We start from the raw sequence: 56251 nt of genomic DNA on the forward strand, positions 1-56251 counted from the left end.
CCTGGGTGCCAACGATCTGTGAGGTCGGCGTGACCAGCGGCGGGAAGCCCAGGTCTTCACGCACGCGCGGGATCTCGGCCAGCACTTCGCTCATACGGTTGAGGGCGCCCTGCTCTTTCAACTGGTTGGCCAGGTTGGAAATCATCCCGCCCGGTACCTGGTTGACTTGTACGCGGGTGTCGACGGCGGTGAATTCGCTTTCGAACTGGTGGTACTTCTTGCGCACGGCATAGAAGTACAGGCCGATCTCTTGCAGCAGTTCCAGGCTCAGGCCGGTGTCGAACTCGCTGCCTTTAAGCGCGGCGACCATCGACTCGGTGCCCGGATGGCTGGTGCCCCAGGCAAAGCTGGAGATCGCGGTGTCGATGTGGTCGGCACCGTTTTCGATGGCCTTGAGTTGGCACATCGCGGCCAGGCCGGCGGTGTCGTGGGAGTGGATAAAGATCGGCAGGGTCTGCTCGGCTTTCAGCGCCTTGACCAGTTCGCCGGTGGCGTACGGGGTCAGCAGGCCGGCCATGTCCTTGATCGCGATGGAGTCGCAGCCCATGGATTCCAGCTGCCTGGCCTGGGCCACGAACGCTTCGACGGTGTGCACCGGGCTGGTGGTGTAGGCGATGGTGCCCTGGGCATGTTTGCCGGCAGCTTTTACCGACTCGATGGCGACGCGCAGGTTACGTACGTCGTTCATGGCATCGAAGATGCGGAACACGTCGATGCCATTCACGGCCGCCTTGGCGACGAAGGCTTTGACCACGTCGTCGCTGTAGTGGCGATAGCCCAGCAGGTTTTGGCCACGCAGCAGCATTTGCAGGCGGGTGTTAGGCAACGCGGCGCGCAGTTTGCGCAGGCGCTCCCATGGGTCTTCTTTCAGAAAGCGTACGCAGGCGTCGAAGGTCGCGCCGCCCCAGACTTCCAGGGACCAGTAGCCGACTTTGTCAAGCTTGTCGCAGATCGGCAGCATGTCGTCGGTGCGCATGCGGGTCGCCAGCAACGATTGGTGGGCGTCGCGCAGGATGGTGTCGGTGACAAAGATTTTCTTGGACATTGTTGTATTCCTCACAGGCCTGCGTGGGCGGCGATGGCGGCGGCGATGGCCAGGGCCAGCTCTTCGGGTTTGCGCTTGATCGAGTAGTTGGTCAGCTCAGGGTGGCTTTCAACGAAACTGGTGTTGAACTGGCCGCTGCGGAATTCCGGGTTGCGCAGGATTTCCTGGTAGTAGGCGGCGGTGGTCTTCACGCCTTGCAAGCGCATGTCGTCCAGGGCGCGCAGGCCGCGGTCCATGGCTTCTTCCCAGGTGAGCGCCCACACCACCAATTTGAGGCACATGGAGTCGTAGAACGGCGGGATGGTGTAGCCGGTGTAAATCGCCGTATCGGTGCGTACGCCGGGGCCGCCGGGCGCGTAGTAACGGGTGATCTTGCCGAAGCTGGGCAGGAAGTTGTTCTTCGGGTCTTCGGCGTTGATACGAAACTGCAATGCGAAGCCACGGTGCTGGATGTCTTCCTGCTTCACCGACAGCGCCAGGCCGGAGGCGATGCGGATTTGCTCGCGCACGATGTCGATGCCGGTGATTTCTTCGGTGATGGTGTGTTCCACCTGCACCCGGGTGTTCATCTCCATGAAATACACTTCGCCTTCGGCGAGCAAAAATTCCACGGTGCCGGCGTTCTCGTAGCCTACGGCCTTGGCGGCGCGCACCGACAGGTCGCCGATGTAGGCGCGCTGTTCAGGGGTCAGCTGTGGGCTGGGCGCGATTTCGATCAGCTTCTGGTTGCGGCGCTGGATCGAGCAATCGCGCTCGAACAGGTGCACCACGTTGCCAAAGCTGTCACCGAGGATCTGCGCCTCAATGTGCTTGGGATTGACGATGCATTTTTCCAGGAACACTTCCGCCGATCCGAAAGCCTTGGTGGCCTCGGAGATCACGCGAGGGAAGGCTTGCTCTAGTTCTTCACGGCTGTTGCAACGACGAATACCGCGACCGCCACCACCGGAAGTGGCCTTGAGCATCACCGGGTAACCAATGCGGTCGCCTTCGGTGAGGGCCTCGGCGATGTCAGCGACATTGCCTTCTGTGCCGGGGGTCACCGGCACGCCGGCCTTGATCATGCTGCGGCGCGCTTCGGTCTTGTCGCCCATGCGGCGGATGACTTCAGCCGAAGGGCCAATGAACTTGATGCCACGTTCGGCGCAGATGTCCGCCAGCTCGGCGTTTTCCGACAGGAAACCGTAGCCGGGGTGCAGCGCGTCGCAACCGGTCTCCACGGCCAGGTTCACCAGCTTGCGCGGGTTGAGGTAACCGGCCAGCGGCTCGGCACCAATGCTGTGGGCTTCGTCGGCACGTTTAACGTGCAGCGCATGGCGGTCGGCATCGGAAAACACCGCGACCGAGCGAATGCCCATCTCGGCACAGGCACGTACGATACGGACGGCAATTTCCCCACGGTTGGCGATCAGGATCTTTTTTATCACTTGGAAATTCCCTTGAGCCGATTGCTGCGTCTTCGACCCGATTAGGCGGGGTCGGCGCGTGACCAAATGTTTCATGACAGTCGCGAGACGCACACTAAGCGGCTGGAGGAATTAACAAAAATCAATAATTATTGGGTTGTGTATAAGTAAAGACTTATAGTCGATGCCTGTGGGCTGGCCAGGGTTATTTGATAATGCGTAAGTCATTGATGCGGCTGACATTGCGTCAGCTGCAAATCTTCCACGAGGTGTGTGATCTAAGGTCCTACAGCCGGGCGGCCGAGGAAATGTCCCTCACGCAACCGGCCGTCAGCCTGCAAATTCGCCAGCTTGAAGAGCTGATTGGTCAGCCGCTGTTCGAGTATGTCGGCAAAAAGCTTTACATGACCGAGGCCGCCGAAGCCCTACAACGGGCCAGCCGCGATATTTTCGGGCGCCTGGAAAACCTCGATATGCAGCTGTCGGACATGCAGGGGTCGCTGCAGGGCCAGTTGAAACTGGCGGTGGAGTCCAGCGCCAAGTACTTCGTGCCGCACTTGTTCGCCGCTTTCAAACGCCAGCATCCGGACGTGCAACTGCACCTCACGGTGGTGAACCGCGCGCAGGTGATTCGCAGGCTCTCGGATAACCGTGACGACCTGGTGATCATGTCCATGGTGCCCCAGGACATGGGCCTGGAGTTTTTGCCCTTCCTCAACAATCCGATTGTGGCGGTGGCGCCACCGGATCATCCGTTAAGCCTCAAAGGCCGGCTGCGCCTGCAGGACCTGGAGCCTTACACGCTGCTGCTGCGCGAGCCTGGCTCAGGCACGCGGATGGCGTGTGAAGAGTATTTCAAGGAAAAACGCGTGCACTTCACCCAGACGGTGGAAGTGGCTTCGGCCGAGGCGCAACGCGAATGTGTGTGCGCCGGGCTCGGCGTGGCGCTGCTGACGCGCCATGCAGTCAACATGGAACTGGCCACCGGCGGGCTCAGGGAGCTGCCGGTGGAGGAACTGCCGCTGTACCGCAGTTGGTGCCTGGTGCAGGCCAAGGCCAAGCGCCTGTCACCGGTGGCCCATGCCTTCCTGGGCTTTATCCGCAGCGAGCGGTTGCAGATCAGCGCGCTGGCTGAACGTTTCGCTGGGCGGCCACGGGTGCCTGCCAATGCAGTTCCGGGTAGTCACTGAGGCTCTGCAGCAGTTGACGCTGATCGCAACGGTCTTCGATCGCGCGACGGAACGCCATGCGGCGCTGGTCTTCCTGCTGACGACGGGTTTTGACGGAGCTGCTGCTTTCTTCGTAGTGCCGGGCCATTTCGAGTCTCCCAATGCGAGTACGGGGAGTACAGGATGGGCGCAGGGGATGACGGTTTGGCGGCGCGGGGATGACAGGAAGATGAATCTTCCAGCCTCGATGCAAATCAACTGTGGGAGCTGGCTTGCCTGCGATGCAGACAACTCGGTCTACCCGTCAAACCGAGGTGATGCTATCGCAGGCAAGCCAGCTCCCACATGTTGACCCAGTATGGCCTTGGGATCAGTCGTCCAGGGCTTTGACCGACTTGGGCGACAACCGCAGGCTGCGCAAGCTGCGCTTCACGCTCTTGAGGTGGTTGACCAGGCTCGGTCCACGCGCCATGGCTACGCCCATGGCGAGCACGTCGATCACCACCAAGTGGGCGATGCGCGAGGTCAGCGGCGTGTAGATTTCGGTGTCTTCGTGCACATCGATCGCCAGGTTGACCGTGGACAGTTCTGCCAATGGTGTCTGGCTCGGGCACAGGGTGATCAGCGAGGCGCCGCTTTCGCGCACCAGGTTGGCGGTGATCAGCAGGTCTTTGGAGCGGCCGGACTGGGAAATGCAGATGGCCACGTCGGTAGGCTTCAAGGTCACCGCCGACATGGCCTGCATGTGCGGGTCGCTGTAGGCCGCTGCGGTGAGCAGCAAGCGGAAGAACTTGTGCTGGGCGTCGGCCGCCACCGCACCCGAGGCGCCAAAGCCGTAAAACTCCACGCGCTGGGCCTGGGACATTGCGGTCACGGCTTTTTGCAGCTCCACCGGATCGAGCTTCTCGCGCACTTCCATCAGGGTGTGCAGGGTGGTGTCAAAAATTTTCAGGCTGTAGTCGGCGACCGAATCGTCTTCGTGGATCGCGAACTGGCCAAAACTCGCGCCGGCGGCCAGGCTCTGGGCCAATTTGAGTTTCAGGTCCTGGAACCCCGAGCAACCGATGGCGCGGCAGAAGCGCACGATGGTCGGCTCGCTGATGCCGACGCTGTGGGCCAGGTCGGCCATGGAACTGTGCATTACAGCCGCAGGGTCAAGCAGCACGTGATCGGCAACCTTGAGTTCCGATTTGCGTAACAGGTGGCGCGACTGGGCGATATGTTGCAACAGGTTCACAGGGCAGGACTCTTGTTATTGGCAGATGCCAGGGATGTAGCAAGCTTGTAGTTATACTACAAGAATTGCCGTTTTGCCCGCGTGATCCTTCACTAAATCGCCTTCTTCCCCCTTGAATTCAAGGCCACACACCATGTAGCAACAGCGCCGGCCCCGGCGTCGTTAAGAAAAATCCGCATTCTTGCGCAACAATTGCGCCAGCTGTTCGGCCGGGATCGGCCGGCTGATCAAGTAGCCCTGTACCTCGTCGCACTGTTGCGCGCGCAGGAAATCCAACTGCTGCTGATCTTCCACGCCCTCGGCCACCACCTTGAGCGCCAGGCCATGGGCCATGGCGATGACTGCGCGGGTGATGGCCGCGTCTTCGCGCCCCTGCCCCAGCCCACGGATGAAGGTCTGGTCGATCTTCACGTAGTCCACGGGGATGCGCTTGAGGTAGCTCAGGGACGAATAGCCGGTGCCAAAGTCGTCTATCGCCAGCTTTACCCCCAGATCGCGCAGTTGCTGGAAGGTGGCGATGATGTGCTCGACGCTGTCGAGCAACTGGCTTTCCGTCAGCTCCAGCTCCAGATATTGCGGGTCCAGGCCGGTTTCTTCGAGCACCTGACGCACCAGGCTGACCAGCTTGCCCTGGCGCAACTGATGCACCGACAAGTTCACCGACACCCGGATGGGCGCCAGCCCCTGGCGCTGCCACTCACAGGCCTGCCAGCAGGCCTGGCGCAACACGAATTCGCCCAGCGGAACGATCAGCCCGGCCTCTTCGGCCAGGCCGATAAAATCTCCCGGCGGCACCATGCCCCATTGCGGATGTTCCCAGCGCACCAGCGCTTCGGCCGCATTGAGGGTGCCGCTGGCCAGGCACAGCTTGGGCTGATAGAACACCGTGAGCTGGCGCTCCTCGATGGCCTTGCGCAGGTGGTTTTCCAGCTGCAGACGCTCCAGGGTGCTGGCTTGCAGGCTGTCGGTGTAGAACTGGAAGTTGTTACCGCCCAAATGCTTGGCGTGTTGCATGGCCATGTTCGATTGGCTGACCAGTGCGGAAATTTCCCGCGCATTATCCGGCAACAGGCTGACCCCCATTGAGGCGCTGACTACCAATTCGTGCCCTTCCACCGTCACCGGCACGCGCAGCTTGGCCAACAACCGCGTGGCCACCCGGGCCAGGCTGGAGAGGTTGCCGTAGGCGTCAAACAGCACGGCGAATTCATCACCGGACAGGCGTGCAATGGTGTCGGCCTCGGGCAAGGCGTTGATCAAGCGGCGAGCCATTTTTTGCAACAACTGGTCGGCCACTTCATGGCCCAGGCTGTCGTTGAGCAATTTGAAACGGTCCAGGTTGATATGCAGCAGCGCCAGGCTGCGGCCGCCCTGACGCACCCGCTGGTGCGCCTCGCGCAAGCGCTCGCGAAACAGCGAGCGGTTGGCCAGCCCGGTCAATTCGTCGTAGTGAGTGAGGTAGCGCATGCGCTCCTCCGACTCGCGTCTGGCGGACAGATCGGCGAAGAAGCCCACGATATGGCTGACGTTGCCGCGAATATCGCGCACCACGTTCAGGTGCAGCCATTGCGGATACAACTCGCCGTTCTTGCGCGTTTCCACCAGTTCCCCTTGCCAGGTGCCATGGCTGAGCAGCGCCTGATGGATCAGCGGGAAGTGACGTCGAGCGTCGCGGCTGCAGGGCAGCTCCACAACGTTGCGACCCAGCATGTCGTCTATATCGAAGCCGGTGACTCGGCTGAAGGCCTGGTTGACGGCGATCAGTGCGTAATTCGGGTCAAGGATCACGATGCCTTCGCTGGCGGCCTCAAACACCGTCGAGGCCAGCCGCTGCTGCTCCTCCAGAACCTTGTCGGCGCTGATATCACGGCGCGTGCCGAGCATGCGCGTCACGCGCCCGCTGGCGGAATGCTCCACTGCGCGGCCACGATCTTCGATCCATACCCAGTGACCATCGCCATGGCGCACGCGGTATTGCACGTGATAATCCTCGCTGCGGCCCTTGAGGTGATCCACCAGCGCGCGCTTGAGCAACGGCAAGTCCTCGGGGTGCAGGCGCGGCTTGAGATGACTGAGCATGGCCGTGACGTATTCGGGCTCAAGGCCGAACAACTCCTTGAGCTGAGAGTGGTGGACTTCGTCGGTCTGCAGGTTCCAGTCCCACAGGCCCAGTTCGCTGGCTTGCAAGGCCATGGCCAGGCGCTCTTCGCTTTTATTGAGGGCCAGGCTGGCGGCATCCAGTTCCTGGCTGCGTTGCACCACGCGGTCCTGCAGGCCCACTTGTGCCTCGCGCAGGTCCTGTTCAACCTTGCGCCGCTGCTCGACTTCACGCGTCAGGTCCTGATTCAACTGCTCGCTGCGCTGACGGGCCTGTTGCAAGTGCTCAATCAAAGCCTGGTTCTGAAAGCGCCGCACCAGCCCGCGCTGGATCAGGCGGTTGACCTGCCAGGCGACCAGGCTCAGTGATGCCAGCAGAATCAGCCCGAGCACCGCCCAGCCACGCTGCTGCGTCGCGCCGTCCCAGAGCAGATAGGCGATGGCCGGCACCAGGCATGGCAAAGCGAACGAGAGGAACGCCGACAGGCTCACGGCGTAGGCCACGCTGGCCGACAAGGTGGCCGCCCCGAGCAGGCCGAACACCCAGGCCTGCTGCATGAAGCTGTCGGTGGGCACCAAGGCGATGGCGGCGGTGGCCAGGGTCAGGCCGCTGACCGCCGAGCCGAGCATGAACATGCGCCGCCACACCGGTTGCGCCTGCCGACTGGGCATCGCCGAATCAAACGCCGCCACCTGAATCACGCGCATCGCCACCAGCGCGAGCAACCAGACCATCCACAGGCTGTCGAGCAGGTATTGTCGGGGGTTCCACAGCAGCCAGGCACAGACCAGCCCGTTCACCAACATCAATAAAGTCGGCAGCAGCGAGCCCTGATAAAGCAGACGGGTGCGCTCGACCGCCATCTCGGTGGCGTAGTGCTTGCGGATAACCTGCGCGGGCGCGGCCGTGAGGCCAGACAGGTCAGTGCTGAGGGTCATAGGCGATGTTCTTATAAGGGTGAGCCCGAACGTTCGCGGAGCATACACAAGCCAGTGCCCAGGCCAAACCGCCCAGCGTGATAAAAATCACCGGCCATTGGCGCGCAAAGCTTGGGCCCAGCGGCCTTCAGCGAGACGCAGCGCGGGCTGTGGCCGTGACTTACCGGTCATCCCGCCCGAAAGATTATTTACCGGGCAGCGGCACGCCGCGGGTTTTCCGTCGACCGGGCGGCATTGGGATTTGCCCGACTCCCCCCGGCACCCTAGAATGCGTCGATGCGCGATGATCTCTCCCTTCTGCTGAACTCCCTCAACGATGCCCAACGCCAGGCCGTAGCGGCCCCCGTTGGCCGTCAGTTGGTCCTGGCCGGTGCTGGCTCCGGTAAAACCCGCGTGCTGGTGCACCGTATCGCCTGGTTGATCCAGGTCGAAAACGCGTCGCCGCACTCCATCCTCTCGGTGACTTTCACCAACAAGGCGGCTGCCGAGATGCGCCACCGCATCGAGCAGTTGATGGGCATCAGCCCGGCCGGCATGTGGGTGGGCACCTTCCACGGCCTGGCGCACCGCCTGTTGCGCGCGCACTGGCAGGAAGCGGGCTTGAGCCAGTCCTTCCAGATCCTCGACAGCGACGACCAGCAACGCCTGGTCAAGCGGGTGATGCGCGAGCTGGGCCTGGACGAACAGCGCTGGCCCGCGCGCCAGGCGCAGTGGTTTATCAACGGCCAGAAAGACGAAGGCCTGCGCCCGCAGCATATCCAGGCCAGCGGCGATCTGTTCCTGGCCACCATGCGCAGCGTTTATGAAGCCTACGAGGCCGCCTGCCTGCGTGCCGGTGTGATCGACTTCTCCGAATTGCTGTTGCGCGCCCTCGACCTGTGGCGCGACAACCCGGGCCTGCTGGCGCATTACCAGAAACGCTTTCGCCACATTCTGGTGGACGAGTTCCAGGACACCAACGCTGTGCAGTACGCCTGGTTGCGCCTGCTGGCCAAGGGCGGCGACAGCCTGATGGTGGTGGGCGACGACGACCAGTCGATCTACGGCTGGCGCGGCGCAAAGATCGAGAACATCTATCAGTATTCCGATGACTTCCCGGACGCGGCCACCATCCGCCTGGAGCAGAACTACCGCTCCACCGCCGGTATCCTCAAGGCCGCCAACGCCTTGATCGCCAACAACACCGGGCGCCTGGGCAAAGAGCTGTGGACCGACGGCGGCGAAGGCGAAGCGATCAACCTGTACGCCGCGTTCAACGAGCACGATGAAGCGCGCTATGTGGTGGAAACCATCGAGAGCGCGCTGAAAACCGGCCTGGCGCGCAGCGACATCGCCATTCTGTACCGCTCCAACGCCCAGTCGCGGGTGCTGGAAGAAGCCTTGCTGCGCGAGCGCATCCCGTATCGCATCTATGGCGGTCAGCGCTTCTTCGAACGCGCGGAAATCAAGAACGCCATGGCCTACCTGCGCTTGCTGGAAGGCCGTGGCAACGATGCCGCGCTGGAGCGGGTGATCAACGTGCCAGCGCGAGGCATCGGCGAGAAGACCGTCGAGGCGATCCGCGAACACGCGCGCCATGCGGATGTGTCGATGTGGGAAGCCATGCGCCTGCTCATCGCCAACAAAGGCCTGACCGGCCGCGCTGCCGGGGCGCTGGGCGGGTTTGTCGAGCTGATCGACAACCTTGCCGCCAAGTGCATGGAAATGCCCCTGCACCTGATGACCCAGACCGTGATCGAGCAGTCCGGCCTGATCGCTTACCACGAAGCGGAAAAAGGCGAAAAAGGCCAGGCCCGGGTGGAAAACCTTGAGGAACTGGTCAGCGCCGCGAGGGCGTTCGAAAACGCCGAGACCGAAGAAGACCTTACACCGCTCGCCGCATTCCTCGGCCACGCATCGCTGGAAGCCGGCGATACCCAGGCCGACGAACATGAAGACAGCGTCCAGCTGATGACCTTGCACAGCGCCAAGGGCCTGGAATTCCCCTACGTGTTCCTGGTGGGCATGGAGGAAGGTCTGTTCCCGCACAAGATGAGTCTGGAAGAACCCGGCCGTCTTGAAGAAGAGCGGCGCCTGGCCTATGTAGGCATCACCCGGGCGATGCAGAACCTGGTGATGACCTACGCCGAGACACGGCGCCTGTACGGCAGCGAGACCTACAACAAGGTGTCACGCTTCGTACGGGAAGTGCCGAAGGGTCTGATCCAGGAAGTGCGCCTGTCCAACAGCGTCAGCCGCCCGTTCGGCGGTGGTCAGCAGCAGAACAGCAGCACCCTGTTTGCAGGGTCCGAGATTCCCGAAACCCAGTTCAGCCTGGGTCAGCAGGTGCGGCACTCGATATTCGGCGAAGGGGTGATCCTCAACTTCGAGGGTGCCGGAGCCCAGGCCCGTGTGCAGGTGAACTTCGCCGAAGGCAGCAAGTGGCTGATGATGGGTTACGCGAAGCTCGAAGCGGTCTGACACATTTGTCTACATGAAGGCTATTGGCCCGCCCTTGTTTTTAACGAGCGCGGGCCAATATCTGTAATTAGTCCTACAGACCCTTCGAGATAGGTCCTACGCAAAAGCCCGAAACACTCTGCCGCTAGCCACTGCCACAACACCTGTGCAACATGGCGCGCGTGCAATCCACAAATGGGAATTCCCTTTATGAAACGTTTTCTTAGCATCGCCATGGCGTTGTGCATCGGTTTGACGATGAGCATCGACGCCAACGCCAAACGCTTCGGTGGCGGCAAAAGTTCGGGCGCGGCACCGACCCACCAGACCAGCCAAATGGCGCCATCCGCCGGTGCTGGCGGCGCTGCAGCCACTGCGGGCGCAGCCGGTGCCGCAGGCGCGGCGACCAAGGCCGGTGGTGCTTCGCGCTGGCTCGGCCCTCTGGCCGGTATCGCAGCCGGTGGCCTGCTCGCCTCCATGTTCATGGGCGGCGGCTTCCAGGGCATGCAGATCTTCGACATCCTGATCCTGGCGGTCATCGCCTTTGTGATCTTCCGCTTCATCGCCGCGCGTCGCCGCAAGCAGCAGGAGCATATGGCCCCGGCCGGCGCGCCGATGCAGCGTGAAGTGTTCGAGCAGAAGCCAGCGGCAATGGGTTCGATCTTCGGTGGTTCGGCGGCCCAGGCTCCCGCTCGTCCGGTTATCAATGCACCGGCCTGGTTCAACGAGGAGCGTTTCGTCGAAGCGGCCCGCAGCCACTTCCAGTCCCTGCAGCAGCACTGGGACGCCAACGAAATGGACAAGATCGCCGAGTTCGTGACCCCGCAACTGCTTGAGTTCCTCAAGCGCGAACGTGCCGAGATTGGCGACGCGTTCCAGTCGACCTACATCGACGACCTGCGCGTCCAGCTGGACGGTGTGGATGATCGCGCCGACAAGACCATCGCCACCCTGACCTTCAGCGGTGTGTCGAAGACCTCCCGCTTCGACCAGGGCGAGGCGTTCAGCGAAAGCTGGAACATGGAACGTCCGCAGGGCGAGAACCAGCCATGGCTGGTCGCCGGTATCCGCCAGAACAGCTGATACCCGCGCGTTTGAGCATGCGGTAATAAAACCCCGGACTTGTCCGGGGTTTTCTATTTCACGGTTGCACTTATAGCGAGCTACTGTATAAAACGCCCCTATTAACCGCGCCATCTAGCAAGAGGATCCCGGCCGTGGAAGAAATCATCGAACAACTGCGTGAAGCCAACGAGCCCGTACCGGTTCCTCTGGAACTGCCTGACGAAGACCAACTGGTGGAAATCGAGGAACAACTGTTCATCGACATCCCGTTCGTCTTCCGTGAATTCCTGCTCACCGTCAGCGACGTGGTCTACGGCAGCCTGGAGCCGGTGACTGTCACCGATCCCCAATCGCACACCTACCTGCCGGACGTGGCAGCCAATGCTTGGGATGCCGGCGTGGACCGCAGCCTGATTCCGATCTGCCAGGACGGTGACGATTACTACTGCGTCGAGGAGGACGGCACCGTGGTGCTGTGGTCGGCGGAAGAAGAACTGGTCCAGGAAGAAACCTGGGAATCGGTGTGGCACTGGGCGCGGGACGTCTGGCTGGAAAGCTGATGCCACGACCCGTTAGTGGTGAGTGGGTTTGCGGTGGGCAGTCGAGCTTGCTGTGGCGAGCAGGCTTGTCCTAATGCCGTTCAGTTAAGCGCAGATTCCCTGTGGGAGCGGGCTTGCCCGCGAAGACGGGACTGTCATAAATTTTGTGTTCGGGCATAACATGTTGATAGAGGTGCATGTATGCCGACCAAAAAGAAACCGGCCCGTGAGGCCCCGCGAGACCTTCCATCCATTCCCCAAGAGCTGATCGACCAGTTCGTCAGCGGCCCGATGAGTGCCGAAGCCATTCAGGATGCCTCGATGGCGTTCAAAAAGGCGCTGATCGAGCGAGCTCTTGGTGCCGAGTTGGGCCACCACCTTGGCTATCCTCAGGGCGCGGAGCGCCCTGAGGAATCGAGTAACCAGCGCAACGGCAAGAGCGGAAAAACGGTGCTAACCGATGACGGTCCGCTGCGTTTGGACATTCCCAGAGACCGTGATGGAAGCTTTGCTCCGATTCTGATCCCCAAACACGAACGGCGTTTTACCGGCTTCGATGACAAGATTATCGCGATGTATGCCCGAGGCATGACGGTTCGCGAAATCCGGGCGTTTCTCTCTGAACAGTACGGAACAGACGTCTCTCACGATTTCATCAGCTCCGTCACTGACGCAGTGTTGGAGGAGGTTACCGCCTGGCAACAGCGACCGCTTGAACCGATGTACCCGGTAATTTTCTTCGATGCATTGCGAGTCAAAATTCGCGACGAAGGCCTGGTTCGCAACAAAGCGATCTACTTGGCACTGGGAGTATTGCCGGACGGAACGCGAGATATTCTGGGCATTTGGATTGAAACAACCGAAGGCGCCAAATTTTGGATGAAGGTCTTTAACGACCTGAAAACCCGAGGCGTCGAAGACGTCTTGATCGCCGTAACTGACGGTCTCAAAGGCATGCCCGAAGCGCTGAGTGCTGTGTTTCCTGAGACGACGTTGCAGACCTGCATCGTCCACCTGATCCGTAACAGCCTCGATTACGCCCCGTGGGATAAGCGCCGTGAGCTGGCCAAGGCACTGAAACCGATCTATCAAGCACTTAATGCTGACGCCGCAGAACAAGCGCTACTGGCTTTCGAAGCCGGGCCTTGGGGTAAGCAATATCCGACAGTCGTATCGGCTTGGAAACGTGCTTGGGATCGAGTTATACCGTTCTTCGTGTTTCCCCCGGCAATACGCAAAGTGATCTACACAACCAATGCCATCGAGAGTATCAATGCCCAGTTGCGCAAGGTCATCAAAACGCGAGGCCACTTCCCAACGGATGAGGCCGCGACAAAGCTAATCTGGCTGGCATTACGAAATATCACCGCGAACTGGGGCAGTGCGGCTCATGATTGGAAGAACGCAATGAATCAATTTGCGATTCTGTACGGAGATCGATTTATCAGGCCGACCTGGTAAAGATAGGGCCTGCCTGACGGCAGGCCTTAACCGGCCCGAACACAAAAAATCTGACACTCTCGCGAAGACGTCTGCCCAGCAAACAGTGACGTTGACTGACCCACCGCCTTCGCGGGCAAGCCCGCTCCCACATTGATCTTCGTCGCTTTGAGCATTGCGTCCGCTTAACTGAACGGCATCAGGGCTTGCCCCGCGTTGGGCCGCGAAGCGGCCCCCCACCACTAGGTTCAGTGCTCCGACGTATCCTTATGGTTATCCAGCGTTTCCAGCAACGCCACCTGCATCCGCGTATGCACGCGGATGAACCAGCGCCAGAGCACCGCCGCCACCGCCGCCGTCACCACGGCAATCAACACCAGCAACTTGTTGGTAGGCAATATGCTGGCCGACAAGGCTGCCAGCAGCACAAAAATCACCAGCAGCGACAGAATCGGAATCAGCTCTGCGATCACCCGCCGCACACGCTGGGTATGCCGACCGGCCATCTCCGGCTTCACGCTCATCTCCGCCAGCAACATCGACAGCGCCTTGAGTTTGCGGTACGCCGCGATCAGAAACGGCAGCGACAACAGCAACGCCCCACCCCAGATCAAAGCCTTCTGCCAGCTTGGATCGCTAATCCAACCTTCCAGATACCCCCCGATGCGCCCCGCAAAAAAGCTGCCAGTGAAGAAAATCGCGATCACCAGCGCCAGATTTACCCCCACTTGCAGGATGATCTTGCGGATCATCGACGCCAGCATCGCGCCCTCGCCTTGCGGCTGGATACTGCGTAACCACTCCCCGTAAAGGCCGAATACCCGACTCATGCGCGTTGGCATAATGGCGGCAATCTTCAGTGACAGTGGGTCGGCACTGCGAATCAGGTAAGGCGTGAGCAAGGTGGTAATTACCGATACGGCCACCGCCACCGGGTAAAGAAAGTCGCTGGTCACCTGCAATGTCATCCCCAGCGCGGCGATGATGAAGGAAAACTCACCAATCTGAGACAGCCCCATGCCCACGCGCAGTGAGGTGCGGCCGTCATTGCCGGCGATAAAAGCCCCCAGGCCGCAGGACAGCATTTTGCCCAGCACTACCGCCACAGTGATCACCGCGATCGGCCAGGCGTATTGCAACAGGATCTGCGGGTCGATCATCAAGCCGATCGCCACGAAGAAGATGGCGCTGAACATGTCGCGAACCGGTTCGATCAGGCGTTCGATCTTAATCAACTGGCGGGACTCGGCCATGATCGCGCCGATCAGAAACGCGCCCAGCACCATGCTGTATTCGAGCTTGACCACCAGCAGGCAGAAGCCGAAACACAGGCCCAATACGGTGATCAGCAGCATTTCATTACTTTCGAACCGGGCCACATAGGCCAGCAGACGCGGCACCAGCAAAATGCCGATCACCAACGCCACGATCATGAACAACGAGAGCTTGCCGACCGTGGAAAACACCTCGCCGGAGCTGACTGTGCCACTGACGGCGAGGCTCGACAGCAAGGCGATGATGCCGATGCCCAGGATGTCCTCAACGATCAGCACGCCGAAAATCAGCTGGGCAAAGCGCTGGTTTTTCATTTTCAGGTCATTGAGCGCCTTGACGATGATGGTGGTCGAGGAAATGGCCAGGATTGCACCGAGGAACAGCGAGTCCATGGTGTTCCAGTCGAACCACTGGCCGATTTCGTAGCCAATCCAGATCATCAGGATGATTTCGAGGAACGCTGCGATAAACGCCGTGGCGCCCACCTTGAACAACTTGCGCAGGCTGAACTCCAGGCCCAGGCAGAACATCAGGAAGATCACCCCCAGCTCGGCGAGGGTCTTGATGGTGTCTTCGTCATGGATCAGGCCGAACGGAGGGGTGTGGGGGCCGATGATGAAGCCGGCGACGATGTAGCCCAGCACCACCGGCTGCTTGAGGCGGTGAAACAGGATGGTGACCACCCCAGCCACCAGCATGATCACGGCCAGGTCCTGAATAAAGCTGATGGCGTGCATGGCGAGGGGCTCCTTGAGGGTACTGGCGCTTTTCCCACTTCCGCCCACGCCGCTGAACAGTCGCCAAGAGCGGAAGGAAAAGTCTACCTTGATCGTAAGAAATGCCCTGAGATGGGCGTTTGAAGGTTAACACCGCGACTTCCAGCGAAAAGCCGGTGCAATATATGGAAACAATCGCTGCGGGCGTGACGGCAAGCCGCCCGCCGGCGTCCCGTTACCGATAGCGCTGCAAATGATTCCAGCACCCGCAGAGGTGCCTACCCAACCAACGCCTACAACCGTGAGTGTGCTATGGAACCCGGAAACGCCCAGCTGTCGATGACGGTATTGATGACCCCAGACATGGCCAACTTCTCAGGCAATGTCCACGGCGGCACGTTGCTCAAGTACCTCGACGAAGTGGCCTACGCCTGTGCCAGCCGTTATGCGGGCCGCTATGTAGTCACCCTGTCGGTCGACCAGGTGATTTTTCGCGAACCGATTCATGTCGGCGAACTGGTGACCTTCCTCGCGTCGGTCAACTACACCGGCAATACCTCGATGGAAGTGGGCATCAAGGTGGTGACCGAGAACATCCGCGAACGCTCGGTGCGCCACACCAACAGTTGTTTCTTCACCATGGTGGCGGTGGACGACCAGCGCAAACCCGCCGCCGTACCGCCACTGCAGCCGCAGAACAGCGAAGACAAGCGCCGCTTCATGCAGGCCCAGCAACGCCGGCAGATTCGCCAGGAGCTGGAAAAGCGTTATCAGGAGATCAAGGCCGATGCGCCCTGATCCCACGCTGTAAACCCTCCCACATTGGTGTTGTGTGCTTACAGGCTGATCGGCGTGGCCTCAAACCGCACGCGCGGGTGGGCGATTCGATCCTGCGCCCGCACCAGCTCCAACTCGTAGCTGGCGCAAGCCTGGGTTTCCAGCAGCACTTCATGCACCGCCGCAGCGGTGAATTCGAACGCCGCCAGCAGGCTGTCGCCCAGCAGCACCCGCGCCAGGAACAGCCCCGAGGTCAGGTCGCCCACGCCCACCGGTTGGCGCGGGAATGCCAGCAGCGGCCGACGCAGGTGCCAGCTGCCGTCGGCGGTTACCAGCAGCATCTCGAAGCCGTCCGGCAACTTGCCCGGATAATCCAGGTGCTTGACCAACACAGCCTTTGGCCCGCGCGCCAGCAAGGCCTTGGCCATCGCCAGGCAATCGAACAATGACTGCGGCTTGCGCCCGGCAAAGCTGTCCAGCTCAAGCTGGTTGGGGCAGAGGAAATCGGCCATGGCGGCGGCTTCATCCAATAAAAAATCACTGACCTCCTGGGGCACGACGCAGCCTTTTTCCGCGTGGCCCATCACCGGGTCGCACAGGTACAGGGCTTTGGGGTTGATCGCCTTGATGCGCGCCACGCCAGTGAGGATCGCGCGGCCCTGAGCGGCGCTGCCCAGGTAGCCAGAGAGAATGGCGTCGCAGTTGCCCAGTTCGCCAATTGCCGCGATACCTTCCACCAGCGCCGGAATCTGCTGCGGCGCCAGCACTTCGCCGGCCCACTGACCATACTGGGTGTGGTTGGAGAACTGCACCGTGTTGAGCGGCCACACATTCACCCCGACCCGCTGCATGGGGAATACGGCGGCGCTGTTTCCGGCGTGACCAAAGACCACGTGAGACTGGATCGCAAGCAGATGGGGTGTACGTTTCATGCAGGAAATGTCCATAAAGCCGTTGAAATTCCGGCCGCGCAGTATGCGACTAAACGCAGCCTGTACGACAGACCGGCGACACAGTTAAGCTGCTCTCACTTTGTTGGAGTTCATCGCATGCTGACCCTGGGAAACATCTTCGTGTTGATGCTGCTGGCGACCGGCGCCGCCTGGGTCTGGCACAACCACGGCTTGCGCGAACGAGCGCTGGCGCGGGTCAAGCAGCATTGCGCCCGGCTCGACATCGAGCTGCTCGATGGTGCGGTGGCGCTCAAGCGCATCGGTTTTGTGAAGGACGCCAACGGCCGACGACGTCTGGCGCGGATCTACGCTTTCGAATTTACCGTGACCGGCGAAACCCGCCACGCCGGCGTCATCACGCAGTTCGGCGCCCACAGCGCGCAGATCGAGCTGGCGCCCTACCCGTTCGAGGCCAAAGAGCCATTGCCCAGTGCCGAGGTGATCGAGCTGAGCCAATGGCGCCAGGATCACCCGGCCAAGAACCGTCAATAACGGCAGGCCGCAAGCGCAGCCTGCAACGCGGCGACTGCCTGTGGTTCACTGAAGATCAATTCGATACGCGAGTCCCGGCGCCATTCGCTGGGCTGCCAGGCAAGCACGTCGTTATCCACAGCATTGGCCGAAACCCAACCCTGCGTGCTGTGGATAACCAGCTTGGCGCGCCGCCAGTCCAGACCTGATAGCCAATGCTGCAGTCGCTCAGCGTGAAAGCGCTGGCTCGGGTGCCAGCGCCAGCCGATGCTCCAGCCACCCTCCTGGCCCTGGCTCAAGCAAATCGGCAGCGCGGGATCGCTCCAGATCGCTGGTATTTGCGCCAATCCTTTGGGCACTTCAAAGTTATCCACAGCCGCTTTGGCCTGCGCGTACAAACCGGGCAGTTGCTCGATCGGCAGCTGCGCCTGGCGCGTCCAATACAGCGCGCAACCGGGTAATTGTCGCTCGATGGCCTGACGCTGCCCGGTTTCCAGGCCCTCATCCTTGTTCAGCACCAATAAACCGGCGCTGGCCAATGCCTCTTGCTGCGCGGGCGGCAGGGGTTTGCCCGCCGCCAGCGCCTGGGCGTCCAGCACCAGCACACAGGGTTGAACCGCCAACACGTCCTGCCACGGCGTTTCGCGCAGTTGTTTGAGCAACTGCGCCGGGTGGCCCAGGCCTGAGGGCTCGATAAACAACCGGTCCGGCCTGGCTTTGCGCAACAGGCGGCCAAGGCCTACCTGAAACGGCGCGCCATTGACGCAACACAGGCAGCCGCCCGCCACTTCGCCCAAGGCAATGCCGTCGTCGTCCTGGGTGAGCAACGCGGCATCCAGGCCAATCTGCCCGAACTCGTTGATCAGCACCGCCCAACGCTCATCGGCCGGACGCTGGGCGAGCAGGTGCTTGATCAGGCTGGTCTTGCCGGCGCCCAGGGGGCCGGCGATCACGTGGGTAGGGATGTTCTGCAGCATCGTGGGCATCGTTCAGACCGTGTGGAGCGCTTGATCCTACGCGGTTATGCCAGCCAATCCAGCGTCAGGATCAACCGGCGCTCGTCGGCCTTGAGGGCGGGCGAGCGATGAATCAGACCGTGCGCTTCATTGCCATGCCATTTGGTGCCTTTGAGCAGGGCCACTTCGCCACACTGGACCTGTTCGATGCGTTCGCCAGGCTCAGCCTCCGGCTGGCCGAGTGCGCGCCGGTCCATCACACCCTCGCGCAACCATTGGCTGCCGACACCGGCGTAGGTGGTGATCAGGCGCACCGGCACATGATCCACGTGAAAGCGCGGGCACATGGCCTTGTCCAGCAGCCGCAGGCGCACGCCGATACGCTTGGCGCCGAGCAGGCAGGCGAACGCGCTGACCAGCCATGACACATCGGCGATAAAGCCTTCATAGCCTTCCAGATCGCAGCAGCTGGACGCCAAACCCTGCAAGTTCGGTATCGCATGTTCATCGCTGAGTTCGATGACCATGGCATCGGCCAGCGGCTCATCGAGCGCCACCAGCAATGCGCCGAACTCGGCAATATGCAGCGGCAGTTGGCGCTGCCACAGCGCCAGGTTCACGCCGTCTTCGAGGATGTCGGATAACGCCAGCGGCGTTTCTCCGCGCGTCTGGCGCACCACGGGACGCAGTTGGAGGGTCGGCGCAAGCATCAGGCGGCCTCTTCATACCAAGGGCCAAACGGATCGGCCAACAAGCGCCACGCGTCGACGCCCAGGGCCATTTCTTCGTCGGTGAGCAAACAGGCATCCAGCTCGGTACGCATCTGTGCGAAATCGATGTTCTGCCCGATAAACACCAGTTCCTGACGGCAATCGCCGGTGCTCAGCTGCCAGTTGTCCATGATCGCCGCAACGCTTTCTTCGTCCTGGGGCCATTGGCTTTTCGGCACGAAGCGCCACCAGCGTCCGGCAAACCCGTGACGCATCAAGCCACCGGCCTGGGACCAACTGCCCGCATCCTGATGCTTGCTGGCCAACCAGAAAAAACCCTTGGAGCGCAGCAGTTTGCCGTTGACCCAGGGACGGTCGATAAAGTCGAAAAAGCGTTGCGGATGAAACGGGCGACGCGCGCGGTAGGCGGTGGACGCGATGCCGTACTCCTGGGTTTCCGGCACATGCTCGCCGCGCAGCTCCTGAAGCCAGCCTGGGGCCTGGGCCGCGCGCTCGAAATCGAAGCGGCCGGTGTTGAGGATCTTGTTCAGCGGCACGTCGCCCATGACCATCGGGATGATCTCGGCCTGGGCGTTCAGGCGTTCGAGGATGGCCATCAGCTCTTCGCGTTCGTGGCTGCTGATCAGGTCGATCTTGCTGATCAGGATGACGTCGGCGAATTCGATCTGTTCGATCAACAGGTCGGTGATGGAGCGCTCGTCCTCTTCACCGAGGGTTTCGCCGCGTGAGGCCAGGCTTTCCGCCGCCTGGTAATCGAGCAGGAAGTTCATGCCGTCGACCACGGTGACCATGGTGTCCAGCCGCGCGATATCGGCCAGGCTCTGGTCGTTTTCATCGCGAAAGGTAAAGGTTTCGGCTACCGGCAGCGGTTCGGAAATTCCGGTGGACTCGATCAGCAGGTAATCGAACCGGCCCTCTTTGGCCAGCTTGGTGACTTCTTCGAGCAGGTCCTCACGCAGGGTGCAGCAGATGCAGCCGTTGCTCATCTCCACCAGCTTTTCTTCGGAACGGTTGAGGGTGACGTCGCGCTGCACCTCGCTGCCGTCGATGTTGATTTCGCTCATGTCGTTGACGATCACCGCCACCCGCAGATTTTCGCGGTTGCGCAGGACATGGTTGAGCAGCGTGCTTTTACCGGCGCCGAGAAAGCCGGACAACACGGTCACGGGGAGACGATTGGGCATCAGGTTTTCCTCATCAGGGTTGGCCGGTCAAACAGCCCGTTTATGGCGTTCGCGCAGCTCTTCACGTTCTTTGGCTTCGATACACAGGGTGGCGGTGGGACGCAGCAGCAAGCGTTGCAGGCCTATGGGTTCGCCGGTTTCCCGACACCAGCCGTATTCGCCGCGTGCCAGCAAATCGAGGGCGTCGTCGATCTTGTCCAGCAGCTTCTTTTCCCGCTCAAGCAGACGCAGTTGCCATTGGCGCTGTTCTTCGGCACTGCCCACATCGGCAGGGTCGCTATTGGTTTCCTGCTCGCGCAGCACCATGAATTCGGCTTCGATGCGCGCTTGCAATGCCTCGCGTTGAGCTATCAACAACGCACGGAAGAAGCCTTGCTGGGCTTCATTCATGTAGTCGTCAGGCGATTGGGCCAGGAGTTCTTGTTCAGTCATGAGCAGCGGTTCACGGGTGGGGCTGGTTTTTAATGTTATAGTATAACAACACAAATAAGCCAATCCCCTTGTCTGCGTCGACGAAGGGCGCAATGCTTGCGCACCGTCCTCCAATCCCGAGAAACCTCATGAAATACCTGGTGTGCGCCCTGTTATTGGCAACGGCGGGACCGGCCTGCGCACAGGTCCCAACCCTGCTGGCCAACTGCACGCGCAGCGCCACCTTGCTGGCCTGCGTCGATCCGCTGGGCAATGCCTACAGCGTGGCCACGGTGGGCAGCACCACGTATTTGCGGGGGTTCGAAGTGATCGGCAAACGTTATTGGGCGCAGACCAACAGCCGTTACGGGCAACTTACGTTCTTTACCGGGCTGGCCTCGGATGGCGAGGCGTGGGTGGGCTACACGCGGCGTGTGGGCTGGACGACGATCAACAGGTTCTCCAGTTCAGGGGGAGCCAGCGCCAAATTCACCTGCAGCCGCATAACCGGCTGCTAGACCTGGCCGTTCTTCTGTTCCTGGGCCCACGCCATGTAGCTGTTCATGGGCGGGTTCTTCTGGAAGTATTTTTTCAGGCCCTCGAACAACCCATCCGCCACTGCCTGTTGATGACGCGCCGTGACCAGCCGCGCGCTGTCCCGTGCATTGGAGATGAACCCGGTTTCCACCAGAATCGACGGCACATCCGGTGACTTGAGCACCGCAAAACCGGCCTGTTCCACGCGCTTCTGATGCAGGCTGGTAATGCCCTCCAGGCTACCCAGGATGGAGTGACCCAGTTGCAGGCTGGACGCGATGGTGGCGTTCATCGACATGTCGAGAATCACCCCGGCCAGCATCGGATCCTTGTCCTTGAGGTTCAGCAGGCTGCTGGCGCCCAGCAGGTCGGCACCGTTTTCCCGCTGCGCCATGAAGCGCGCGGTGGCAGACGTGGCGCCGCCTTCGGACAAGGCATACACCGAGGCGCCCGACGCGGTGATACGCGGCGCCGCATCCGCATGCACCGAGATAAACATGTCGGCATTGTGCTTGTGTGCGATCTCCACGCGCTTGCGCAGGGGCACGAAGAAGTCGTCGTTGCGCACCAGCTTCACGTCAAAACCCTTCTCGCGTTTCAAGCGTTTGGCCAGCAGTTGGGCAATCGACAGCACCACGTCTTTTTCGCGTTGGCCCTTGGAGCCCACGGCGCCGGGGTCCTTGCCGCCATGGCCAGGGTCGACCACCACGATGATGTCGCGCCGGGGATGGGCTTTATCGACGGGTGCCACCAGCGGCGCGGGTTCGGCGGCGATCTGCCGCGGTGCCTGGGTGATGCTGCTGAGGTCCAGCACCAGGCGATGACCCTGGCCGTTCTGGGGCGGCAACAGAAAGCTGTTGAGCTGCATCGGTGAGGCCAGGTCCAACACGATCCGCGTGTCGTTGGTGCCGAAATGCCCCGAGCGAATCGAGGTAATCCCACTGTTCTTGAGCATCAATTGCGAAAAGTCACCACTGAGGCCGGCACCGCTCAAGTCGATGATCACGCGTTCCGGGGCGCTCAGGGAAAAGGTCTTGTATTGCACTGGCCCACTGAGGTCGAACACCAGCCGCAGCTTGTCTTCCGAGCGCCACAAGCGGGCATTGCGAATCTGCGTAGCATGGGCCGAGAACGGCAAGGTAAACAACGGGCTAACCAGGAGCAGGTTGAGGAGCTGACGTCTGTGCATGACCTATACCGCAAATAAAGGAGCGTCCCTGCTCGACATGACTGAGCAAAACCTGGAGCAGAAAATTAATCGTCGACTTTGTTGTTATACTATAACATGTCTAAATATTTCCAACGACGGACCTGCTCATGAACGCGCTGACTCTGCCGGATATTGCCGCGCAGGCTTCACGCCAGGCCATGCCACTGGACTGGGTAGGCATGTGCGGCATTGCCCTGCCCATCCTGCTCGACGGCCAACGTCTGCCTGCCACCGCCGACGCCGGCGTGAGCCTGGATGACGGCGCCGCCCGTGGCATTCACATGTCACGCCTGTACCTGGCGCTGGAGCTGCTCGACCAGCAACCCCTCACGCCTGCACTTCTGCGCAATGTACTGCAGCGCTTTCTCGACAGTCATGAAGATTTATCTAAGAACGCCTACCTGCGCATCCACACCGATTTATTGCTCAAACGCCCGGCGCTGGTCAGCCCCCTGGCCGGCTGGAAAAGCTATCCGGTGAGCATCGAAGCACGTCTGGAAAATCAGATGTTCCACGTGGAACTAAAAATTGACGTGAGTTACTCCTCAACCTGCCCTTGCTCCGCTGCCCTCGCCAGGCAGTTGATTCAACGGCAGTTTCTTGATGACTTCGGTGACAAGCCGCTGCAGCACGAAGCCGTAATGACCTGGCTCGGCAGCGCCAATGGCATCGTTGCAACGCCCCACAGCCAACGCAGCAGTGCACAACTTCATGTCGAACTGCAAGGCGAGCACCTGCCATTGGTGGACCTGATCAACGGCGCCGAATCCGCCCTTGGCACCGCCGTACAAACCGCCGTAAAGCGTGCAGACGAACAAGCCTTCGCCCTGGCCAATGGGCAGAACCTGATGTTCTGCGAAGACGCCGCCCGCCGCCTGAACCTCGCCTTGAAACGCTCGGACGCCGTCAAAGCCTTCCACCTCAAAGTGATCCACGCCGAAAGCCTGCACGCGCACGATGCCGTGGCCGAAAGCCGCTGGACGAGAAACCCTGCATGATCACCTGCACGTCCCTGCGCTGGGGCGCCCCCGGCCAACCGCTCACACCCGCCATCGATTTCACCCTGGAAAAAGGCAGCCTCACCGGCGTCATAGGCCCCAATGGCTGCGGCAAGAGCAGCCTGCTCAAAGTCATCGCCGGCTTGCAGAAACCGCTGGCCGGGAAAGTCGTCGTGGAAGTGACACGTCGTGGCGGCCTGGCGTTTTTGCCCCAGCAGCAACAACTCGACCGCCAGTTCCCGATCAACCTGCAGGAACTGGTCGCCGCCGGTTTCTGGGGCGCGCGGCTTTCTGCTGCACAGCGCAGCGAACGCCTGCAAGCGGTGCTCGAAGACTGGTGCCTCAGCGGCCTGGAGCTGCGCCCGTTGATGGCGTTGTCCGGCGGCCAATTACAACGTGCCCTGCTTGCCCGCATGAGCCTGGCCGACTCGCCCGTGCTGCTGCTCGACGAGCCCCACGCCGCCCTCGACGAAGAAGGCCAGGCGCTGTGCTGGAATCATATTCACGCCTGGCATGCCGAAGGTCGCACGGTGGTGGTCGTTTGCCACGACCTGGCCTCGGTGCGTCATCACACTCAGCAGGTGCTGCAGATCAAAAGCAACGGCTGCGTGTTCGGCTCGAGCAAAGAGCTGATCCGCGCGCAACCTCAGATGCAGGTGGCTTGATGCATTTTGCCGCTCACCTGTGGATGCCGTTTCTCGATTTTGTGTTCATGCGTCGCGCGCTCATTGGCGGCCTGGTACTGGCCTGCAGCACGGCGCCGCTGGGGGTGTTCCTGATCCTGCGGCGCATGAGCCTGATCGGTGATGCCGTCGCCCACGGCATCCTGCCCGGCGCGGCGCTGGGCTTCTGGTTCGCCGGCCTGAGCCTGCCCGCATTGACCATCGGCGGCCTCGGCGCCGGCTTGAGCATGGCCGGACTGTCGGCGTGGATCACCCGCCGCACCGGCCTGCGCGAAGACGCCAGCCTGGCCGCTATCTACCCCATCTCCCTCGCCGCCGGCGTGCTGATCCTCGGCATCGCCGGCAAACGCCTGGACCTGCTGCACCTGCTGTTCGGCTCCGCCCTGGCGGTGGACGAAACCACCCTCACCGGCATGCTCTGGGTCTCCAGCTTCAGCCTGCTCGCAATGGCACTGATCTACAAACCGCTGCTGCTGGACACACTGGATCCTCTGTTCCTGCAAACCGTCAGCCGCCTCGGACCACTGGCCCACGGCTTATTCCTGACCCTGGTGGTGTTGAACCTGGTGATCGGTTTCCAGGCCATCGGCGCGTTGATGGTGGTGGGCCTGATGATGCTGCCGGCCATCGCCTCACGCTTCTGGAGCCGGCGCCTGCCGGTGTTGATCGCAATATCGGCGGTGCTGGGATGCCTGTCGGTATGGCTTGGCTTGTTGCTGTCGTTCTACTACTCACTGCCCAGCGGCCCGGCCATCGTGCTGGTGGCGGGCGGCGGGTATCTGCTGTCCGTGGTCTTTGGTCCGGTGCACGGCCTGCTGCGCCGCCCGCCCTTGCTTACATCCCAATGAGGTGTTTCCCGATGCGCGCTCTACTCGTGCTGTTCAGCCTGCTGCTGCCGCTGTCGATGGCCCATGCCGCCGACAAACTCCAGGTGGTCACCAGCTTCAGTATTCTCGATGACATCACCCACCAGATCGGTGGCGACCACATCCAGATCAGCAACATGGTCGGCCCCGACGCCGACGCTCACACCTACGAACCCACGCCGGACGACGCCAAGGCGCTGCTCAAGGCCAAATTGATCATCAAGAACGGCCTGGGCTTCGAGCCGTGGCTGGACCGCCTGATCACCAGCACCGAAACCAAGGCCACGGTGGTCACCGCCAGCAAAGGTGTGATCTCCCACACCATGGACGAGGACGGCGAAACCATTCCCGACCCGCACGCCTGGCACAACCTGGCCAACGCCGAAATCTACGTGAACAACATCACCAAGGCCCTGATCACCGCCGACCCGGCCAACCAGGCCGACTACCAGCGCAACAGCCAGGCCTACCTGAAGGAAATCTACCGCCTGTTGGCTGAAGCCAAGACCAAGTTCGGCGCATTGCCAGCGGGTAACCGTCGCATCGTCACCTCCCATGACGCCTTTGGCTACCTGGGCCAGGCCTATGGCATTCAGTTCCTTGCGCCCCAGGGCTTGTCCACCGAGCGTGAACCCTCCGCCGCCGAAGTGGCTGCGCTGATCACGCAGATCCGCAAAGACAAGGTCAAGGCCGTGTTCATGGAAAACATCAAGGATTCGCGCCTGCTCAAGCAGATCGCCGACGAGAGCGGTGCGCAGATCGGCGGCACGCTGTACTCCGACGCCCTGGCGGCCAAAGGTCCGGCCAGCACCTTCACCGGGTTGTTCGAATACAACCTCAATACGCTTTGCGCAGCGTTGAGCACACCATGATCCGTAAAAATCCCTCAGGCGACCTGCCGGTCATTGCCGAATCGGCCTACGTCGACAAGACCGCAATCATCTGCGGCAAAGTGATCATCGGCGAGAACGTGTTCGTCGGCCCCTACGCCGTGATCCGCGCCGACGAAGTCGACGCCAGCGGCGCCATGGATCCGATTACCATTGGCGCCAACTCCAACATCCAGGACGGCGTGGTCATCCACTCCAAATCCGGTGCGGCGGTGACCATCGGCGAGTTCACGTCCATCGCGCACCGCTCCATCGTCCACGGCCCCTGCACGGTCGGCGACCGCGTGTTCATCGGCTTCAACAGCGTGCTGTTCAATTGCGTCGTCGGCGACGGCTGCGTGGTGCGCCACAACTCGGTGGTCGACGGTCGCGATTTGCCCGATGCGTTCTACGTGCCCTCCACCACCCGTATTGGGCCGAACACCGACCTGTCGCAATTCCCGCCGGTGAGTGTCAGCGCTTCGGAGTTTTCCGAAGACGTGGCCCGCACCAATGTCGATCTGGTGCGAGGTTATAAAGCCCTGCAAAACGAGTTCTGAACCATGACCCGCCTGTTGATCCGCAACGCCCGCCTGGTGAACGAAGGCCAGGCATTCGACGCCGATGTGTTGGTCGCCAATGGCCGCATCGAAAAAATCGCCGGCAGCATCACGGACTGTAACGCGCCCCTGGCGATTGACGCCCGGGGCCAGTGGCTGCTGCCGGGCATGATTGATGATCAGGTGCACTTTCGTGAACCTGGTGCGCCGGAAAAAGGCAGCTTCTACAGCGAATCACGGGCGGCGGTGGCCGGTGGCATCACCAGTTTCATGGACATGCCCAATACCCGCCCGGCCACGCTGACCCTCGAAGCCCTGGCCGACAAGAAGCGCCGCGCCGGCCTGCATTCGGTGGCCAACTATGGCTTTCATTTTGGCGTCAGCAACGACAACCTCGACACCGTGGCGGCTCTGGACCCGCGCGAAGTGGCCGGGGTCAAGGTGTTCATGGGCGCGTCCACCGGCAATATGCTGGTGGACGACCCACGCATACTCGAGCGCCTGTTCGCCGAAGTACCGACCATTCTATTGGCCCACTGCGAACACACCCCCAGCATCCTGATCAACGAACAGCGTCTGCACGCGCGGTTCGGTGACCACATTCCCGCCGTCGCCCATCCGCTGATTCGCGACGCAGAGGCTTGTTATCGCTCATCGTCACTGGCGGTGGAACTGGCCCAGCGCCACGGCACGCGCCTGCACGTCCTGCACATCACCAGCGCCCGCGAACTGGCACTGTTTGAAGACAAACCCCTGGCCGATAAACGCATCACCGCCGAAGTGTGCGTGCATCATCTGCTGTTCGATGACCGTGACTATGCACGGCTGGGCCATCAGATCAAATGCAACCCAGCGATCAAGACCCGTGCCGACCGCGACGCGCTGCGCCAGGCCTTGCTGAGTGATCGGCTGGATGTGATCGGCACCGACCACGCGCCCCACACCTGGGCGCAAAAACAGATGAGCTATCGCGAAGCGCCGTCGGGCTTGCCGCTGGTGCAGCATGCGCTGCCCGCGTTGATGGAGTTGGTGGCCGACGGCCTGCTGCCCATTACCACACTGGTGGCGAAGACCAGCCATCGGGTGGCCGACCTGTTCGCTATCCCGGATCGCGGCTACCTGCGTGAGGGCTACTGGGCCGACCTGGTGCTGATCAAACCCGAACCAGAGGGCAAGCCGGTGAGTGACGAGCCGATCCTGGCACGCTGCGGCTGGACGCCGTTCGCCGAACGCCGCTTTCGCCACAGCGTCAGCACCACCCTGGTCTCCGGTCACCTGGCGTGGCACAACGGCCAGGTAGTGGAGAGCTGCCAGGGTTTACCGCTGCATTTCCTGAGGTAGGCGCAGGCAAGTCATGCGCGAGGTTTGACGGTGCCGCAGTCATTGCCCAGCCACTGGGCGTGGCTGTCCAGGCTGCCTTTTTGCTGGATGCCGGTGGCATTGAAAGTGCCGTTGACCGTGGTAGTGAAGGCCTTCTGGCTCTGGAAGGTCGCCACGCCAGTGCCTTGGGCTTTCGGGCAGCTGAAACGGAATTTCCACTGGTTGCCGGTCTTCTCGGTGATTTGCTGCTTGCAACCAGATTGCGGGTCGGTCAGCGGGATGGAGTCGGTTGCCACCTGGGCGGGGGTGAGGCACACCTGCACGCCTTTACCGGCCATGGTAATGCCCTGCTTTTCGAGCATGGCGCGCTGTTCTGGGGTCATCTGCTGCTTGAGCTGACCCAGAATCAGCGACAGGTCCGGCAGGTCCTGGTTATCGACCTTCATATTGCTGGTGGTCAATTCCCACAAGCCCGGCGCCAGCATCTGCGCCTGTGCCGCCACCGGCAGCGCCAAACCAACAACCATGGACAAACACAGCAGACGAGCCTTCATCGGGTAACTCCTGGGTAATTGTGGGCGTTAGACGCCGCGGACGTGCCAGTGTTGCACGGCAAATAAAATAGCGACATTCGTGGCTGAACATGGTCTTTTACGCACTGCACTGGATCGTCTGGAGTATCGCCGTTCATGGATTTTTTTGGCCCGCACCTGCTCGCCTACTTCATCGCCACGCTGCATTTTTTCGGGACACTCGCCGCGATCCACGCGGTGCTGACAGTGCGCACCGCCCAAGGCTCGATCGCCTGGGCGCTGTCGCTGATGTTCATGCCATACCTCACGCTGATCCCCTACCTGATCTTCGGCCGCAGCACGTTCGATGCGTATATCCAGGCACGTCGCCAGGCCAACCAGGAAATGCACACCGCCATCAACGCGCTGAACTGGCGCCCGTGGGTCGAGGAAGCCTTGGCCGCGCGCAATTCCGCCGCTTACACCTCCCTGCGTGCCATGCCCAAGCTGGGACGCATGCCGTGCCTGGCCAATAACCAGGTGCGCCTGTTGATTAACGGCGAAGCCACCTTCAGCGCGATTTTCGACGCCATTCGCGGTGCACAATCGGCCGTGCTGTTCCAGTTCTTCATCATTCATGACGACGCGCTGGGCCGCCAGCTGCACGCCCTGCTCAAGGCGAAGGCCGCCGAAGGGGTCGATATCCATGTGCTCTACGACCGCATCGGCAGCCACGCCCTGCCCCATCGCTACGTGCAATCGCTGCGTGACGCCGGGGTCAAGGTCAAGGCATTCGCCACGCGCAGCGGCTGGCTCAATCGCTTCCAGGTCAACTTCCGCAATCACCGCAAAATCGTGGTCGTGGATGGAATTACCGGGTTTGTCGGCGGCCATAACGTGGGCGATGAATACCTCGGCAAAAAGCCGCCGTTGGCGCCCTGGCGCGATACCCACGTGCAAGTCACCGGCCCGGTGGTGGCGTGCCTGCAGGAGTCATTCGCAGAAGACTGGTTCTGGGCCGCGCGGGAGTTGCCGCCGCTGATCCTGCCGGACACCTACCCCGAAGACGGCGTGCTTTGCCAACTGCTCGCCAGCGGTCCGGCCGACCCGTATGAAACCTGCTCGCTGTTCTTCGTTGAAGCCATCCACGCCGCCACCGAGCGGGTGTGGATCACCACCCCGTATTTCATCCCCGACGAAGCCGTGTTCGCCGCCCTGCGCCTGGCGGTGCTGCGCGGCGTCGATGTGCGCGTCCTGCTGCCGTCGCGCCCGGACCATCGTATCGTGTATGCCGCGTCCAGCCTGTACGCCATCGAAGCGGTGCGCGCCGGCGTGCGCGTGTTCCGCTACACGCCCGGCTTTCTGCACCAGAAAGTGGTGCTGGTGGACGGCGAGATCAGCGCTATCGGCAGCGCGAACATGGACAACCGTTCGTTCCGTCTGAATTTCGAGGTGATGTTGCTGACGGTTGACGAGGCCTTCGCCAAGCAAGTGGAACAGATGCTGCTGGAAGATTTTGCCCTGGCCCACGAGATGAGCCTGGCAGAAAGCCGCGAGACCCGGCGCCTGCAGCAACTGGGCATGCGGATCGCGCGGCTTATTTCACCCATTCTCTAACCGCCATCACAACGTCCTGTGGGAGGGGCCTGAAATGTCAGGCAACCACACCCTGTGGCGAGCGGGCTTGCCACGATAAGCACGCTAGTCACAGAGGCGCTTTAGAATCAGGCCGTATCCCTCGATAAGGAAGGCAGACCATGCAAGGCAACGCTGTCACGATCCCTGTGGAACTGGGCGCGCCCACTTACAAAATCGATTTGCTCTACGCCGTGCTCTACGAGGCTAAACCGTTCACGGACGCCGTGCTGCTTCTATACGATAACGGCGTGTACAAAATACTCTCCCCTGGCGAGAACCATTACGGTGTCTACGTCACCAAGGGCCACGTGGACGGCGGCACCTGGGAGATGACGTTCATCTCGCTGCCCCATGCAGACTGGTACGACAACGTCGCGCTGCACACGCTCACCTTCGACAAACCGGCGATGACGTTCGGGCAGCAAGCCTATCTGCCTTCAGACCCGAACATTCCCAAGCAGCACGGCACCTTCCAGATGCACCCGAATGACATCGTCGACCCACGCGACATCGCGTGGGACGACCTGCCTCACCCGCGATAAATATCATCGCGCGTCCACGGCAGTTCATGGCTGCCGTCCGCATGGGGCTTGAGCGCAAGAATCTGATGAAGATTGATCCAGCCCCGTGCAAACGCGTACGCGCATCCGGCCAGGTACAGTCGCCAGATGCGCAGCGCCTGCTCCGGCACGACCCGCGCTGCCGTTTCCAGGTTGTCCTCCAGCCGTTCGCTCCAGTGGTCCAGGGTGCGCGCGTAGTGCAGGCGCAGGCTTTCGACGTCGACCACTTCCAGCCCCGCGTCACTGATCTCGGCGGTCATCATTGCCAGGTGCGGCAGCTCGCCGTTGGGGAACACATAACGCCCGATAAACTCACCGGCGCCCCGCCCCACCGGGCGGCCGTCGGTGTGCTTGGCAGTGATGCCATGGTTCATCACCAGGCCACCGTCACGCACCGCGCCAAACAGCGTCTTGCAGTATTGCGTGAGGTTGGCATGGCCGACGTGCTCGAACATACCCACGCTCACCACCTTGTCGAAACGCCCATCCTGGGGCAGATCACGGTAATCGAGCAGTTGCAGGTCGACCTGGCCTTCCAGCCCCTCGGCTTTCACCCGTTCGCGCGCCAGGGCCAACTGCGCCTTGCTCAGGGTGATACCGAACACGTTTACCCCGAATTCGCGCGCCGCATACCGCGCCAGGCCGCCCCAGCCGCAGCCCACGTCCAGCAGGTATTCGCCAGGCTGCAGGCGTAACTTGCGGCACAGGTGGCGAAATTTGTCCTGCTGGGCCTGGTCGATAGACTCGCTGCCGGTTTCGAAATAGCCGCAGGAATACGCCATGTCCTGGTCCAGCCATAGCTGGTAGAACTCATTGGAGAGATCGTAATGGTAGGAAATGGCCGCCGCGTCGGTAGCCTTGTCGTGGGTCGAGCGCACCGGACGAGTGCCCTCGTCATCGTCGATCAAGGCGTGACTCAGTTCGTCACACACCCGAATGACTTCGGTGATCGAGCCCTCCAGCTCGACTTTGCCCTCGACGAAGGCTTCGCCCAGCGAGTCGAGGGTGGGATGGGTCAGCTGTGTGACGACGGTGGGGTCCTTCACCACGATGGTCACACTGGGCTCGGGCCCCAGGTTGAATTCATGGCCATCCCAGAGTCGCAGACGCAGCGGTAGCTGAAGATTCTGTAAGGCCGGTGGAAGTTGCGCGAGCATGAGTAGTCCCCCTTGTTCAGAAGTCCGAATTGAGGGTAGACCATCCGCAGACAACTTAGGAGGCTATCGATTGGATAGCGGGCTACTGCGGTGCTCGGCGTTCGAGCATTCCGTCCTGTACCCACTGTTTCAACCATGTAACCGCTTGCAGTGGCGCGCCCTCTGCATAAGTGACTGCCAACTCAGTGCACAGTTCTGAAAAATTCCAGCCGGCGCCGACCATACCCGCCAGCGCGCAGGCCTCGGAGGACTCAAGGCTGCGGTAACGGCACACCTGATCGTGACGCCACACCAGGCAAATGTGCGCCCGGCTCAACGCCTGACTCTCGGCAAGACCAGAAGCGTCCCTGGCGGCGCGCCAGATCGCCACCGAATTGAAGCGACACAGTATCTGCTGCACCGTAGGCGCCAGGGTCACCTGCAAATCCGGCCAGTCTTGCGGCCGCAGTTGCGCCATGTCATCAAGCGTGAGCGGCTCACCGGCAGGCGCATCGAACGCCAGGGTAAAGGCCCATTCCAGACGCGCCAGTTCCGCCAGCGGCGCACTCTGCTCGGCCACCAAATGCTCAAGGATAAACGCCGGAAACCGCTCCCCGAGCCAGCGCAGGCTGTAGTGATCGGAGGGATAGCGACGCACGTAGGCCTGCGTCAGCGCCGCAAACTCATCGTCGCCCAGCCAATACCGGAGGGCGCTGAAGTCGTGGCGCAGCACATCCTGCAATCGTAAGAGGTAGGCGTTGTGATAAATCGCCAGGCCCGTGTGCACATCCAGCGTTGGCCCGCCCAGCAACGTGGCGGCAAAGTGGCTGTCCACCAGCGGCGTTGGCGCTGTCAGGTGCGCTTCAAAGGCCAATTGCCAGTCGATCAGGCGCATAGCGGCCTCCTGGCCAGCGCGTTGGCACCCAGTTCGCGGGCTTTGCTCAGCTCGGCGAGTAACTCGGGCAACGGTGGAAAATGATCATCGCGCTCCAGCAGGGTCGAGACTGGCCCCAGGTGCTCCAGGGTCTGTTGATACAGCGCCCACACCGGATCGCACACCGGGTGATCGTGGGTATCGACCACGTAGTCGCCGTAGTCCATATGCCCCGCCAGATGCAGTTGGCGGATGCTGTCGGGGGCCAGGTTACGAATAAAAGTCCAGGCGTCAAAGCCATGGTTGCGCGAACTCACATACACGTTGTTCACATCGAGCAGTAACTGGCAACCGGTGAGCTCGGTCAGGGCGTTGAGGAATTGCCACTCGGTCAACGTGTCGGCCCTGGCGCGCACGTAACTGGAGACGTTTTCCAGCACCAGCGGGCGCTGCAGTATGTCCTGCACCTGGCGGACGCGACCGGCCACGTGGTCCAGGCTTTCTTCGGTGTAGGGCAGCGGCAGGAGGTCGTGCAACTGGTGCGCACTGCCGCGACTCCAGCACAGATGATCGGAAATCCAGGCCGGCCGGATCCGTTCGGCGAGTCGCTGGAGGTGCTTGAGGTAATCCCCATCCAATGCATGGGGCCCGCCGATGGACAGCGACACACCGTGCATCACCAGGGGATAGCGCTCGGCAATCGCATCCAGGTAGTAGAGGGCCTTGCCACCCTGCACCAGATAATTCTCAGAGATCACTTCGAACCAATCCACGGGCGGCGATTGTTCCAGGATCTGCTGGTAGTACTCATTGCGCAGGCCCAGGCCGTAACCGAGGCTCACAGGGGAACTGGACATGGAACGCTCCTGGGCAAAGCGGCCGCAGCGATGGGGCACCGCTGCGGCTGCACTTCAATTACTTGCCGACCTTACCTTTGGCCGCGTTGCATTCAGCCTGGGTGAGGAGCTTGAAACCGTGCCCTTTGCATACACCCTGGCCCTTGCAGGCGTTCTCGGCGGTCTTGCAGTCATTCAGGCCCTTGCAGGAGGTCACGCCGTAGCATTGCACAGTGGCGTCGTCGGCTTGTACCTGGGTGGTGACGCCGGCAAACAGGCTGGCGGCGGCCAGCGCGAGGGCGGCACCGGCCGCGGTGGATTTAATGCTCATAGTTGTATTCCTCATGATCAGTGGTGAAGGTCGGAACCGATTGCTCAGTCTCGACACACCACTTGAGTGAGGCGTCCTGTCGGCGTTACAGCGACAAACAGAAAAAGCCCGACATTATTCGTCGAGCTTGGGCAGCGGTTCCTGAAAACGCAGCAAACGCCCCGCATTGCCTAGCACCAGCAAGGTGCTGAGGTTATGCAGCACTGCCGCGATCATGGCGCCCGCAGCGCCCAGCCAGCCAAACGCGGCAAACACCACAATGGCGAGGGTCCACCCCAGACCGATGATCACGTTGACCTGCAACGTACGCCGGCACTGGCGACTGAGCCGCACGCAGGTGCAGAGGCGACGCAGGTCGCTGCCGATCAGCACCACATCCGCCGAGGCCAGGGCGATATCCGCGCCACCCGCGCCCATCGCCACGCCGACCACACCCGCCTTGAGCGCCAGCGAGTCGTTGATGCCGTCGCCCACCACCATCGGCCTGAAGCCGCTGCCGATTTCGCCCAGCACACGGTTGAGCTTGTCTTCCGGCAAGGCCTGGGCTTGCACATCGCTGATGCCCACCTGCGCCGCGAGGCTGTCGGCCACGCTCTTGCGGTCGCCGGTGAGCAGCAATTGCCGGCCCAGGCCCAGCTCGCGCAGTTCCTGCAGGGCCTGGTGCGCTTCCGGCTTGACGCTGTCGGCCAGCAGCAGCCAGGCCAGGAATCGTCCGTTCAGCGCCAGCCCGGCAATCGGGCCGTCGTGACGTGGAACTGCCGTGGTCATGATGCCCAACTGCTCGAACAATTCCGGGCGCCCCAGCGCCGCTTCGCCCTCCCCGGTCTGCGCTACCACGCCGAGGCCCTGACGCTCGCGAATATCGCTCAGCGCCGGCAGCTGCGTGCCCAGCCCCGCCAACGCACGGCTGACCGGGTGACTGCTGGCCGAACCGAGACTGGCCGCCAGGTTGAGTACCGCCGCGCGGTCCGTGGAGGCGCCTTCGATGGACTGCAAGCGCAGAGTGCCGAAGGTCAGCGTGCCGGTCTTGTCGACCACCAATGAGGTGAGATCGGCCAATTCTTCCAGAAACGCTGAGCTGCGAATCAGAATGCCATGGCGCGCCGCCACCGCAATGCCGGCAATCGCCGTGGCCGGCGCCGACAGCACCAGGGCGCACGGGCACGCCGCTACCAGCACCGCGAGCATCGCCTGGGCGTCGTTGGTCACAAACCAGGTCACCGCCGCCAGCAACAGCACCAGCACCATATAACTGCCGGCATAACGCTCCAGCAACCGGGTGATCGGCGGCTTGGCGCGCTCGGCGTTCTGCATCAGGGCGATGACTTTGCCCAGGGTCGACTCATCGCCGGTGCGCGTAACCTCCAGGCGCAGCAGGCCGTCGAGGTTGATCGCGCCGCCGAACACCTGCACCCCGACCGACGCCTCCAGAGGCACCGACTCGCCGGTGATCGGCGCCGTGTCCAGGCTCGCCTGGCCCGACAACACCACGCCATCGGCGGGCACGCGGTCGCCGGCGCGCACTTCGACGATATCGCCGGTATTGAGCGTGCCGTTATCCACTTGCACGATGCTGCCATCGGCCTGCACCCGGCGCGCCTGGCTGCGGGTGAGCTTGCCCAGGGCATGAATCGCCTCTTGGGAGCCGATCACGCTGCGCTCTTCCAGCACATGTCCGAAAATCATGATGATCGGCAGCAGCGCGGCGGTCAGCAGATCGCCCGTGGCCCAGGCGCCGAGCATCGCCAGGGCAATCAATTGGTCGGTGATGCCGTGCAGGCTGGGGAAGCGCAGGCTGTACCAGGCCGAACGCATCACCGGCACGGCCACCAGCAGCGAAGCCACGCCCAGCAGCAATTGGCTGACACCGTTCTGGTCGGGGGCCCGCCAGCGCCAGACCAGGCCCAATACCAACAAGCCCAGGGCCAGCATCGCCAGGGTCAATTGTCGGGCGGCGCTGCGCTGCTCGGCGGATGTCAGCATGGAATCGCTCATCGTTCGGCGCCCTGAATGATCAAACGGGAGTCGTCCTTGGGGTCGACCGTGGTCACAGAACCGGCCTGGCCGAGGATCTTCGGCAAGCGTTCGCGGTACAGGCGCAGCAGCAGTCCAGGGTCTTTGACCTGGGCGAGGCTTGCGACCGTGGCCGTTTGCGCCTGGGCGCTGGCCAGTCGTTCGCTGGCCTGGGCATGGGCCACCTGCACCACGCGGTCGGCCTGCTGGTTGGCGGCCTGGGTCAGTTTCTCCGCTTCGGTGCGCGCATTGGCCACGGCCTTGTCGGCTTGCTGACTGGCGGTGAGCACGGCATTGAAGGCGTTGACCGCCGGGCCCGGCAGACTGGACTGCACATCGACACGGGTCACTTCGATGCCCAAGCCCAGGCCGCTGGCGGCCAACTCGGCCAGGCGCTTGTTGATGCCTTGCACCAGGTCGCCGCGCAGCCGTTCGCGGCGTTCGGCGGCGCCGTTATCGCTGCCCATCAGTTCCGGGCGCGCCACCAGGATGGTGTCCAGGTCTCGCGCGGCGGTCAGGGCCACGGCGCTGCGCGTCACCAGCCGATCCAGCGCGGGCAGCACATGATCGCCCTGCAACACGAATGCATAGGGTTCGCTGACCTTGTAGAACACTCGTACATCCAGCTGCACCACGCCGGCATCGCCGGTCAGCAGATAGCCGGAACCGGCCAGGGCGTCACTCAGTGGCGTGGCGAAGCTGGCCACGCGGTCGGCCTGCAGCGCCGCATCCGAGCGCAGCAGGTTGTCCACCCGGCGCTCGATCACGCGGTCGGCCGCCGGCAACAACACCACTTGCTCGAAAGGTTGCGGCCACGCCAGCAGCAGACCGGCGTTCTGAATGCGGTCCAGGGCGCCAAAGTGCAGCACCACGGCGCGGTTCTGCGGGTCGATCTGGCGCACATTGGAAAATGCCCAGGCCAATGCCGCCAACACGGTCACCGCGTACAGCGCGAGGAAGGTCAGGCGCCCGGCCTGGATCCACGGACCGTCCGGGCCGTCACGCTCGATCATGGCTGGACGTCCCGGGGCCCATCGACCAGCGCGCGAAAAGGCGCCGCGTCGGTGCGCAGGATGATTTTGGTGCCCGGCGTCACCACCGTGCCCAGGGTATCCAGCGAGCGCAACAGGTTGTACAGCTGGGGATTGCCGGCGTAGGCGCGCCCGTAGATCTGCGCAGCTTCGACCCGCGATTGCGCTTCGATGTCAGCGGCTTTCACCGTGGCATCGGCCTGCATGATGCGCGCGTCGCGCTCGGCCGCCGAGCGAATCTGCGCAGCCTCGCGCTTGCCCACCGCAGTGCGCTCGGTGGCGATGGTTTCGCGCTCGGCACGCATGCGGTCGACGGTGGCGGTGAGGGTCACCGAGGGCAACGTCAGCCGCTCGATGCCGACTTGCGCCACGCGCACGCCATAGGTGGTGAGCAATTGTTGATCGATCTGCTGGCGCAACTGCGCCTCGAATTCGGCGATGCGCACCTGACCGGCGTCGGTGTTGATCAGACTGGACAGGTCAAAACTGGCCGCTGTGGTTTCCAGCGCCGAACCGACGAAGGTGCGAATCTGCCGCGCCGCTTCATCGGGCTGGTTCTGCACCGCGCGCATGAAGCGCTGCACGTTATCGGCATCGCCCTGCACCTGCCAGGCCACGTAGGCCTGCACGATGATGCGCAGGCCATCGCGGGTGCCCACGTCCTGCAGGCCGCTGGAGGTTGTGCGCAAGCGCAGGTCCACCGGAATCGCCGCCTCGAACGGCGCCGGCCAGCGCCAGCCCAGGCCGGGTTCGAGCAGCACCCGCGACGGATTGCCGAAACGGGTAATCACCGTGGCTTCACCGGAGCGCACCTGCACCAGGCTCGCCGCTGCCACGGCAAACAGCACCAGCAGCGCGGCCCAGGCCATGCGCCGCCACGGGAACGGGCCCGCCGCCTGCTCATCGCCATGATGGTGATGGTGGTGATGGCCGTGATGATGATCGTGAGAATGAGCGCCCAACAGACAGACTCCTTATTGAACGGCTTTACGCGGCGCCACTGGATCGGCCGGCAAGGTAAAAGAACGCAGATCAATCGTCGGTGCGCTGTCGGCGCCCAGGCGGTGATCCAGAATCAGCAGGTTGGCGTGGGCCAGGCCCTGGCTGAGTTGGCCCAGGTACTGCTCCAGCACGAACGCCCGGCCAGCGCTGGCGTAGGCTTTTTGTTCGGCGTCAAAGCGCAGGTGTGCGGCCTGGGCGCCGGCATTCACTTCGCGGGCGCTGGCCACGGCCTGATCATGGGCGGTGCTGGCTTGCAGCAAGGCCTGATTGGTTTGCTCGCTGGCGGCACCGCGCTCGCGGGCAATCAGGGCCTGGGCACCGATCTGCGCGGCCTGCACGCCGTGATAGGCATTGGCTGCACCGGCCGGCGGGTGGATGGCTTCCACCACCGTGGCCAGAATCTCCACGCCGCTGTCGAGCTTGTGCAGGTCGGCCTGCACGCTGCGGCCGATCTCGTCGGCCAGGCGCGTGCGTTGTTCGCCGAGCAATTCGTCGAGGGTGCGCGAGGCGAAGTCGTGCACCAGGATGCGGCTGGCGGTGCTGCGGATCAGGGTCGGTACGTCGGCGCTGTTGTAGGTGGCGGCCAGCGCGGCCTGATCGCCAAGGCCGATGCGGTAGACGAAACGCACGTCCATGTTGACGATCTGGAAACCCTGTTTGTCGCCGCTGCTGCTGGCGATGACCTGGGATTTGTCATTCACATGGCTGGCGTCCCACAGGCGGTTGGCTATCGTGGGCGGTGGGCCTTCAGCCGCAGCGGGCTCGAGTGTTGCGCTCTGGCTGACGCTGGTGGCCAGCTCATGCACCACGCCGTTTTCCACCTTGATGACACGGCCCAACGGCCAGGGCAGCCCGGTATGCAGACCCGGGCCGAACACCTGCACCGGCTTGCCGAAGCGCTCATAAATCCCACGGCCTTGCAGGGGCACTTCATGCACGCCGGTCAGCGCCCAGCCTACGGCCAACACCACCAGCATCACCGGCAGAAACGCCCGGCGCATGTAGGTAAAGGCCCAGATCTGCCGCAGGTCGATGCCATAGCGGTTGTGCAGTTCGTGCTGCAAGGCGAGCAAGGGCTGGGGCGGCCAGCGCAGCAGGTCGGCGATGAAACTCTGCGCCATCAGGCGAGGTTCGAGGCGCGGCTGGCGCGGGCTGAACAGCGACAGCACGCCTCTTATCAAAAACTCCAGTGCCACCAGCGCGGGCAACACGCCCATCAGCACGGCCAGGCGCAACGGCCACACCGACTCGGCGTTGGCGAACAGCAGGCAGATCGAGCTCACCAGCAAACAACCGATGGCCACACGGCACAACTGTGCCAGGGATGAGGCTTCAGGCCATTGCGCGGCGCTTTCCTGGGCCAGGCGACGTTCGAACACCAGCAAGCCAAACGCCAGGGCCAGCCCCAGCGCAGCACCGATGCTGGCTGACTGGCCGATAGCTGCCGCAGGCAGGGTCAGGTTCCAGAACTCGACGATGCTGATCAGCGCCAACAACGCCCAACCGCACAGCCACAGGATCGGTGTGCCGATCTGGGCGATAAAGCGCTCCATCAGGCGCGCGTACCGGCCCGTCTCTTCAACCGGCACGTCAACCGGCGGTGCTTCCAGCGCCTGGGCGCGCCAGTCGGCCACCCACCACGCCGACTGCAAGCCGGCTACCAGCAGCAGCAAGGCCGAGGCGCAATTGATCAACACCACCGGCCAGATCGACAGGGGCGCAAACAATGCGACAAACAACGCCAACACCCAACCACTGACACCCAGGGCGGTGAGGCTGATACCGGCCTGCCTCAATCGACGGGCATGGAACAACCCTTGTTGAAAACGCGGCAGGCTCTCAGCCCGCGCGCCGTCAACGTCCAGATCCACTTGCATCCACTCAACGCCCGATAGCACACAGTTCGTTACGATATAACACGGGGCGTGAAATTTTTGTTCGCTAAACACCGATAATCACTTTGGGAGGGAGCTTGAGATTGCACTAAACCCCTATAAACAGGCGACATCACTGGTAGGGGCTACAAATAATCGGCACACTCCAGCACAGCTTTTCAAGGGCTCACGGACAAGGAAGCGTCATCCCCCATGATTTCGATCTATCAGCTCAAGCCACGCTTTCAGAACCTGCTGCGCCCATTGGTGCAGCGCCTCTACGACAATGGCACCACCGCCAACCAGATCACCGTGCTGGCCGGAGTGGTTTCCCTGCTGGTGGGCCTGCTGATCGCCGGGTTCGCCCAACACCTGTGGCTGTTTGCGCTGATCCCGCTGTGGATGATCGTGCGCATGGCCCTCAACGCCATCGACGGCATGCTCGCCCGCGAATTCGGCCAGCAATCGCGACTGGGTGCCTACCTCAATGAACTGTGTGACGTGATCGCCGACAGCGCGCTGATCCTGCCGTTTGCACTGATCCCCGAGGTGAGCCTGGCGCCGGTATTGCTGGTGACCCTGCTCGCTGTGTTCAGCGAATACGCAGGGGTGCTGGGGCCGATGATCGGCTCCTCGCGGCGCTATGACGGGCCGATGGGCAAAAGCGATCGCGCCCTCGTCCTCGGCGTGCTGGCCACCGGCGTGGCACTGGGCTGGCTCGGCGCTGCCGGGGTGAGCGCGGTGATGTGGCTGGTCGCCGCCCTGCTCGCCTATACCCTGGTCAACCGGGTACGCCAGGGCCTCAAGGAACACTCCGCCACTTCACCGATTGCATAAGGATTTTTGCGATGCGCGAACAGCAGGCACAGACATTCCGTACCCATGATGGCGTCGAGCTTTTCTATCGGCACTGGCCGGCCACCGCTGCAACGGATGGCGAGCTGCGCAAGGCGATCCTGCTGTTCCATCGCGACCATGAACATTCCGGGCGTATCGCCCATTTGGTGGATGAACTCGACCTGCCCGGTTTCGACTTCTTCGCCTGGGACGCCCGTGGCCACGGCCAGTCGCCTGGCGCGCGCGGTGACAGCCCAAGCTTCGCCACCAGCGCCCGCGACGTGCAGACCTTTTGCGAGCATATCGAAGCCACGTTTGGCATCGAGGCGCAGAACCTTGCGGTGATTGCCCAAAGCGTCGGCGCGGTGATTGCGGCCACCTGGGTGCATGATTACGCCCCCGACATCCGCGCCCTGGTGCTGGCCTCCCCGGCGTTCAAGGTCAAGCTGTACGTGCCCTTCGCCCGCCCGGGCCTGGCCTTGATGCGCCGGTTTCGCGGCAACTTTTTCGTCAACAGTTACGTCAAGGCCCGGTTTCTCAGCCATGACCCCGAGCGCGTGGCGTCCTACGACAGCGACCCGCTGATCACCAAGGCCATTTCGGTGAACGTGCTGCTGGGCCTGTACGAAGCGGCCGACCGCGTGGTCGCCGATGCCCAGGCAATCCAGGTGCCGACCCAACTGCTGGTCTCCGGCTCCGACTTCGTGGTGCACCGCAAGCCCCAGCAGCAGTTCTTCGACCGCCTGGGCAGCCTGAAAAAAGAGCTGCATATACTCCCCGGCTTCTTTCACGACACACTCGGCGAGCGTGATCGCGCGGTGGCAGTGAACAGCGCCAGGCGGTTTATCCTGCACAACTTCAGCCACCCGCTGGACCGCGCCTCACTGCTGGGCGCCGACAAGCTGGGCGCCACCTGCGCCGAATCCGAATCCCTGGCCGCGCCGCTGCCGCGCAATTCCCTGCGCGACCTCTATTGGCGCATGACCCGCGCCAGCATGGGCCTGGGCCAACGCCTGTCAGCCGGAGTGAAGCTGGGCTTCGACACCGGTTTCGACTCCGGCAGCACGCTGGACTATGTCTACCGCAACATGCCCACGGGCAAGGGCGGACTGGGACGGATGATCGACACCAACTACCTCAACTCCATCGGCTGGCGCGGCATTCGCCAGCGCAAAGTAAACGTCGAGGAATTACTGCGCCTGGCCATGGCCAGCTTGCGCAATGAGCAGCGCGAAGTGCGCATCGTCGACATCGCCGCCGGCCATGGCCGGTACATTCTCGAAGCCTTGCAGGGCGTGTCGCCGCTGCCGGAATCGATCCTGCTGCGCGACTACAGCGACATCAACGTGCGCGACGGTGGCACGCTGATCCGCGAGAAAGGCCTGGGGGATATCGCGCAGTTCGTCAAAGGCGATGCGTTCGACCGGGCCGACCTGGCAGCGCTTGCGCCCAAACCCACGCTGGCGGTGGTGTCCGGGCTGTATGAATTGTTCGCCGACAACGGCATGGTAAGTGGTTCGCTGGCCGGCCTGGCCGAGGCGGTGGAACCCGGTGGTTACCTGGTGTACACCGGCCAACCGTGGCACCCGCAACTGGAACTGATCGCTCGCGCGCTCACCAGCCATCGCCAGGGCCAGGCCTGGGTGATGCGCCGTCGCAGCCAGGCGGAGATGGATCAACTGGTGGCAGCGGCAGGCTTCCGCAAAATCACCCAGCGTGTGGATGAATGGGGCATTTTCACCGTGTCCCTGGCGCAGAAGCGCTGAACATGCGCGAACCCGGTTTATTCAGGCCCGCGCTGTTATGGCTGCTGCTGTTGGCACCGTTGTTCTTCAGCACTTACGGCTTCGCCACCTGGGTCACCGCCCAGCGCAGCGACGTGGGCACGCTGGTGTTCGGCTGGGAAAGCCATATACCGTTCTGGGCCTGGACCATCGTGCCCTATTGGTCCATCGACCTGCTTTACGGGTTCTCGCTGCTGCTGCCCAACACCCGCCATGAACTCAAGCAACACGCGCTGCGCCTGCTGACTACACAGGTGATCGCCGTGAGCTGCTTTCTGATCTGGCCACTGCGGTTTACCTTCGAACGGCCCGCGCTGGATGGCGTGTTTGGCTGGCTGTTCGCGGTGCTGGCCGGGTTCGACAAACCGTTCAACCAGGCGCCCTCCCTGCACATCGCGCTGCTGGTGATTCTGTGGCTCATGTTCCAGCGTCACACCCAGGGCCTATGGCGTTGGCTGGTGCATGGCTGGTTCGGGTTGATCGGTCTGTCGGTGCTGACCACTTATCAACATCACTTTATCGACTTACCCACAGGCGTCCTCGCAGGATGGCTGTGTGTATGGCTGTGGCCTGTGGAACATCCGAGTCCCCTGCTGAATGGGCGACTGGCGCGCGATCCCGCGCGTTGGTGGTTGGGTGTGCGTTATGCCGTGGGGGCGCTGGTGCTGTTCAGCCTGGCGCTCGTGTTGGGCGGCTGGTGGCTGTGGCTGGCGTGGCCGGCGTTGTCGCTGGCATTGGTCGCGTTGAATTACGGCGTGCTTGGGGCGCAGGGTTTTCAGAAGCGCGCGGATGGCCGGTTAACTCCCGCCGCACGCTGGCTGTATGCGCCGTATCTGGCCGGTGCGTGGATCAATTCACGGCTGTGGACGCGCAGGCATCCACAGGCTGATCTGATTGTGGATAACGTTTGGCTGGGGCGAATTCCCACGTCCGCTGAGCAAGCTTCGTTCAGCGCAGTGGTTGATCTGTGTGCGGAGTTGCCGATTAATCCACAGGGGCGCGCTTATCAATGCCTACCCGTATTGGACCTGATCGCCCCCACACCCGCCGAGTGCCGGCACGCCGCCGAAGCCATCGAACGCTTGCGCGCCAGCGGCCCCTTGCTGGTGTGTTGTGCGCTGGGCTATTCGCGCAGCGCTACGGCCGTCGCCGCCTGGCTGCTGCACAGCGGGCGCGCCGCCACGGTAGATCAGGCGCTGGCTATTATTCGTACAGCACGGGCCGATGTGGTCCTGCACCCCGCTCACCGACACGCTTTGGAGGGTTTGCCCCTTGCCCGCTGATATAGAACTGCAGGTCGTCGCCAGCCTGCTGCGACGTGGTCGCTCACTGGATCAGTTATCCACAGGCCTGACGCTACTCGGCGTTCTGTTTGGTCTGGCACAAGTGCTGATGGCGAGCATCTCGCCGATCTGCCTGCTGCTCAGCCTGTGGATGGTTATCTTCGGATTGCTGCAAAAATACTGGGCACTGCGTGTGGCCTTCGACGCCGACTTGTTCGCCCTGCTGGCGCGGGATACCGGGCGCACGGCCGACCTCGACCAGGCCCTGCAAGCCCTTGGCCTGCAATCGGCGAAGCGCGCCGGACGGCCCTGGATCGAACGCCGCCGAGGCGCGCTCAAACTGCTGCGCAAACAAGCCTGGCTGCTGGGCGCGCAAGCGCTGCTGACCCTGGGCGTCATCCTCGCCAGCCCCTGGCTGCCTTTCGCCGGATAAGGAATTCCCATGTTCGAACCCGTGGTCGCCACGCTGATTACATCGATGGCCCGCACCGTCACTGGCGCCCGCAGCCTGTGGCTGGGTTGCGCGCCCGTGCCGGTGCAGCGCATCTACTTCGCCAACCACAGCAGCCACGGCGACTTTGTGCTGCTGTGGGCCTCGCTGCCGCAAAACCTGCGCAAATTCACGCGCCCGGTGGCCGGCAGCGATTACTGGAGCAAAAGTGCGCTGCGCCGCTACATCATCAACCGCGTGTTCAACGGTGTGCTGATCGACCGCGAGCGCAAGGACCCTGTGGATAATCCTTTGGCGCCGATGCTCGCGGCGCTGCAAGGTGGCGACTCGCTGATCATCTTTCCGGAAGGTACGCGCAATCTTGAGGACGGCCTGCTGCCCTTCAAGAGCGGCCTGTATCACCTGGCGAAAAGTTACCCACAGGCCGAATTGATTCCGGTGTGGATCGCCAACCTCAATCGGGTCATGCCCAAGGGCCGCGTACTGCCGCTGCCCCTGCTGTGCACTACCAGCTTCGGCGCCCCGCTGCAGCTGGAAGACGGCGAAGACAAGGCGCTGTTTCTTGCGCGGACCCGCGACGCCCTGCTCGCCCTTGCCCCGGAGCATGTCTGACATGGATAGCCAAACCCTGATGTTATTCGGTGGGATCGGCGCGATCCTGGTGCTGGCCTCGCTGATCGGCCTGATCCTCAAGCTGCGCACCCGTGGCACCCCGAATGCGGTCGTGGAAAACCTCAACGCACGCATCAATGCGTGGTGGGTGATGGTGGTCGTGATCGGCATCGCCTTCTGGCTCGGCACCGCCGCCGTGATCCTGCTGTTCTATGCGGTGTCGTTCTACGCCCTGCGCGAATTTCTCACCCTCACCCCAACACGGCGCAGCGACTACCCGGCGCTGGTGGCCGCGTTCTACCTGGCACTGCCGCTGCAATACGTACTGATCTATTCCGACTGGTACGGGCTGTTCTCGATCTTCATTCCGGTGTACGTCTTCCTGCTGCTGCCGATACTCGCCTCCCTGGGCGGTGACAGCACGCACTTTCTGGAGCGCGCATCGAAAGTGCAATGGGGGCTGATGATCGCAGTGTTCTGCGTATCCTTCGTGCCCGCTCTGCTGACGCTGGATATCCCCGGCTACGAAGGTCGCAACCTGCTCTTGATCGCCTACCTGGTGATCGTGGTGCAGCTGTCGGATGTGCTTCAGTACGTCTGTGGGAAATTGTTCGGCAAACACAAGATCGCGCCGAACCTCTCACCCTCGAAAACCGTGGAAGGTTTTGTTGGCGGGATCCTGCTGTCTTCGCTGATCGGCGCGGCACTGTGGTGGACCACACCGTTCAACCCGTGGCAGTCGTTCCTGATTGCGCTGCTGATCAACCTGCTGGGGTTCGCCGGCGGAATTGTGATGTCGGCGATCAAGCGCGACCGGGGCGTGAAGGACTGGGGGCACATGATCGAAGGGCATGGCGGGATGCTGGATCGGCTGGACTCGGTATGCTTTGCCGCACCTATTTTCTTTCATTTGGTGCGGTATTGGTGGACCTGACCTCACCGTCTCCAACTCAAACGAAGATCAAAATGTGGGAGCGGGCTTGCTCGCTCCCACATTGGGGGTGTGGTGTTTTCAGGGTTTAAGCAAAGTCTGAAAAACTGTCGCAGTCAATCAGGGCGCTGCTCCGCGGATAGCTGACGGCTACGCTCACTCTCTCGCTTCTTTACGGTTGGATCAAAGTTGTCGGTGCCGATGCCGAGGTGACTCATTTGCCGAGATTTCACCGCCCTAGCCTGACTTCTCGTAAATCATTGTCTGTGCTGGATTTTTGCAGGTTTGGAGATGGGGCAGTCTTGCGTCGGCAATTGGGCCAATCTAGGGGCAGCGACAACATAAATGCCATCAGTTTTAGGTTAGGCTGGCCGGGACACGCAGACGGCCCTGGGCAGGGTGGATTAACGACATTTTTATCCGAGACACTACGCCAGTGAGGGGTGGTTATGATTCGTGATGCATTATCCCAGGATGCGAAGCGCATCGCTCAAGTCCATGTCAGTAGCTGGCAACACGCTTATCTTGATCTGATGCCCGCTGACTATTTAGCCTCGCTTAGCGCGACATTGCCTCAAAGAGAGGCCTATTGGGCCCGTACAATTGAAGGCAAAGACGCTGACGTTTTAGTCGCCGAAGTGGAGGGAGACGTTATTGGTTGGCTTTCGCTGGGCACTTGCCGTGATGAAGACACGCCCGAATCAGCATCGGGAGAAGTCATGGCGATCTACGTTTTGGCAGAATATTGGAGCAAGGGTATCGGCGCCCAATTGTGGCAGACGGGTTTTAAGCGTTTGCTTGACCAAGGTTATAAACGCATCACCTTATGGGTTTTATCTGGCAACGAAAGGGCCGTTCGTTTCTATAAGGGGCTAGGTGGAACAGAAGAGCCTGGCAGCCGTCGCACGCTGGTGCGTGGTGGCGTAACGCTGGATGAGGTGAGGTATGTTTGGAGCAATTGATTTTCCCTTACGAACACCTTACGGCATTCGACTCGCCAAATTTCGAGGGTTTCCCAGGATGTGTACGAGCCGTAATGTCGCAAACATCACATGGCACAGGCTGTTGCCGCTTGGACTTGCCCCAACCAAACCGGACACCTACCCCCGTTAAATTGATGCTGCCACCGAGCGCCTGAACTCCCTCGGCGAGCGATATTTCAAAGCGCTGTGCGGATGCTGCTCGTTGTAGTGTTCATCAAGGGAGCCAACAAGCGCTCCCCTGTGTTGCGACAGTTTTAATTCTCTAGAACCATGGGCCTCCAGGCCCATGCCGTATTACTCCACCGTCACCGACTTGGCCAAGTTACGCGGCTGGTCAACGTCGGTGCCTTTAAGCACTGCAACGTAGTACGACAGCAATTGCAGCGGGATGGTGTAGAGGATCGGCGACAGGGTGTCGTGGATGTGCGGCATGTTGATGACGTGGGTGCCTTCGCCGTTGGTCATGCCGGCTTTTTCGTCGGCGAACACGATCAGTTGGCCGCCACGGGCACGGACTTCCTGCAGGTTGGACTTGAGCTTTTCCAGCAGTTCGTTGTTCGGCGCGACGGTAACCACCGGCATGTCGTCGTCCACCAGGGCCAGCGGGCCGTGCTTGAGCTCACCGGCTGGGTAGGCTTCGGCGTGGATGTACGAGATTTCCTTGAGTTTCAGCGAGCCTTCCATCGCCACCGGGTACTGTGCACCACGGCCGAGGAACAGGGTGTGGTTCTTGTCGGCGAACAGTTCGGCGACTTTTTCCACGGTGCTGTCCATCGCGAGGGCTTCGCCCAGACGGGTCGGCAAGCGGCGCAGCTCTTCCACCAGCATGGCTTCGACGCCTTCGCCGAGGGTGCCGCGCACTTGGCCCAGGGACAGGGTCAGCAGCAGCAAGCCGACCAGTTGGGTGGTGAACGCCTTGGTGGAGGCCACGCCGATTTCGCGACCGGCCTGGGTCAGCAGCGTAAGGTCGGATTCACGCACCAGGGAGCTGATGCTGACGTTGCAGATGGCCAGGCTGGCGAGGAAGCCCAGCTCTTTGGCGTTGCGCAGGGCGGCCAGGGTGTCGGCTGTTTCGCCGGACTGGGAGATGGTCACGAACAGGGTATCGGGCTGCACCACCACTTTGCGGTAGCGGAACTCGCTGGCGACTTCGACCTGGCAAGGGATGCCGGCCAGTTCTTCCAGCCAGTAACGCGCGACCATGCCAGCGTGGTAGCTGGTACCGCAGGCGACGATCTGCACGTTGCGCACTTTGGCGAACAACTCGGCGGCTTGCGGTCCGAAGGCGTTGACCAGCACCTGGTTCTGGCTCAGGCGACCTTCGAGGGTGCGTTGCACCACGGAAGGCTGCTCGTGGATTTCCTTGAGCATGAAGTGGCGGAACTCGCCCTTGTCGGCAGCTTCGGCGCCGTCGCGGTATTGCACGGCTTCACGCTCGACCGAGTTGCCGTCCACGTCCCAGATCGCCACGCTTTCACGGCGGATGTCGGCGATATCACCTTCTTCCAGGTACATGAAACGGTCGGTGACCTGGCGCAGGGCCAGTTGGTCGGAGGCGAGGAAATTCTCGCCCAGGCCCAGGCCGATAACCAGCGGGCTGCCACTGCGAGCGGCAACCAGGCGGTCGGGTTGTTTTGCGCTGATCACGGCCAGGCCATAGGCGCCATGCAGTTCCTTGACCGTGGCCTTGAGGGCAGTGGTCAGGTCGCTGTGGTCCTTCAGTTTGTGGTTGAGCAGGTGGGCGATGACTTCAGTGTCGGTGTCCGAGGTGAACACGTAGCCCAGGCCCTTGAGCTGGTCGCGCAGTGCTTCGTGGTTCTCGATGATGCCGTTGTGCACCACAGCCAGATCGCCGGAGAAGTGCGGGTGCGCGTTGCGCTCGCACGGCGCGCCGTGGGTGGCCCAACGGGTATGGGCGATGCCCAGGCGGCCGACCAGCGGCTCACCGGCCAGGGCCTGGTCCAACTCGCTGACTTTGCCCGGACGGCGCATGCGCTCCAGCTGGCCGGCATTGGTGAAGACCGCCACGCCAGCGCTGTCATAGCCGCGGTATTCCAGACGCTTGAGGCCTTCAATGAGGATAGCGGTAACGTTACGTTCGGCGACGGCGCCTACAATGCCACACATGGTATTTCTCCTAGATGATTGCCGCGCATATCAGCGTGATGCCGCGGGCTTGTATCTGGTCGCGGGCCTCGAGCGGCAGGCGATCATCGGTGATGAGGGTATGGACGCTGCTCCAGGGCAGTTCCAGGTTGGGAATCTTGCGGCCGATCTTGTCGGACTCGACCATTACCACGACTTCACGGGCGACTTCGGCCATGACGCGGCTCAGGCCCAGCAGTTCATTGAAGGTAGTGGTACCGCGCTCCAGGTCGATGCCGTCGGCACCGATGAACAACTGGTCGAAGTCGTAGGAGCGCAGCACCTGCTCGGCGACCTGGCCCTGGAACGAGTCCGAGTGCGGGTCCCACGTGCCGCCGGTCATCAACAGCACCGGCTCGTGTTCCAGTTCGCTCAAGGCGCGGGCGACGTGCAGGGAGTTGGTCATCACCACCAGGCCAGGCTGGTGACCCAGCTCGGGGATCATCGCGGCGGTGGTGCTGCCGCTGTCGATGATGATGCGGGCGTGTTCGCGCAAACGCAGCACGGCGGCCCGCGCGATGGCGCGTTTGTGTGCCGAGATGGGTTGGGCGGCATCGCCCACCAGTTCCTGAGGCATGGTGATTGCCCCTCCGTAACGGCGCAGCAACAGGCCGTTACTTTCGAGGGCCGCCAGATCCTTGCGGATAGTGACTTCCGACGTTTCGAAACGTTTGGCCAACTCGTCCACGCTGACTTCGCCCTGTTCATTGAGCAAGGTCAAGATGTTGTGGCGGCGTTGAGGGGTATTTCGTTTCGACATGGTGATGATAAGTTTCGTTTCGAAAGAAGTCGAAGGCAATCAAAACCTATTGGTGAGCGTTCGTCAAGCAGTGGCCGCGATGTTTTTTAAGTCCACCATCAATCAAATGTGGGAGCTGGCAAGCCAGCTCCCACAGGAGATCGCATTCGCTGAAGAGTTGTGGATAACTCAGGTCTTGGGGAGTTTGACCGGGCGTTTCCAGCCGTCGATGTTGCGTTGGCGAGCGCGGGCTACGGCCAGCTGGGACTTGTCCACATTCTGGTTGATGGTTGAACCCGCCGCAGTGTTGGAGCCGTCGTCAATGGTGACGGGCGCGACCAGCGAGTTATTGGAGCCGATGAACACGTCCTCACCAATCGTCGTCTGGTATTTGTTGGCACCGTCGTAATTGCAGGTGATGGTGCCGGCACCGATATTGGTCCGTGCGCCGATAACGGCGTCGCCCAGGTAAGTCAGGTGACCGACCTTGGCACCTTCGCCGAGGCGAGCGTTTTTCAACTCGACGAAGTTACCCACGTGCGCCTGAGCGCCCAGCACGCTGCCAGGGCGTAGACGCGCGAACGGCCCTGCATCGCTGCCCTCGCCCATCACCGCGCCTTCGATATGGCTGTTGGCCTTGACCACCACGCCTTTGCGCAGGGTGCTGTCCTTGATTACGCAATTGGGCCCAATCACCACGTCGTCTTCGATGACCACGCGGCCTTCGAGGATCACGTTGATGTCGATCAGCACGTCGCGGCCCACGGTGACTTCACCGCGTACATCGAAACGGGCCGGGTCGCGCAAGGTGACGCCTTGAGCCATGAGTCGGCGTCCTTCGCGCAACTGATAGTGACGCTCCAGCTCTGCCAATTGCTTGCGATCGTTGGCGCCCTGCACTTCCATCGGGTCGTGGGGCTGTTCGGTGGCAACTACCAGACTGTCGCTCACGGCCATCTCGATGACGTCGGTGAGGTAGTACTCGCCCTGGGCATTGTTGTTGGACAGACGGCTCATCCAGTCCGCCAAACGGCTGGCCGGCACGGCCATGATCCCGGTGTTGCCTTCGGTGATGGCGCGTTGGGCTTCGCTGGCGTCCTTGTGTTCAACGATGGCGGCGACTTTGCCGTCGGCGTTGCGCACGATGCGTCCGTAGCCGGTGGGGTCGTCCAGCTCAACGGTGAGCAGGCCCATCTGACCAGGCACTACGTGCTTGAGCAAACGTTGCAGAGTGTCGACTTCGATCAGCGGCACGTCGCCGTAGAGGATCAGCACGGTGTCAGCGGTGATGAACGGCACTGCCTGGGCAGTGGCGTGGCCGGTGCCGAGTTGTTTGTCTTGCAACACGAAATTGAGGTCATCCGCCGCCAGACGCTCGCGCACAGCATCGGCACCGTGACCGATCACTACGTGGATGCGTTGCGGATCCAACTGCCGAGCGCTGTGGATAACATGGCCAAGCATGGAGTTGCCAGCGACCGGATGCAGCACCTTTGGCAGGGCCGAACGCATGCGTGTGCCCTGGCCTGCGGCGAGAATGACGATTTCAAGAGACATGAATGGCTACCAATCCTGGGCGGTCCGGGTTCAGACCAAAGAAGTGTTTTGCAAAAAAAGAAAAAGGGTAGCCGAGGCTACCCTTTTTAATCAATCACGCATAAGCATTACGGCGTGGCCGCTTACTTCCTACGGATCTGCTGGAGCGTCCGCAGCTGGGCTGCGGCTTCGGCCAGACGGACTGCAGCAGCGCTGTAGTCGAAGTCTGCGCCTTTTTCGTTCAGCGCCTTCTCGGCAGCCTTGACGGCTTCCTGAGCGGAGGCTTCATCCAGGTCGCCAGCACGTTGCACAGTGTCGGCAAGTACTTTGACCATGTTCGGCTGAACCTCGAGGAAACCACCAGAGATGTAAAACACCTCACGTTCCCCGCCTTGCTTGGTCAGCGTGATCGGACCTGGCTTCAAGCTGGTGATCAACGGCGCGTGGCCCATGGCAATACCCAGGTCACCGAGTTCGCCGTGTGCAATCACCATTTCTACCAGACCGGAGAAGATTTCCCCTTCCGCGCTGACGATATCGCAATGGACTGTCATAGCCATCTGATTGCCTCAACCTGATGAGCGCCCGTCGCCGGGCGCCAGGATTACAGTTTCTTGGCTTTCTCGATCGCTTCTTCGATGCCGCCGACCATGTAGAACGCTTGTTCTGGCAGGTGGTCGTAGTCACCGTTGAGGATGCCTTTGAAGCCAGCAATGGTGTCTTTCAGGGAAACGTATTTACCCGAGGCACCGGTGAAGACTTCAGCCACGAAGAACGGCTGCGACAAGAAACGCTGGATCTTACGAGCACGGTTTACCAACTGCTTGTCGGTTTCCGACAGCTCGTCCATACCCAGGATCGCAATGATGTCCTTCAGTTCCTTGTAACGCTGCAGCACGTACTGAACGCCGCGAGCGGTGTCGTAGTGCTCCTGGCCGATCACGTTCGGGTCCAGCTGGCGCGAAGTCGAGTCGAGTGGATCGACCGCCGGGTAGATACCCAGGGAAGCGATGTCACGGGACAGAACGACGGTGGCGTCCAAGTGGGCGAAGGTGGTGGCAGGCGACGGGTCGGTCAAGTCATCCGCAGGTACGTATACCGCCTGGATCGAGGTGATCGAACCTTCCTTGGTCGAAGTGATACGTTCCTGCAGAACGCCCATCTCTTCAGCCAGGGTCGGCTGGTAACCTACTGCCGAAGGCATACGGCCCAGCAGTGCGGATACTTCGGTACCGGCCAGGGTGTAACGATAGATGTTGTCGACGAACAGCAGAACGTCGTTACCTTCGTCACGGAACTTCTCAGCCATGGTCAGGCCAGTCAGTGCCACGCGCAGACGGTTACCCGGCGGCTCGTTCATCTGACCGTAAACCAATGCCACTTTGTCCAGAACGTTGGAGTCCTTCATCTCGTGGTAGAAGTCGTTACCCTCACGAGTACGCTCACCCACACCGGCGAACACGGAATAACCGCTGTGCTCGATGGCGATGTTACGGATCAGTTCCATCATGTTTACGGTCTTGCCTACACCGGCACCACCGAACAGACCGACTTTACCGCCCTTGGCGAACGGGCAAACCAGGTCGATAACCTTGATGCCGGTTTCCAGCAGGTCGTTGCCGCCCGCTTGCTCAGCGAACGAAGGTGCTGGACGGTGAATGCCCCAGCGCTCTTCGGTGTCGATCGGGCCAGCTTCGTCGATTGGATTACCCAATACGTCCATGATCCGGCCCAGGGTCGCTTTACCGACCGGTACGGAGATGGCTGCGCCGGAGTCGATAACGTCCAGACCGCGCTTCAAGCCTTCGGTGGAACCCATCGCAATGGTACGAACCACGCCGTCGCCCAGCTGCTGCTGAACTTCCAGGGTGGTTTCCGCGCCTTGTACTTTCAGCGCGTTGTAGATGCTCGGTACGCTGTCGCGTGGGAATTCCACGTCGATAACGGCGCCGATGATTTGAACGATACGTCCGCTACTCATAGCTGGATCCTCTGAATATTTGAACCGTTAAACCGCGGCAGCGCCGCCGACGATTTCCGAGATCTCTTGGGTGATCGCAGCCTGACGCGCCTTGTTGTAGATCAGCTGCAAATCGCTGATCAGATCACCGGCGTTATCGGTAGCGTTTTTCATCGCGATCATCCGCGCCGCTTGTTCAGCTGCGTTGTTCTCGACCACCGCCTGGTACACCTGCGACTCCACGTAGCGCACCATCAAGCCGTCAAGCAGCTCTTTGGCGTCTGGTTCGTAGAGGTAGTCCCAGTGGTGCTTGAGTTCCTGATCCGGAGTCGCCACCAGTGGAATCAATTGCTCCACGGTCGGCTGCTGGGTCATGGTGTTGATGAACTTGTTGGATACCACGGAGAGGCGGTCAATCCGGCCTTCCAGGTATGCATCGAGCATCACCTTCACACTGCCGATCAAATCGTTGATCGACGGTTCTTCACCCAGGTGGCTGATAGCTGCAACGACGTTACCGCCGAAGTTGCGGAAAAAGGCCGCACCCTTGCTACCCACCACACACAGATCAATCTCGACGCCGTTTTCGCGGTTTACCGCCATGTCCTTGACCAGGGCCTTGAACAGGTTGGTATTCAGACCACCGCACAAACCACGGTCACTGCTCACTACCACATAACCCACACGCTTAACGGCGCGGTCGATCATGAACGGGTGGCGGTATTCCGGGTTGGCGTTGGCCAGATGCCCAATTACCTGGCGGATACGCTCCGCATAAGGACGGCTGGCAGCCATGCGCATTTGTGCCTTGCGCATTTTGCTCACCGCCACTTTTTCCATGGCGCTGGTAATCTTTTGCGTGCTTTTGATGCTCGCAATCTTACTGCGAATCTCTTTTGCGCCTGCCATGTAACACCTATCAGGTTAGCAAGCGGGAGCCTCGCGGCTCCCGCTGCGGCTTACCAGGTTTGGGTGGCCTTGAACTTCTCGATACCGGCTTTCATGCCAGCGTCGATATCGTCATTGAAGTCACCCTTCACGTTGATCTTCGCCATCAATTCGGCGTGATCGCGGTTGAAGTAAGCAATCAGCGCTTGTTCAAAGCTGCCGACCTTGGCGATTTCAACGTCGGTCAGGAACCCACGCTCAGCGGCATACAGCGACAACGCCATGTCAGCGATCGACATAGGGGCGTATTGCTTCTGCTTCATCAGCTCGGTAACGCGCTGACCATGCTCAAGTTGCTTGCGGGTCGCTTCGTCCAGGTCAGAAGCGAACTGGGCGAATGCCGCCAGTTCACGGTACTGAGCCAGAGCGGTACGGATACCACCGGAGAGCTTCTTGATGATCTTGGTCTGAGCGGCACCACCCACACGGGATACCGAAACACCGGCGTTCACTGCAGGACGGATCCCGGAGTTGAACATGGCCGATTCCAGGAAGATCTGACCGTCGGTGATGGAAATCACGTTGGTCGGAACGAACGCGGAAACGTCGCCAGCCTGGGTTTCGATGATCGGCAGTGCGGTCAGGGAACCGGTTTTGCCGGTCACTGCGCCGTTGGTGAACTTCTCTACGTACTCTTCGGAAACGCGCGATGCGCGCTCCAGCAGACGGGAGTGGAGATAGAACACGTCGCCTGGGTAAGCTTCACGGCCTGGTGGACGGCGCAGCAGCAGGGAAATCTGGCGGTAAGCCACTGCTTGCTTGGACAGATCGTCATAAACGATCAGCGCGTCTTCACCGCGGTCGCGGAAGAATTCACCCATGGTGCAACCGGAGTACGGTGCCAGGAATTGCAGCGCAGGAGATTCCGAAGCACTGGCAGCCACGATGATCGTGTTGGCCAGGGCGCCGTTTTCTTCCAGCTTGCGAACCACGTTGGCGATGGTCGATTGCTTCTGACCAATGGCGACGTAGACGCAGAAAATGCCGCTGTTCTTCTGGTTGATGATCGCGTCGATCGCCAGAGCGGTTTTACCGATCTGACGGTCACCGATGATCAGCTCACGCTGGCCACGGCCGACCGGGATCATGGCATCGACAGCCTTGTAGCCAGTCTGTACAGGCTGGTCTACCGACTTACGCCAGATCACGCCTGGAGCAACTTTCTCGACCGCGTCGGTCAAGGTGTTGCCCAGTGGACCTTTGCCATCAACAGGGTTACCCAGTGCGTCGACTACGCGGCCCAGCAGTTCCTTACCAACCGGAACTTCCAGGATGCGGCCTGTGCACTTGGCGCTCATGCCTTCGGCCAGACTGGTGTAAGCGCCCAATACAACGGCACCTACGGAGTCTTGCTCCAGGTTGAGGGCCATACCGTAGACGCCGCCCGGAAACTCGATCATCTCGCCGTACATGACGTCGGCCAGACCGTGAATCCGCACGATGCCGTCAGATACGCTGACGACAGTGCCTTCGTTACGGGCTTGGGAGGTCACATCGAGCTTGTCGATGCGGCCCTTGATAATTTCACTTATTTCGGAAGGATTGAGTTGCTGCATTGCTCTGCTGCCCCTTCAAACTCAAGATTTCAATGCTTCGGCAAGGCTCGCGAGTTTGCCGCGAACCGAGCCATCGATAACCAGGTCGCCGGCGCGAATGACAATGCCCCCAATGAGGGACCTGTCTTCCGCAACTTGCAGGCGCACTTCCCGGTCGAGTCGTGCACTGAGAACCTTGGCGAGTTTGTCTTGCTGTTCTTGGTTCAATGCGAAAGCACTGGTGACTTCAACGTCTACCGATTTCTCTTGTTCGGCCTTGTACAGGTCGAACAGAGCGGCGATCTCCGGCAAAAGCGGGAGACGGTCGTTTTCGGCAACGACGTTGATGAAGTTCTGCACTTTCACATCAAACTTGTCGCCGCACACTTCAATAAAAGTGGCGGCCTTGTCTGCGCTCGTCAGGCGCGGGGCCTTGAGCACGCGCTGCATGGTGTCATCTTGCGACACTGCTGCAGCCAGGCCGAGCATGGCTGACCAAGAGGCCAGTTGCTGGTGGGCCTGGGCGTGCTCGAAGGCTGCCTTAGCGTAAGGTCGAGCCAACGTGGTCAGTTCTGCCATGATCGCCCTCGCTTAAATTTCAGCAGCCAGTTTGTTAACCAGCTCCGCGTGCGCGTTTTGATCGATTGTGGCACCGAGGATCTTCTCCGCACCGCCGACCGCCAGAGCACCCAGTTGGGCACGCAGCGCGTCTTTGACGCCGTTCAGTTCCTGTTCGATCTCGGCATGAGCCGAAGCCTTCACACGGTCAGCTTCGACGCGGGCTTTTTCAACAGCCTCTTCGACGAT

General features: G+C 61.6%; 53 protein-coding genes (2 of these 53 cut by a window edge). 23 read left to right on the plus strand and 30 right to left on the minus strand.

Annotation, left to right across the window (positions count from 1 at the left end):
* Together oadA and H045_RS20715 are read right to left on the minus strand one after the other, a co-directional pair.
* A protein-coding gene (gene oadA, locus H045_RS20710; protein WP_015373341.1) for a sodium-extruding oxaloacetate decarboxylase subunit alpha crosses the window boundary here: on the minus strand, positions 1-1045 show its 5' portion. The gene continues 764 nt to the left of window position 1, outside the view; the window shows 1045 of its 1809 coding nt (coding positions 1-1045); its start codon is at positions 1043-1045; its stop codon lies beyond the left edge, outside the window.
* An 11-nt stretch (positions 1046-1056) separates the two neighbouring features.
* The gene (locus H045_RS20715) at positions 1057-2472 is read right to left on the minus strand and encodes an acetyl-CoA carboxylase biotin carboxylase subunit (RefSeq protein ID WP_015373342.1); all 1416 of its coding nucleotides are present in this window, start codon (positions 2470-2472) and stop codon (positions 1057-1059) included.
* A 194-nt stretch (positions 2473-2666) separates the two neighbouring features.
* Between H045_RS20715 and H045_RS20720 the strand changes: the two genes are divergently transcribed.
* The gene (locus H045_RS20720; protein WP_041931543.1) at positions 2667-3641 is read left to right on the plus strand and encodes a LysR family transcriptional regulator; all 975 of its coding nucleotides are present in this window, start codon (positions 2667-2669) and stop codon (positions 3639-3641) included.
* On the opposite strand, the gene H045_RS24770 is transcribed toward H045_RS20720, so the two are convergent.
* The 3 genes from H045_RS24770 to H045_RS20735 form a co-directional block, all read right to left on the minus strand.
* Entirely contained in the window at positions 3571-3768 is a 198-nt protein-coding gene (locus H045_RS24770; RefSeq protein WP_081602906.1) for a PA3496 family putative envelope integrity protein, read from the minus strand. The genes H045_RS20720 and H045_RS24770 overlap by 71 nt on opposite strands.
* A gap of 222 nt (positions 3769-3990) precedes the next feature.
* A complete protein-coding gene (hexR, locus tag H045_RS20730) occupies positions 3991-4857 on the minus strand; it encodes a transcriptional regulator HexR (RefSeq protein ID WP_003177007.1) in 867 nt (288 codons plus the stop codon).
* 162 nt (positions 4858-5019) lie between these two features.
* Positions 5020-7893 carry a GGDEF and EAL domain-containing protein gene (locus tag H045_RS20735; RefSeq protein WP_015373345.1) on the minus strand — a complete coding sequence of 958 codons (2874 nt, stop codon included), beginning with the start codon at positions 7891-7893 and terminating at the stop codon, positions 5020-5022.
* Positions 7894-8169: 276 nt separating this feature from the next.
* On the opposite strand from H045_RS20735, the gene uvrD reads away from it, so the two are divergent.
* From uvrD to H045_RS20755, 4 genes are all read left to right on the plus strand, one after another.
* On the plus strand, positions 8170-10353 hold the full coding sequence (uvrD, locus tag H045_RS20740) for a DNA helicase II (protein WP_003231766.1): 2184 nt from the start codon (positions 8170-8172) through the stop codon (positions 10351-10353).
* A gap of 189 nt (positions 10354-10542) precedes the next feature.
* Positions 10543-11415 carry a Tim44 domain-containing protein gene (locus H045_RS20745; protein WP_003231768.1) on the plus strand — a complete coding sequence of 291 codons (873 nt, stop codon included), beginning with the start codon at positions 10543-10545 and terminating at the stop codon, positions 11413-11415.
* Positions 11416-11549: 134 nt separating this feature from the next.
* A complete protein-coding gene (locus tag H045_RS20750; protein WP_003195742.1) occupies positions 11550-11957 on the plus strand; it encodes an SMI1/KNR4 family protein in 408 nt (135 codons plus the stop codon).
* Positions 11958-12137: 180 nt separating this feature from the next.
* Positions 12138-13397 carry an IS256 family transposase gene (locus H045_RS20755; RefSeq protein WP_015372597.1) on the plus strand — a complete coding sequence of 420 codons (1260 nt, stop codon included), beginning with the start codon at positions 12138-12140 and terminating at the stop codon, positions 13395-13397.
* 227 nt (positions 13398-13624) lie between these two features.
* On the opposite strand, the gene H045_RS20760 is transcribed toward H045_RS20755, so the two are convergent.
* Complete coding sequence (locus tag H045_RS20760; protein WP_015373346.1) at positions 13625-15388, minus strand: cation:proton antiporter; 1764 nt, start codon at positions 15386-15388, stop codon at positions 13625-13627.
* Positions 15389-15679: 291 nt separating this feature from the next.
* Between H045_RS20760 and H045_RS20765 the strand changes: the two genes are divergently transcribed.
* Positions 15680-16165 carry an acyl-CoA thioesterase gene (locus H045_RS20765; protein ID WP_003231772.1) on the plus strand — a complete coding sequence of 162 codons (486 nt, stop codon included), beginning with the start codon at positions 15680-15682 and terminating at the stop codon, positions 16163-16165.
* A gap of 38 nt (positions 16166-16203) precedes the next feature.
* Here H045_RS20765 and pdxY read toward each other — a convergent pair whose 3' ends face one another.
* Entirely contained in the window at positions 16204-17076 is an 873-nt protein-coding gene (gene pdxY / locus H045_RS20770) for a pyridoxal kinase PdxY (protein ID WP_003231774.1), read from the minus strand.
* Between the two features lie 117 nt (positions 17077-17193).
* On the opposite strand from pdxY, the gene H045_RS20775 reads away from it, so the two are divergent.
* The gene (locus tag H045_RS20775; RefSeq protein ID WP_003231776.1) at positions 17194-17589 is read left to right on the plus strand and encodes a DUF3301 domain-containing protein; all 396 of its coding nucleotides are present in this window, start codon (positions 17194-17196) and stop codon (positions 17587-17589) included.
* Here the strand turns inward: H045_RS20775 and H045_RS20780 are convergent.
* The 4 genes from H045_RS20780 to dksA are packed head-to-tail and all read right to left on the minus strand — an operon-like array spanning position 17583 to position 20871.
* Positions 17583-18545 carry a CobW family GTP-binding protein gene (locus tag H045_RS20780; RefSeq protein WP_015373347.1) on the minus strand — a complete coding sequence of 321 codons (963 nt, stop codon included), beginning with the start codon at positions 18543-18545 and terminating at the stop codon, positions 17583-17585. The genes H045_RS20775 and H045_RS20780 overlap by 7 nt on opposite strands.
* Before the next feature lie 44 nt (positions 18546-18589).
* On the minus strand, positions 18590-19234 hold the full coding sequence (locus tag H045_RS20785; protein ID WP_003231779.1) for a DUF1826 domain-containing protein: 645 nt from the start codon (positions 19232-19234) through the stop codon (positions 18590-18592).
* On the minus strand, positions 19234-20439 hold the full coding sequence (zigA, locus tag H045_RS20790) for a zinc metallochaperone GTPase ZigA (RefSeq protein WP_015373348.1): 1206 nt from the start codon (positions 20437-20439) through the stop codon (positions 19234-19236). Before zigA ends, H045_RS20785 begins: the two co-directional genes overlap by 1 nt.
* 27 nt (positions 20440-20466) lie before the next feature.
* Positions 20467-20871 carry an RNA polymerase-binding protein DksA gene (dksA, locus tag H045_RS20795; protein WP_003231783.1) on the minus strand — a complete coding sequence of 135 codons (405 nt, stop codon included), beginning with the start codon at positions 20869-20871 and terminating at the stop codon, positions 20467-20469.
* A 128-nt stretch (positions 20872-20999) separates the two neighbouring features.
* On the opposite strand from dksA, the gene H045_RS20800 reads away from it, so the two are divergent.
* Positions 21000-21368, plus strand: a complete 369-nt coding sequence (locus H045_RS20800; protein WP_003231785.1) for a hypothetical protein — start codon at positions 21000-21002, stop codon at positions 21366-21368.
* Here the strand turns inward: H045_RS20800 and H045_RS20805 are convergent.
* On the minus strand, positions 21365-22576 hold the full coding sequence (locus H045_RS20805; protein WP_003231787.1) for an N-acetylmuramoyl-L-alanine amidase: 1212 nt from the start codon (positions 22574-22576) through the stop codon (positions 21365-21367). The two genes, H045_RS20800 and H045_RS20805, sit on opposite strands and share 4 nt — an antisense overlap.
* Before the next feature lie 128 nt (positions 22577-22704).
* On the opposite strand from H045_RS20805, the gene folE2 reads away from it, so the two are divergent.
* The 6 genes from folE2 to H045_RS20835 are packed head-to-tail and all read left to right on the plus strand — an operon-like array spanning position 22705 to position 27914.
* Positions 22705-23595 (plus strand): GTP cyclohydrolase FolE2, encoded by an 891-nt coding sequence (folE2, locus tag H045_RS20810; RefSeq protein ID WP_015373349.1) that lies wholly within the window; start codon positions 22705-22707, stop codon positions 23593-23595.
* Positions 23592-24260, plus strand: a complete 669-nt coding sequence (locus H045_RS20815) for a metal ABC transporter ATP-binding protein (protein ID WP_015373350.1) — start codon at positions 23592-23594, stop codon at positions 24258-24260. Before folE2 ends, H045_RS20815 begins: the two co-directional genes overlap by 4 nt.
* The gene (locus tag H045_RS20820) at positions 24260-25126 is read left to right on the plus strand and encodes a metal ABC transporter permease (RefSeq protein ID WP_003231793.1); all 867 of its coding nucleotides are present in this window, start codon (positions 24260-24262) and stop codon (positions 25124-25126) included. Before H045_RS20815 ends, H045_RS20820 begins: the two co-directional genes overlap by 1 nt.
* An 11-nt stretch (positions 25127-25137) precedes the next feature.
* Complete coding sequence (locus H045_RS20825) at positions 25138-26016, plus strand: metal ABC transporter substrate-binding protein (protein WP_003231795.1); 879 nt, start codon at positions 25138-25140, stop codon at positions 26014-26016.
* A complete protein-coding gene (locus H045_RS20830; RefSeq protein ID WP_003231797.1) occupies positions 26013-26573 on the plus strand; it encodes a gamma carbonic anhydrase family protein in 561 nt (186 codons plus the stop codon). The genes H045_RS20825 and H045_RS20830 overlap by 4 nt, the downstream gene beginning before the upstream one ends.
* A gap of 3 nt (positions 26574-26576) precedes the next feature.
* Positions 26577-27914, plus strand: a complete 1338-nt coding sequence (locus H045_RS20835; RefSeq protein ID WP_015373351.1) for a dihydroorotase — start codon at positions 26577-26579, stop codon at positions 27912-27914.
* A gap of 11 nt (positions 27915-27925) precedes the next feature.
* Here H045_RS20835 and H045_RS20840 read toward each other — a convergent pair whose 3' ends face one another.
* Positions 27926-28447 (minus strand): DUF3617 domain-containing protein, encoded by a 522-nt coding sequence (locus H045_RS20840; RefSeq protein WP_015373352.1) that lies wholly within the window; start codon positions 28445-28447, stop codon positions 27926-27928.
* A 135-nt stretch (positions 28448-28582) separates the two neighbouring features.
* Here H045_RS20840 and cls point away from each other — a divergent pair, with 135 nt between their 5' ends.
* Positions 28583-30022, plus strand: coding sequence for a cardiolipin synthase (cls, locus tag H045_RS20845; protein ID WP_015373353.1), 1440 nt, complete (start codon positions 28583-28585; stop codon positions 30020-30022).
* Between the two features lie 140 nt (positions 30023-30162).
* Complete coding sequence (locus H045_RS20850) at positions 30163-30585, plus strand: hypothetical protein (RefSeq protein WP_003231804.1); 423 nt, start codon at positions 30163-30165, stop codon at positions 30583-30585.
* On the opposite strand, the gene cfaB is transcribed toward H045_RS20850, so the two are convergent.
* The 8 genes from cfaB to hflK (H045_RS20890) form a co-directional block, all read right to left on the minus strand.
* On the minus strand, positions 30573-31760 hold the full coding sequence (gene cfaB / locus H045_RS20855; RefSeq protein WP_015373354.1) for a C17 cyclopropane fatty acid synthase CfaB: 1188 nt from the start codon (positions 31758-31760) through the stop codon (positions 30573-30575). The genes H045_RS20850 and cfaB overlap by 13 nt on opposite strands.
* An 82-nt stretch (positions 31761-31842) precedes the next feature.
* Positions 31843-32634, minus strand: coding sequence for an HvfC/BufC N-terminal domain-containing protein (locus H045_RS20860; protein ID WP_015373355.1), 792 nt, complete (start codon positions 32632-32634; stop codon positions 31843-31845).
* Positions 32625-33470, minus strand: coding sequence for an MNIO family bufferin maturase (gene bufB, locus H045_RS20865; protein WP_003231810.1), 846 nt, complete (start codon positions 33468-33470; stop codon positions 32625-32627). Before bufB ends, H045_RS20860 begins: the two co-directional genes overlap by 10 nt.
* A gap of 58 nt (positions 33471-33528) precedes the next feature.
* Complete coding sequence (bufA2, locus tag H045_RS20870) at positions 33529-33780, minus strand: BufA2 family periplasmic bufferin-type metallophore (RefSeq protein WP_015373356.1); 252 nt, start codon at positions 33778-33780, stop codon at positions 33529-33531.
* 114 nt (positions 33781-33894) lie between these two features.
* Complete coding sequence (locus tag H045_RS20875; protein ID WP_015373357.1) at positions 33895-35775, minus strand: cation-translocating P-type ATPase; 1881 nt, start codon at positions 35773-35775, stop codon at positions 33895-33897.
* Positions 35772-36806, minus strand: coding sequence for a protease modulator HflK (gene hflK, locus H045_RS20880; protein ID WP_003231815.1), 1035 nt, complete (start codon positions 36804-36806; stop codon positions 35772-35774). Before hflK (H045_RS20880) ends, H045_RS20875 begins: the two co-directional genes overlap by 4 nt.
* On the minus strand, positions 36803-37786 hold the full coding sequence (hflC, locus tag H045_RS20885; protein ID WP_003231817.1) for a protease modulator HflC: 984 nt from the start codon (positions 37784-37786) through the stop codon (positions 36803-36805). Before hflC ends, hflK (H045_RS20880) begins: the two co-directional genes overlap by 4 nt.
* Before the next feature lie 12 nt (positions 37787-37798).
* A complete protein-coding gene (gene hflK / locus H045_RS20890; RefSeq protein ID WP_003231818.1) occupies positions 37799-39703 on the minus strand; it encodes a protease modulator HflK in 1905 nt (634 codons plus the stop codon).
* 210 nt (positions 39704-39913) lie between these two features.
* On the opposite strand from hflK (H045_RS20890), the gene H045_RS20895 reads away from it, so the two are divergent.
* The 7 genes from H045_RS20895 (at position 39914) to H045_RS20925 (ending at position 46560) form a co-directional block, all read left to right on the plus strand.
* Positions 39914-40537 (plus strand): CDP-alcohol phosphatidyltransferase family protein, encoded by a 624-nt coding sequence (locus H045_RS20895; protein WP_015373358.1) that lies wholly within the window; start codon positions 39914-39916, stop codon positions 40535-40537.
* Between the two features lie 11 nt (positions 40538-40548).
* Positions 40549-42303, plus strand: coding sequence for a bifunctional alpha/beta hydrolase/class I SAM-dependent methyltransferase (locus H045_RS20900; RefSeq protein ID WP_015373359.1), 1755 nt, complete (start codon positions 40549-40551; stop codon positions 42301-42303).
* A gap of 2 nt (positions 42304-42305) precedes the next feature.
* Positions 42306-43604, plus strand: a complete 1299-nt coding sequence (locus tag H045_RS20905; protein WP_015373360.1) for a phosphatase PAP2/dual specificity phosphatase family protein — start codon at positions 42306-42308, stop codon at positions 43602-43604.
* The gene (locus H045_RS20910; RefSeq protein WP_003231825.1) at positions 43594-44037 is read left to right on the plus strand and encodes a hypothetical protein; all 444 of its coding nucleotides are present in this window, start codon (positions 43594-43596) and stop codon (positions 44035-44037) included. The genes H045_RS20905 and H045_RS20910 overlap by 11 nt, the downstream gene beginning before the upstream one ends.
* Positions 44038-44046: 9 nt before the next feature.
* A complete protein-coding gene (locus H045_RS20915; RefSeq protein WP_003231826.1) occupies positions 44047-44667 on the plus strand; it encodes a lysophospholipid acyltransferase family protein in 621 nt (206 codons plus the stop codon).
* Between the two features lies 1 nt (position 44668).
* Complete coding sequence (locus tag H045_RS20920) at positions 44669-45601, plus strand: phosphatidate cytidylyltransferase (RefSeq protein WP_003231828.1); 933 nt, start codon at positions 44669-44671, stop codon at positions 45599-45601.
* A gap of 446 nt (positions 45602-46047) precedes the next feature.
* Entirely contained in the window at positions 46048-46560 is a 513-nt protein-coding gene (locus H045_RS20925; RefSeq protein ID WP_015373361.1) for a GNAT family N-acetyltransferase, read from the plus strand.
* 315 nt (positions 46561-46875) lie between these two features.
* Here the strand turns inward: H045_RS20925 and glmS are convergent, their stop codons facing one another.
* The 9 genes from glmS to H045_RS20970 all read right to left on the minus strand — a co-directional run.
* Positions 46876-48708 (minus strand): glutamine--fructose-6-phosphate transaminase (isomerizing), encoded by a 1833-nt coding sequence (gene glmS, locus H045_RS20930; RefSeq protein WP_003233556.1) that lies wholly within the window; start codon positions 48706-48708, stop codon positions 46876-46878.
* Positions 48709-48718: 10 nt separating this feature from the next.
* Positions 48719-49486, minus strand: a complete 768-nt coding sequence (locus H045_RS20935) for a DeoR/GlpR family DNA-binding transcription regulator (RefSeq protein WP_003233558.1) — start codon at positions 49484-49486, stop codon at positions 48719-48721.
* 168 nt (positions 49487-49654) lie between these two features.
* Entirely contained in the window at positions 49655-51022 is a 1368-nt protein-coding gene (gene glmU, locus H045_RS20940) for a bifunctional UDP-N-acetylglucosamine diphosphorylase/glucosamine-1-phosphate N-acetyltransferase GlmU (RefSeq protein WP_003233560.1), read from the minus strand.
* A gap of 122 nt (positions 51023-51144) precedes the next feature.
* Positions 51145-51561: a F0F1 ATP synthase subunit epsilon gene (locus tag H045_RS20945; RefSeq protein WP_003233562.1), complete on the minus strand. Its 417-nt coding sequence runs from the start codon at positions 51559-51561 to the stop codon at positions 51145-51147.
* A gap of 44 nt (positions 51562-51605) precedes the next feature.
* Entirely contained in the window at positions 51606-52982 is a 1377-nt protein-coding gene (gene atpD / locus H045_RS20950) for a F0F1 ATP synthase subunit beta (protein ID WP_003233564.1), read from the minus strand.
* Between the two features lie 27 nt (positions 52983-53009).
* A complete protein-coding gene (gene atpG, locus H045_RS20955; RefSeq protein ID WP_003233565.1) occupies positions 53010-53870 on the minus strand; it encodes a F0F1 ATP synthase subunit gamma in 861 nt (286 codons plus the stop codon).
* 50 nt (positions 53871-53920) lie between these two features.
* A complete protein-coding gene (gene atpA, locus H045_RS20960; protein WP_003233567.1) occupies positions 53921-55465 on the minus strand; it encodes a F0F1 ATP synthase subunit alpha in 1545 nt (514 codons plus the stop codon).
* Positions 55466-55486: 21 nt separating this feature from the next.
* The gene (locus H045_RS20965; protein WP_003233569.1) at positions 55487-56023 is read right to left on the minus strand and encodes a F0F1 ATP synthase subunit delta; all 537 of its coding nucleotides are present in this window, start codon (positions 56021-56023) and stop codon (positions 55487-55489) included.
* 12 nt (positions 56024-56035) lie between these two features.
* Positions 56036-56251, minus strand: the end of a protein-coding gene (locus tag H045_RS20970) for a F0F1 ATP synthase subunit B (RefSeq protein ID WP_003177066.1). Its footprint extends 255 nt past the window's final position; 216 of the gene's 471 nt are visible here — the last part of the coding sequence; its start codon lies beyond the right edge, outside the window; it ends in the stop codon at positions 56036-56038.

The organism is Pseudomonas poae RE*1-1-14 (assembly GCF_000336465.1).
In the GTDB taxonomy this organism is placed as follows: domain Bacteria; phylum Pseudomonadota; class Gammaproteobacteria; order Pseudomonadales; family Pseudomonadaceae; genus Aquipseudomonas; species Aquipseudomonas poae.

What these genes read in the sequence shown, in the direction of transcription:
- glmS (WP_003233556.1), bottom strand. Translation starts at nt 48,708, where the DNA reads ATGTGTGGCATTGTAGGCGCCGTCGCCGAACGTAACGTTACCGCTATC.
- H045_RS20825 (WP_003231795.1), top strand. Translation starts at nt 25,138, where the DNA reads ATGCGCGCTCTACTCGTGCTGTTCAGCCTGCTGCTGCCGCTGTCGATG.
- H045_RS20840 (WP_015373352.1), bottom strand. Translation starts at nt 28,447, where the DNA reads ATGAAGGCTCGTCTGCTGTGTTTGTCCATGGTTGTTGGTTTGGCGCTG.
- H045_RS20860 (WP_015373355.1), bottom strand. Translation starts at nt 32,634, where the DNA reads ATGCGCCTGATCGACTGGCAATTGGCCTTTGAAGCGCACCTGACAGCG.
- H045_RS20785 (WP_003231779.1), bottom strand. Translation starts at nt 19,234, where the DNA reads ATGCTTGCGCCGACCCTCCAACTGCGTCCCGTGGTGCGCCAGACGCGC.
- H045_RS20745 (WP_003231768.1), top strand. Translation starts at nt 10,543, where the DNA reads ATGAAACGTTTTCTTAGCATCGCCATGGCGTTGTGCATCGGTTTGACG.
- zigA (WP_015373348.1), bottom strand. Translation starts at nt 20,439, where the DNA reads ATGCCCAATCGTCTCCCCGTGACCGTGTTGTCCGGCTTTCTCGGCGCC.
- H045_RS20905 (WP_015373360.1), top strand. Translation starts at nt 42,306, where the DNA reads ATGCGCGAACCCGGTTTATTCAGGCCCGCGCTGTTATGGCTGCTGCTG.
- cls (WP_015373353.1), top strand. Translation starts at nt 28,583, where the DNA reads ATGGATTTTTTTGGCCCGCACCTGCTCGCCTACTTCATCGCCACGCTG.
- H045_RS20765 (WP_003231772.1), top strand. Translation starts at nt 15,680, where the DNA reads ATGGAACCCGGAAACGCCCAGCTGTCGATGACGGTATTGATGACCCCA.
- H045_RS20835 (WP_015373351.1), top strand. Translation starts at nt 26,577, where the DNA reads ATGACCCGCCTGTTGATCCGCAACGCCCGCCTGGTGAACGAAGGCCAG.
- H045_RS20735 (WP_015373345.1), bottom strand. Translation starts at nt 7,893, where the DNA reads ATGACCCTCAGCACTGACCTGTCTGGCCTCACGGCCGCGCCCGCGCAG.
- H045_RS20915 (WP_003231826.1), top strand. Translation starts at nt 44,047, where the DNA reads ATGTTCGAACCCGTGGTCGCCACGCTGATTACATCGATGGCCCGCACC.
- H045_RS20775 (WP_003231776.1), top strand. Translation starts at nt 17,194, where the DNA reads ATGCTGACCCTGGGAAACATCTTCGTGTTGATGCTGCTGGCGACCGGC.
- H045_RS20935 (WP_003233558.1), bottom strand. Translation starts at nt 49,486, where the DNA reads ATGTCGAAACGAAATACCCCTCAACGCCGCCACAACATCTTGACCTTG.
- hflK (WP_003231815.1), bottom strand. Translation starts at nt 36,806, where the DNA reads ATGATCGAGCGTGACGGCCCGGACGGTCCGTGGATCCAGGCCGGGCGC.
- H045_RS20900 (WP_015373359.1), top strand. Translation starts at nt 40,549, where the DNA reads ATGCGCGAACAGCAGGCACAGACATTCCGTACCCATGATGGCGTCGAG.
- bufA2 (WP_015373356.1), bottom strand. Translation starts at nt 33,780, where the DNA reads ATGAGCATTAAATCCACCGCGGCCGGTGCCGCCCTCGCGCTGGCCGCC.
- H045_RS20820 (WP_003231793.1), top strand. Translation starts at nt 24,260, where the DNA reads ATGCATTTTGCCGCTCACCTGTGGATGCCGTTTCTCGATTTTGTGTTC.
- hflK (WP_003231818.1), bottom strand. Translation starts at nt 39,703, where the DNA reads ATGCAAGTGGATCTGGACGTTGACGGCGCGCGGGCTGAGAGCCTGCCG.
- H045_RS20895 (WP_015373358.1), top strand. Translation starts at nt 39,914, where the DNA reads ATGATTTCGATCTATCAGCTCAAGCCACGCTTTCAGAACCTGCTGCGC.
- H045_RS20965 (WP_003233569.1), bottom strand. Translation starts at nt 56,023, where the DNA reads ATGGCAGAACTGACCACGTTGGCTCGACCTTACGCTAAGGCAGCCTTC.
- uvrD (WP_003231766.1), top strand. Translation starts at nt 8,170, where the DNA reads ATGCGCGATGATCTCTCCCTTCTGCTGAACTCCCTCAACGATGCCCAA.
- atpD (WP_003233564.1), bottom strand. Translation starts at nt 52,982, where the DNA reads ATGAGTAGCGGACGTATCGTTCAAATCATCGGCGCCGTTATCGACGTG.
- H045_RS20755 (WP_015372597.1), top strand. Translation starts at nt 12,138, where the DNA reads ATGCCGACCAAAAAGAAACCGGCCCGTGAGGCCCCGCGAGACCTTCCA.
- H045_RS20830 (WP_003231797.1), top strand. Translation starts at nt 26,013, where the DNA reads ATGATCCGTAAAAATCCCTCAGGCGACCTGCCGGTCATTGCCGAATCG.
- atpG (WP_003233565.1), bottom strand. Translation starts at nt 53,870, where the DNA reads ATGGCAGGCGCAAAAGAGATTCGCAGTAAGATTGCGAGCATCAAAAGC.
- H045_RS20920 (WP_003231828.1), top strand. Translation starts at nt 44,669, where the DNA reads ATGGATAGCCAAACCCTGATGTTATTCGGTGGGATCGGCGCGATCCTG.
- H045_RS20875 (WP_015373357.1), bottom strand. Translation starts at nt 35,775, where the DNA reads ATGAGCGATTCCATGCTGACATCCGCCGAGCAGCGCAGCGCCGCCCGA.
- pdxY (WP_003231774.1), bottom strand. Translation starts at nt 17,076, where the DNA reads ATGAAACGTACACCCCATCTGCTTGCGATCCAGTCTCACGTGGTCTTT.
- H045_RS20815 (WP_015373350.1), top strand. Translation starts at nt 23,592, where the DNA reads ATGATCACCTGCACGTCCCTGCGCTGGGGCGCCCCCGGCCAACCGCTC.
- bufB (WP_003231810.1), bottom strand. Translation starts at nt 33,470, where the DNA reads ATGTCCAGTTCCCCTGTGAGCCTCGGTTACGGCCTGGGCCTGCGCAAT.
- folE2 (WP_015373349.1), top strand. Translation starts at nt 22,705, where the DNA reads ATGAACGCGCTGACTCTGCCGGATATTGCCGCGCAGGCTTCACGCCAG.
- H045_RS20850 (WP_003231804.1), top strand. Translation starts at nt 30,163, where the DNA reads ATGCAAGGCAACGCTGTCACGATCCCTGTGGAACTGGGCGCGCCCACT.
- H045_RS20925 (WP_015373361.1), top strand. Translation starts at nt 46,048, where the DNA reads ATGATTCGTGATGCATTATCCCAGGATGCGAAGCGCATCGCTCAAGTC.
- glmU (WP_003233560.1), bottom strand. Translation starts at nt 51,022, where the DNA reads ATGTCTCTTGAAATCGTCATTCTCGCCGCAGGCCAGGGCACACGCATG.
- atpA (WP_003233567.1), bottom strand. Translation starts at nt 55,465, where the DNA reads ATGCAGCAACTCAATCCTTCCGAAATAAGTGAAATTATCAAGGGCCGC.
- dksA (WP_003231783.1), bottom strand. Translation starts at nt 20,871, where the DNA reads ATGACTGAACAAGAACTCCTGGCCCAATCGCCTGACGACTACATGAAT.
- H045_RS20800 (WP_003231785.1), top strand. Translation starts at nt 21,000, where the DNA reads ATGAAATACCTGGTGTGCGCCCTGTTATTGGCAACGGCGGGACCGGCC.
- H045_RS20805 (WP_003231787.1), bottom strand. Translation starts at nt 22,576, where the DNA reads ATGCACAGACGTCAGCTCCTCAACCTGCTCCTGGTTAGCCCGTTGTTT.
- H045_RS20720 (WP_041931543.1), top strand. Translation starts at nt 2,667, where the DNA reads ATGCGTAAGTCATTGATGCGGCTGACATTGCGTCAGCTGCAAATCTTC.
- H045_RS24770 (WP_081602906.1), bottom strand. Translation starts at nt 3,768, where the DNA reads ATGGCCCGGCACTACGAAGAAAGCAGCAGCTCCGTCAAAACCCGTCGT.
- H045_RS20945 (WP_003233562.1), bottom strand. Translation starts at nt 51,561, where the DNA reads ATGGCTATGACAGTCCATTGCGATATCGTCAGCGCGGAAGGGGAAATC.
- H045_RS20760 (WP_015373346.1), bottom strand. Translation starts at nt 15,388, where the DNA reads ATGCACGCCATCAGCTTTATTCAGGACCTGGCCGTGATCATGCTGGTG.
- H045_RS20780 (WP_015373347.1), bottom strand. Translation starts at nt 18,545, where the DNA reads ATGCTGCAGAACATCCCTACCCACGTGATCGCCGGCCCCCTGGGCGCC.
- cfaB (WP_015373354.1), bottom strand. Translation starts at nt 31,760, where the DNA reads ATGCTCGCGCAACTTCCACCGGCCTTACAGAATCTTCAGCTACCGCTG.